Annotated in this window: 45 protein-coding genes, 5 pseudogenes, 1 CRISPR repeat array and 1 riboswitch (2 of these 52 only partly in view); of the genes and pseudogenes, 31 read left to right on the top strand and 19 right to left on the bottom strand. The window is 53.3% G+C overall.

What is annotated here, in order from left to right:
* Positions 1-331, bottom strand: the beginning of a protein-coding gene (metK, locus tag FGL10_RS11165; RefSeq protein ID WP_036470085.1) for a methionine adenosyltransferase. The gene continues 839 nt to the left of window position 1, outside the view; only the first 331 of its 1,170 coding nucleotides appear in the window; its start codon is at positions 329-331; its stop codon lies off the left edge, out of view.
* A 187-nt stretch (positions 332-518) separates the two neighbouring features.
* Positions 519-626, bottom strand: a riboswitch (SAM-I-IV-variant riboswitch).
* 100 nt (positions 627-726) lie between these two features.
* On the opposite strand from metK, the gene FGL10_RS11160 reads away from it, so the two are divergent.
* A complete protein-coding gene (locus tag FGL10_RS11160) occupies positions 727-1,578 on the top strand; it encodes a lysophospholipid acyltransferase family protein (protein ID WP_036470092.1) in 852 nt (283 codons plus the stop codon).
* A 43-nt stretch (positions 1,579-1,621) separates the two neighbouring features.
* On the opposite strand, the gene tsaD is transcribed toward FGL10_RS11160, so the two are convergent.
* From tsaD to FGL10_RS11140, 4 genes are all read right to left on the bottom strand, one after another.
* Positions 1,622-2,686 (bottom strand): tRNA (adenosine(37)-N6)-threonylcarbamoyltransferase complex transferase subunit TsaD, encoded by a 1,065-nt coding sequence (tsaD, locus tag FGL10_RS11155; RefSeq protein ID WP_003710219.1) that lies wholly within the window; start codon positions 2,684-2,686, stop codon positions 1,622-1,624.
* An 88-nt stretch (positions 2,687-2,774) separates the two neighbouring features.
* A complete protein-coding gene (gene ccsB, locus FGL10_RS11150) occupies positions 2,775-3,962 on the bottom strand; it encodes a c-type cytochrome biogenesis protein CcsB (RefSeq protein WP_003710221.1) in 1,188 nt (395 codons plus the stop codon).
* Positions 3,946-5,970 (bottom strand): cytochrome c biogenesis protein ResB, encoded by a 2,025-nt coding sequence (locus FGL10_RS11145; RefSeq protein WP_138251459.1) that lies wholly within the window; start codon positions 5,968-5,970, stop codon positions 3,946-3,948. Before FGL10_RS11145 ends, ccsB begins: the two co-directional genes overlap by 17 nt.
* A gap of 197 nt (positions 5,971-6,167) precedes the next feature.
* Positions 6,168-6,791, bottom strand: coding sequence for a c-type cytochrome (locus tag FGL10_RS11140; RefSeq protein WP_003710226.1), 624 nt, complete (start codon positions 6,789-6,791; stop codon positions 6,168-6,170).
* 210 nt (positions 6,792-7,001) lie between these two features.
* Between FGL10_RS11140 and yihA the strand changes: the two genes are divergently transcribed.
* On the top strand, positions 7,002-7,625 hold the full coding sequence (gene yihA, locus FGL10_RS11135) for a ribosome biogenesis GTP-binding protein YihA/YsxC (protein WP_003710228.1): 624 nt from the start codon (positions 7,002-7,004) through the stop codon (positions 7,623-7,625).
* Between the two features lie 123 nt (positions 7,626-7,748).
* Here yihA and FGL10_RS11130 read toward each other — a convergent pair whose 3' ends face one another.
* Positions 7,749-10,145 carry a penicillin-binding protein 1A gene (locus FGL10_RS11130; RefSeq protein ID WP_003710231.1) on the bottom strand — a complete coding sequence of 799 codons (2,397 nt, stop codon included), beginning with the start codon at positions 10,143-10,145 and terminating at the stop codon, positions 7,749-7,751.
* Positions 10,146-10,295: 150 nt separating this feature from the next.
* Here FGL10_RS11130 and pilM point away from each other — a divergent pair, with 150 nt between their 5' ends.
* From pilM to aroB, 7 genes and pseudogenes are all read left to right on the top strand, one after another.
* A complete protein-coding gene (gene pilM, locus FGL10_RS11125; RefSeq protein WP_003710234.1) occupies positions 10,296-11,411 on the top strand; it encodes a type IV pilus biogenesis protein PilM in 1,116 nt (371 codons plus the stop codon).
* A gap of 2 nt (positions 11,412-11,413) precedes the next feature.
* A complete protein-coding gene (locus FGL10_RS11120; protein WP_003710236.1) occupies positions 11,414-12,013 on the top strand; it encodes a PilN domain-containing protein in 600 nt (199 codons plus the stop codon).
* Positions 12,014-12,676, top strand: a complete 663-nt coding sequence (locus FGL10_RS11115) for a type IV pilus inner membrane component PilO (RefSeq protein WP_003710238.1) — start codon at positions 12,014-12,016, stop codon at positions 12,674-12,676.
* A gap of 17 nt (positions 12,677-12,693) precedes the next feature.
* Entirely contained in the window at positions 12,694-13,239 is a 546-nt protein-coding gene (locus FGL10_RS11110) for a pilus assembly protein PilP (RefSeq protein ID WP_003710240.1), read from the top strand.
* A gap of 17 nt (positions 13,240-13,256) precedes the next feature.
* Positions 13,257-15,431: pseudogene (locus FGL10_RS11105) on the top strand (type IV pilus secretin PilQ).
* Positions 15,432-16,334: 903 nt separating this feature from the next.
* Positions 16,335-16,847 (top strand): shikimate kinase, encoded by a 513-nt coding sequence (locus tag FGL10_RS11090; RefSeq protein WP_003711019.1) that lies wholly within the window; start codon positions 16,335-16,337, stop codon positions 16,845-16,847.
* A gap of 84 nt (positions 16,848-16,931) precedes the next feature.
* Positions 16,932-18,011: a 3-dehydroquinate synthase gene (gene aroB / locus FGL10_RS11080; protein WP_036470364.1), complete on the top strand. Its 1,080-nt coding sequence runs from the start codon at positions 16,932-16,934 to the stop codon at positions 18,009-18,011.
* 168 nt (positions 18,012-18,179) lie between these two features.
* Here the strand turns inward: aroB and FGL10_RS12220 are convergent, their stop codons facing one another.
* On the bottom strand, positions 18,180-18,425 hold the full coding sequence (locus FGL10_RS12220; protein WP_003711016.1) for a hypothetical protein: 246 nt from the start codon (positions 18,423-18,425) through the stop codon (positions 18,180-18,182).
* A gap of 57 nt (positions 18,426-18,482) precedes the next feature.
* On the opposite strand from FGL10_RS12220, the gene FGL10_RS11065 reads away from it, so the two are divergent.
* From FGL10_RS11065 to FGL10_RS11020, 10 genes and pseudogenes are all read left to right on the top strand, one after another.
* Positions 18,483-19,325: a class II glutamine amidotransferase gene (locus tag FGL10_RS11065; RefSeq protein ID WP_003711015.1), complete on the top strand. Its 843-nt coding sequence runs from the start codon at positions 18,483-18,485 to the stop codon at positions 19,323-19,325.
* 29 nt (positions 19,326-19,354) lie between these two features.
* Positions 19,355-19,819 carry an NrdR family transcriptional regulator gene (locus tag FGL10_RS11060; RefSeq protein ID WP_003711014.1) on the top strand — a complete coding sequence of 155 codons (465 nt, stop codon included), beginning with the start codon at positions 19,355-19,357 and terminating at the stop codon, positions 19,817-19,819.
* A 31-nt stretch (positions 19,820-19,850) separates the two neighbouring features.
* Positions 19,851-20,960, top strand: coding sequence for a bifunctional diaminohydroxyphosphoribosylaminopyrimidine deaminase/5-amino-6-(5-phosphoribosylamino)uracil reductase RibD (ribD, locus tag FGL10_RS11055; RefSeq protein ID WP_003711013.1), 1,110 nt, complete (start codon positions 19,851-19,853; stop codon positions 20,958-20,960).
* A gap of 102 nt (positions 20,961-21,062) precedes the next feature.
* Positions 21,063-22,484: a lipopolysaccharide biosynthesis protein gene (locus FGL10_RS11050; protein WP_003711012.1), complete on the top strand. Its 1,422-nt coding sequence runs from the start codon at positions 21,063-21,065 to the stop codon at positions 22,482-22,484.
* Positions 22,481-23,553: pseudogene (locus FGL10_RS12705) on the top strand (glycosyltransferase family 4 protein). Before FGL10_RS11050 ends, FGL10_RS12705 begins: the two are co-directional and overlap by 4 nt.
* A gap of 19 nt (positions 23,554-23,572) precedes the next feature.
* Positions 23,573-24,741: pseudogene (locus FGL10_RS11040) on the top strand (glycosyltransferase).
* Positions 24,734-25,975, top strand: a complete 1,242-nt coding sequence (locus tag FGL10_RS12860) for a NeuD/PglB/VioB family sugar acetyltransferase (protein WP_003711008.1) — start codon at positions 24,734-24,736, stop codon at positions 25,973-25,975. The pseudogene FGL10_RS11040 and the gene FGL10_RS12860 overlap by 8 nt, the downstream one beginning before the upstream one ends.
* A gap of 131 nt (positions 25,976-26,106) precedes the next feature.
* Positions 26,107-27,282, top strand: coding sequence for a DegT/DnrJ/EryC1/StrS family aminotransferase (locus tag FGL10_RS11030; RefSeq protein ID WP_003711007.1), 1,176 nt, complete (start codon positions 26,107-26,109; stop codon positions 27,280-27,282).
* A gap of 47 nt (positions 27,283-27,329) precedes the next feature.
* Positions 27,330-29,240: a polysaccharide biosynthesis protein gene (locus FGL10_RS11025; protein WP_003711006.1), complete on the top strand. Its 1,911-nt coding sequence runs from the start codon at positions 27,330-27,332 to the stop codon at positions 29,238-29,240.
* 59 nt (positions 29,241-29,299) lie between these two features.
* Positions 29,300-30,592 carry a valine--pyruvate transaminase gene (locus FGL10_RS11020; RefSeq protein ID WP_003711005.1) on the top strand — a complete coding sequence of 431 codons (1,293 nt, stop codon included), beginning with the start codon at positions 29,300-29,302 and terminating at the stop codon, positions 30,590-30,592.
* Positions 30,593-30,643: 51 nt separating this feature from the next.
* Here the strand turns inward: FGL10_RS11020 and FGL10_RS11015 are convergent, their stop codons facing one another.
* From FGL10_RS11015 to FGL10_RS12690, 3 genes are all read right to left on the bottom strand, one after another.
* Entirely contained in the window at positions 30,644-31,480 is an 837-nt protein-coding gene (locus FGL10_RS11015; protein WP_003711004.1) for a PHP domain-containing protein, read from the bottom strand.
* A gap of 136 nt (positions 31,481-31,616) precedes the next feature.
* On the bottom strand, positions 31,617-31,826 hold the full coding sequence (locus FGL10_RS11005) for an oxidoreductase-like domain-containing protein (RefSeq protein ID WP_003711003.1): 210 nt from the start codon (positions 31,824-31,826) through the stop codon (positions 31,617-31,619).
* Complete coding sequence (locus tag FGL10_RS12690) at positions 31,804-32,037, bottom strand: RNA-binding S4 domain-containing protein (RefSeq protein ID WP_002240013.1); 234 nt, start codon at positions 32,035-32,037, stop codon at positions 31,804-31,806. The genes FGL10_RS11005 and FGL10_RS12690 overlap by 23 nt, the downstream gene beginning before the upstream one ends.
* 103 nt (positions 32,038-32,140) lie before the next feature.
* Here FGL10_RS12690 and FGL10_RS10995 point away from each other — a divergent pair, with 103 nt between their 5' ends.
* On the top strand, positions 32,141-32,320 hold the full coding sequence (locus FGL10_RS10995; RefSeq protein WP_003711002.1) for a hypothetical protein: 180 nt from the start codon (positions 32,141-32,143) through the stop codon (positions 32,318-32,320).
* Here FGL10_RS10995 and FGL10_RS12200 read toward each other — a convergent pair.
* The gene (locus tag FGL10_RS12200; RefSeq protein ID WP_151208306.1) at positions 32,294-32,527 is read right to left on the bottom strand and encodes a hypothetical protein; all 234 of its coding nucleotides are present in this window, start codon (positions 32,525-32,527) and stop codon (positions 32,294-32,296) included. The genes FGL10_RS10995 and FGL10_RS12200 overlap by 27 nt on opposite strands.
* Positions 32,528-32,539: 12 nt before the next feature.
* Here FGL10_RS12200 and dnaE point away from each other — a divergent pair, with 12 nt between their 5' ends.
* From dnaE to cas2, 4 genes are all read left to right on the top strand, one after another.
* Positions 32,540-35,974 carry a DNA polymerase III subunit alpha gene (gene dnaE / locus FGL10_RS10990; RefSeq protein WP_003710999.1) on the top strand — a complete coding sequence of 1,145 codons (3,435 nt, stop codon included), beginning with the start codon at positions 32,540-32,542 and terminating at the stop codon, positions 35,972-35,974.
* A gap of 278 nt (positions 35,975-36,252) precedes the next feature.
* On the top strand, positions 36,253-39,501 hold the full coding sequence (cas9, locus tag FGL10_RS10985) for a type II CRISPR RNA-guided endonuclease Cas9 (RefSeq protein WP_036475267.1): 3,249 nt from the start codon (positions 36,253-36,255) through the stop codon (positions 39,499-39,501).
* Positions 39,502-39,567: 66 nt separating this feature from the next.
* Positions 39,568-40,482, top strand: coding sequence for a type II CRISPR-associated endonuclease Cas1 (cas1, locus tag FGL10_RS10980; protein ID WP_003710996.1), 915 nt, complete (start codon positions 39,568-39,570; stop codon positions 40,480-40,482).
* Positions 40,475-40,801: a CRISPR-associated endonuclease Cas2 gene (gene cas2 / locus FGL10_RS10975; protein ID WP_002214566.1), complete on the top strand. Its 327-nt coding sequence runs from the start codon at positions 40,475-40,477 to the stop codon at positions 40,799-40,801. The genes cas1 and cas2 overlap by 8 nt, the downstream gene beginning before the upstream one ends.
* 63 nt (positions 40,802-40,864) lie before the next feature.
* Positions 40,865-42,088: direct repeats of the CRISPR family, unit length 36 nt; unit sequence ATTGTAGCACTGCGAAATGAGAAAGAATAAGGATTC.
* A gap of 38 nt (positions 42,089-42,126) precedes the next feature.
* Here cas2 and FGL10_RS10970 read toward each other — a convergent pair.
* The 6 genes and pseudogenes from FGL10_RS10970 to FGL10_RS10940 all read right to left on the bottom strand — a co-directional run bounded on the left by FGL10_RS10970 (position 42,127) and on the right by FGL10_RS10940 (position 47,184).
* A complete protein-coding gene (locus FGL10_RS10970; protein WP_003711322.1) occupies positions 42,127-42,351 on the bottom strand; it encodes a hypothetical protein in 225 nt (74 codons plus the stop codon).
* Between the two features lie 233 nt (positions 42,352-42,584).
* The gene (locus FGL10_RS10965; protein WP_003711322.1) at positions 42,585-42,809 is read right to left on the bottom strand and encodes a hypothetical protein; all 225 of its coding nucleotides are present in this window, start codon (positions 42,807-42,809) and stop codon (positions 42,585-42,587) included.
* 187 nt (positions 42,810-42,996) lie between these two features.
* Positions 42,997-43,221 carry a hypothetical protein gene (locus tag FGL10_RS10955; RefSeq protein ID WP_003711322.1) on the bottom strand — a complete coding sequence of 75 codons (225 nt, stop codon included), beginning with the start codon at positions 43,219-43,221 and terminating at the stop codon, positions 42,997-42,999.
* Positions 43,222-43,909: 688 nt separating this feature from the next.
* A pseudogene (locus FGL10_RS12685) lies at positions 43,910-44,026 on the bottom strand (invertase); the annotation flags it as partial.
* 38 nt (positions 44,027-44,064) lie between these two features.
* Positions 44,065-44,997 (bottom strand): alpha/beta hydrolase, encoded by a 933-nt coding sequence (locus tag FGL10_RS10945; protein WP_003711316.1) that lies wholly within the window; start codon positions 44,995-44,997, stop codon positions 44,065-44,067.
* 69 nt (positions 44,998-45,066) lie between these two features.
* Entirely contained in the window at positions 45,067-47,184 is a 2,118-nt protein-coding gene (locus tag FGL10_RS10940) for a TonB-dependent siderophore receptor (RefSeq protein WP_036475342.1), read from the bottom strand.
* Positions 47,185-47,343: 159 nt separating this feature from the next.
* On the opposite strand from FGL10_RS10940, the gene FGL10_RS10935 reads away from it, so the two are divergent.
* Positions 47,344-48,003: an HAD family hydrolase gene (locus FGL10_RS10935; RefSeq protein WP_003711309.1), complete on the top strand. Its 660-nt coding sequence runs from the start codon at positions 47,344-47,346 to the stop codon at positions 48,001-48,003.
* An 86-nt stretch (positions 48,004-48,089) separates the two neighbouring features.
* Here FGL10_RS10935 and ispH read toward each other — a convergent pair whose 3' ends face one another.
* Complete coding sequence (gene ispH, locus FGL10_RS10930; RefSeq protein WP_003711307.1) at positions 48,090-49,058, bottom strand: 4-hydroxy-3-methylbut-2-enyl diphosphate reductase; 969 nt, start codon at positions 49,056-49,058, stop codon at positions 48,090-48,092.
* Between the two features lie 29 nt (positions 49,059-49,087).
* A complete protein-coding gene (lspA, locus tag FGL10_RS10925; RefSeq protein WP_036470606.1) occupies positions 49,088-49,582 on the bottom strand; it encodes a signal peptidase II in 495 nt (164 codons plus the stop codon).
* Positions 49,583-50,472: 890 nt separating this feature from the next.
* On the opposite strand from lspA, the gene FGL10_RS10915 reads away from it, so the two are divergent.
* From FGL10_RS10915 to carB, 6 genes and pseudogenes are all read left to right on the top strand, one after another.
* Positions 50,473-51,429, top strand: a complete 957-nt coding sequence (locus tag FGL10_RS10915) for an IS110 family RNA-guided transposase (protein ID WP_003711642.1) — start codon at positions 50,473-50,475, stop codon at positions 51,427-51,429.
* Positions 51,430-52,088: 659 nt separating this feature from the next.
* Positions 52,089-53,219, top strand: a complete 1,131-nt coding sequence (gene carA, locus FGL10_RS10895; RefSeq protein ID WP_003712586.1) for a glutamine-hydrolyzing carbamoyl-phosphate synthase small subunit — start codon at positions 52,089-52,091, stop codon at positions 53,217-53,219.
* 61 nt (positions 53,220-53,280) lie between these two features.
* Positions 53,281-53,538: a SemiSWEET family transporter gene (locus FGL10_RS10890; protein ID WP_003711592.1), complete on the top strand. Its 258-nt coding sequence runs from the start codon at positions 53,281-53,283 to the stop codon at positions 53,536-53,538.
* Between the two features lie 141 nt (positions 53,539-53,679).
* On the top strand, positions 53,680-54,075 hold the full coding sequence (locus FGL10_RS10885) for an endonuclease domain-containing protein (protein WP_003711589.1): 396 nt from the start codon (positions 53,680-53,682) through the stop codon (positions 54,073-54,075).
* Positions 54,076-54,811: 736 nt separating this feature from the next.
* Positions 54,812-55,449 (top strand): annotated as a pseudogene (locus tag FGL10_RS12950) (DUF6037 family protein).
* A gap of 29 nt (positions 55,450-55,478) precedes the next feature.
* A protein-coding gene (gene carB / locus FGL10_RS10875; RefSeq protein WP_003711397.1) for a carbamoyl-phosphate synthase large subunit crosses the window boundary here: on the top strand, positions 55,479-57,671 show its 5' portion. It continues 1,023 nt past the right edge of the window; the window shows 2,193 of its 3,216 coding nt (coding positions 1-2,193); it begins with the start codon at positions 55,479-55,481; the stop codon falls past the right edge of the window.

Genomic DNA, 57,671 nt, shown 5'->3' with positions numbered 1-57,671 from the left:
CGCCTTCGTTCACGCCTTGGGCGATGTCGGGAGATTGCTGGTCGTAGTACACGCCGACCGCGCAGCCGTTGGCATCAAAGCCCAGCTCGGACGAGTTGTAGCCGATGCGTTTGATGGTTTCGCGTGCGACTTTGATGTAGTCCACTTGGGCGGTGGTAGTAATTTCGCCCGCCAATACGCACAAGCCTGTGTTGACCAAGGTTTCTGCGGCGACACGCGCTTTGGGGTCTTGCGCCAAGATGGCATCCAAAATTGCATCGGATACTTGGTCGGCAACTTTATCCGGATGGCCTTCGGATACCGATTCGGAAGTAAACAGATATTCGCTCATTTCAATATTTTCCTTCAAAAACAAGCCGCCTGCTTTCAGACGACCCGTTGTTTCATCATACGTCCCACAACGGAAATCATAACAAAATTTCCACCTGCGCTCCATCCGAATGATAAATATTCCCACTTGGATAAAGCGGTTCGGAATCCTGCCCGTACAAACATAACAGGCAAAAAAATTCCCGCATCAAGCGGGTTTGGATTGCCTTTGCGGCCACATCGGCTTTTCAACCGTCCACCTTACTTTTCCCTCGAAAAGCAGGTTGGCATGGAATTTCCAACTCTTGATGCAAGCGGGCGATGTTAGCAGAAAAGCCCTGCCGCCGCAAGCCGTTCCCTTTTTCAGACGGCATCTTTCGTTTACAATTCGGGCTGTTTCCCCCTTTGCGCCCCGCTATGTACACCTTATTGACCGCCCTGCTCAAATCCCTTTCCCTGCTGCCCCTGCCCTCACTGCACAAACTGGGCGTTTTCCTCGGGCATCTGGCATTTTACCTGCGCCAAGAAGACCGGGCGCGCATTGTTGCCAATATGCGCCAGGCAGGCATAAATCCCGACACGCAGACGGTCAAAGCCGTATTTGCGGAAACGGCGAAATGCGGTTTGGAACTCGCCCCCGCGTTTTTCAAAAAGCCGGAAGACATCGAAACGCTGTTTCGATCGGTACACGGTTGGGAACACGTGCAGCAGGCTTTGGACAAAGGCGAAGGGCTGCTCTTTATCACGCCGCACATCGGCAGCTACGACTTAGGTGGACGATATATCAGCCAACGGCTGCCCTTCCCCTTAACCGCTATGTACAAGCCGCCAAAAATCAAAGCGATAGACAAAGTGATGCAGGCGGGTAGGGTTCGCGGCAAAGGAAAAACCGCGCCTGCCGGCATACAAGGGGTCAAACAAATCATCAAAGCCCTGCGCGCGGGCGAGGCAACCATCGTCCTACCCGACCACGTCCCCTCCCCTCAGGAAGGCGGCGACGGCGTATGGGCGGACTTTTTCGGCAAACCTGCCTATACGATGACGCTGGCGGCCAAACTGGCAAACGTCAAAGGCGTGAAAACCCTGTTTTTCTGCTGCGAACGCCTGCCCGGCGGACAAGGTTTCGATTTGCACATCCGCCCCGTCCAAGGAGAATTGAACGGCGACAAAGCCCACGATGCCGCCGTGTTCAACCGCAATACCGAATATTGGATACGCCGTTTCCCGACGCAGTATCTGTTTATGTACAACCGCTACAAAACGCCGTAAACATATGGAAATGCCGTCCGAACAGGTTTCAGACGGCATTTTGTCATTTGACGATTTCGGACAACGGCCAGCGCGGGCGTACATTGAATGCGCCTGCCTCCCTGCCCGCGTTCAAATGCATCGCGCCGGCAAAGGCAATCATCGCGCCGTTGTCCGTGCAATATGCCATCGGCGGGAAGAATACTTTGATTTTTTCAGCCGCAGGTTGCGGCCTGCCTTTTTCAGACGGCATACAGACGGTCAGTTTGCCGAATTCCTCGCGCAGCTTCCAATTCGCACCGACACCGCCGGCCACAACCAGCGTTCTGAATCCCGTCTGCAACAAGGCCTTTTTCACTTTTGCCGCCAATACGTCCACAACCGCATCCTGAAATGCGCGGCAAATGTCGTTGCGTGTCTGCTCGGGTATGATTTGAGAACCGTTTGCCGCACGCACTTTCTCGACGGCAGTCAATACGGCGGTTTTCAAACCTGAAAAACTCATCTGCAAATCGTCGGAATGAATCATCGGGCGCGGGAAAATAAAGGCATCGGGGCGGCCCGATTTGGCAAGTTCGGAAAGTTTCGCGCCGCCCGGATACGGCAAGCCCAGCAGTTTCGCCGTTTTGTCGAATGCCTCACCGGCCGCATCATCGACGCTCTCACCCAAAAGCTCGTAGTCGCCTATGCCCCTGACCGCCATAATCTGCGTATGCCCGCCCGAAACCAGCAACGCGACAAAAGGAAAGTCGGGTTTTTCATCCGCCAACAGCGGCGAAAGCAAATGCCCTTCCAAATGGTGGACGGGGATGACGGGCTTGCCCAACGCCAACGCCAGCGCATTGGCGTAACTCGACCCCGCCAACAGCGCACCGCCCAAACCGGGGCCTTGGGTGAAGGCAACCGCATCGATGCCGCCATACGGCACGCCGGCCTCCTTCAAGCAGCCTTCCGTCAACGGGACGAGGCGGCGGATATGGTCGCGGCTTGCCAATTCCGGCACGACCCCGCCGTATTCCGCGTGCATCGCCATCTGCGTGTGCAAATGATGTGCCAACAGACCGCGTTCCGTATCGTAAAGCGCAACGCCTGTTTCGTCGCAAGAAGATTCGATTCCCAATACCAACATAATCCGATACCGTCCGAAAATGAAAAAACCGGCGCGCCCGAAGCGGGAAATGCCGTCTGAAGCCTTCAGACGGCATTGTCGCACCGTATCAAAGCGTTCCGTAAGAATGCAGCCCGCTCAAAAACATATTGACCCCGACAAAGGCAAAGGCAGTGACAAACAGTCCGATTACCGCCCACCAAGCCAACACGCGCCCGCGCCAGCCCGCCACCAGCCGCAAATGCAGCCACACGGCGTAATTCAGCCAAACGATAAACGCCCACGTCTCTTTCGGGTCCCAGCTCCAATAACGCCCCCACGCGTCCGCCGCCCACAGCGCACCCAAAATGGTCGCAATGGTAAAGAACAAAAAGCCGACGGCAATCGCCTTATACATCACCTCGTCAATCAATGCCGACGGCGGCAGCCATAGTTTTCCGCCCTTTTCTTCCGCACGCAGGGAAAACAGCTCGGCAATGCCCAACATCGCGGAAATACAGAACGCACCGTAACCGATAAAGTTTGCCGGAACGTGGATTTTCATCCACCAAGACTGAAGCGCGGGAATCAGCGGCTGGATGGTGTGCGCCTCGCGGGACACGCTGTACCACAACACAAAGCCGACGACGACCGCCATAAAGCCGAATACGAATCCGCCCAGTTTTTGCACGGCGAATTTTCTTTCATAATACAAATACATCAGCGCGGTAATCACCAGAAACAGGATGAAGACTTCATAAAGGTTGGACACGGGGATATGCCCGGCATCCGGACGGAGCAGATAACTTTCGTGCCAGCGCACCAAAAGCCCTGTAAACCCCGCCAGCGCCGACACCCAGGCAAAGACGGTACCCATATTCAAAAGCGTATTGCCCGGCACATTTTTCACGCTTGCCAAAACCGCGCCCGAAATATAGGCAAACAGGGCGAAAAAGACGAATGCGCACTGCCACATAATCGCCGACTGGCTGCTGAGGAAATACCGCAGCAGGAAACCGTCTGCCGATTTGATGTTGCCGCCGTACAAACCGACGGCAGCATAAGCAAGCAATACGTTCAAAGGGATAAATCCGCGCATCGGCTTGAAAAACCAGCCCAAAAACACGGCAATACCGGCACTTGCCCACAGAATGGCCGTTTCGTAAACATCCAGCCGGATACCGAAACGCGCCTGAACAAACACCGCCCCCCCGAACACCGACAGGGCAAACAGCCAATCTAGGGCATTCAGGTTGCGGATAAAGGATTTTTCAAGCAGGAGCTCGTGTTCGGGCAGGGTTTTAATGTGTTGCGTCATAATTCAAATCCTTACCGAGCCGTTGCAGACTCTCGACGTGTTTTGGAAACTCTTTTTGCACATCCCGTTCGCTGCGGGCGGAAGACATAGCAAAGCGGATTTTGCCGTCTGAAAACAACAGCCACGCCCGCTTTTCGCGTATATAAAACATAAATACCGTACCCAATACCAACAGCACCGAGCCGAAATAAACCAAAACCGCGCCCGGCGAGCGGGTCATCTGCAAACCGGAGGAGCGCACTTCCGAAAATCCGTCCAGTTGCAGCAGCATCGGGGCGGGATATTCCGTCAAGCCCGTATAGGCATCCATACTGTGCAGCAGGAAGCGGTTTCGCGCCTCATCCTGCCGCCATTCCGGCAATCCGTACCGGCGGATGGTTTCATCCAAAGCGGCGTTCATCACACCGTAAAGCATCTCGTAAAAATAACCCTGCATTTTCTCCTGCTGTTCTTTCGGAATCTTCGCCGTAATAAACTCATCCAATCCCAAATAGCCTTTTTGTGCAAAGATACTCAGCGTGTTTTCCGCCGCCAGCATAAACTGTTCCCGGATTTCGGCAGGCGCGTCTTTAACGGCATCGGCTATCAGGCGTTTGCGCGCCTTCCCGTCTTTCAAAAACTCGCGCAACGCCATAAAGGTGTCCGCCTTCAACTGTTTGTCCAAGGGAATACGCAGCCAGCGGTATTGCTGCTGCAAACCGCTGCGCGTGCCGGTCAGCCAAAAATAATCTTTGTCCTGCAAAATCGGCAGCATATAGTTTTTATATTCGACCGCCTGCCCTGCCGCATCACGGATGCGGTACACGATGGAAGGACCGATATTGGTGTATTTCTTACCCTCCTGGGAAACGGCGCGGACATCGTTCAAGGCGGCATTCAGGCTTTTTTCCCGTTCCCCGCCCTCGCTCATATCCTCCACGTTCATCGAAGTGAACTGGTCGAATTCAAGACGGTATTTATGCCTGCCGATATCCAAGGGGAACTGACGCATAGACATTGCCTTCAATGCGGCAGGTTTGCGCGAAGCATCACCCAGATTCCACGCCTTGAATGCCAGATCCGAACCGCCGTCGGCAAAGCTTGCCTGATAAATCGTGATGCCGTGCAAGGTCAAAGGATGGTTCACGCGGATGGTGCGCTCGAGTTTCTCACCGGTCGCCTTGTCCGTCACTTCAATATCGCTGGCAAAATCACGCGGCATACCCGTATTGTAAAAATCGATATGGAATTTTTTCAGCCTGACTTCAAAAGGCAGATCCTGAACCAACATCCCGTTGTCAGCATTCAGGAAAACCACATCCGCACTTTGCCCTTCCGAAATATTGACATTGCCCCTGAACGACAAATTGCCCGCACTCAAAATACTTTCGGGCTTGAAATCCTTGGCATAAACCGCCCGGTTATCCGGGACTATCCGCCCTGCCAGCATACCCAGCTTCAGCAGCAGGTTGCTGTCTGTCAAACCGCCCAGACAAATGACAATCAAAGCAAGGTGGGCAAAGATATAGCCCCATTTGTTCATCGTGCCTTTTTTGGCCGCAATCAAAACCGAACCGTCCTCACGGTTAATGATTTTTCCCTTAAAACCTTGTACTTCCAAATAACGTTTGGCAACTTCGGGCGCAATTTTTACATCCATCAGCACGGAATGGCGCATTGCCGCCAGAGATTTCTCCCTGACCTTTTCCCGGAAAGACTTCATTTCGCGCCAAAACGGCGGAACGTTGCGGATAAGGCACAGACCGGTGGAAACCACCAAAAACATCATAATGACGACAAACCATACCGAGGCATAGACATCGTACAAACCCAAAAAACCAAAAATCTGCGCCCAAAAAGGTCCGAATTTGACCAAATAATCCGTCTGCGGCTGATTTTGCTGCAAAACCGTGCCGATAACCGACGCAATACCCAGCAAACTGAGTAGGGCAACGGCAAAACGCATCGAACTGAAAAAAGCGAACCACTGACGGGACAGGGGCGGTGTGGGTTTACGGGGTTTACTCATCGTGTGTTCATTCCGCCATCAGGAATATGGGCAGGCAGGCAAGGTTTGGATTCTACTGTCCCGGCACTTGTTATTTCAAGGCGGTTCAGACCGGCCGCGCCAACCATAACGGGTGCAATTAAAAAAACTTATCGCAAAATTGTCTGAAGCCGCCTGAAAACCTTTTCAGACGGCTTCTGAAGCAGACTATGATGAAATCAATGCAAACCTTGGATAAAATTGGCAACCGCCTTCAATTCCTCTTCGGACAGCCGGTTTGCAATATCCGCCATAATGGCATTTTTGCGCTGACCGGACTTGTAGGCATTCATCTGTTCAACAATATATGCCTGATGCTGCCCGCCCAAACGCGGATAAGCCTGAATCTCGCTTCCGCCGCCCGGCATACCCGCACCGCTCGGACCGTGGCAGGACATACAGGCGGGTACTTTTTTATCCGCCAAGCCGCCGCGATAGATTTTTGCACCCAATTCGGGATTTTCTTTCGGATTCGTCTCGCCCGATTTCGGCTGCTGTTTGGCATAGAATGCGGATACATTCAAAATATCCTGATCGCTCAAATTCATTACCATCGGCTTCATCACGGCAGCCGAGCCGTGGGTGCGGGCGCCGTCGCGGATACCGATGGTTTGATGGTAGATATAGGCGGAATGCTGCCCTGCCAAACGGGGGTACATCGCAATGCCGCTGTTACCGTCTGCTGCATGGCAAGCCGCACAAACCGTTGCGGCAACCTGTTTGCCTTTTGCCACGTCTGCTGCGGGTAATGCGGAAACCGTGCCGGCAGCCAAAACAAGGGCCAATAAAGTCAATCGTTTCATGGAGTGCTCCTGATTACAGCATTGGATAAGGCAACAATGCTCTTTTTATATTCAAATACGGGATTTTCGACCCGGACAAACCGATAATTCTGCAAACGTGATATTCTATACTAAATTTACATTAAATTACTACTGCGTTTCACACAAAACCGACCGCGTATTCCCGCCGCCGGAGGAAGGCGGGGTTTCAACCATTATTAAGGAACAGTGATGAACCTTTTTCAGAATGCCAAATTTTTCACGACCGTCAACCACCTTAAAGACCTGCCCGACACCCCGCTCGAAATTGCCTTTGTCGGCAGGAGCAACGCGGGAAAATCCAGCGCCATCAACACACTGACCAACCATACCCGCCTTGCCTATGTTTCCAAAACGCCGGGGCGGACGCAGCATATCAATTTTTTCGAGTTGCAGAACGGCAACTTTATGGTCGATTTGCCCGGCTACGGTTATGCCCAAGTCCCCGAAGCGGTACGCTCGCATTGGGTCAATCTGCTCGGCGACTACCTCCGTTATCGGAAACAGCTTATCGGGCTGGTTTTGATTATGGATGCCCGCCATCCTTTGAAAGAACTCGACATCCGTATGCTGGACTTTTTCCATACGACCGGCAGGCCGGTTCACATCCTGCTGTCAAAATCCGACAAATTATCCAAAAACGAACAGATAAAAACCCTGTCCCAAGTCAAAAAACTGCTCAAACCTTATTCCGAACGGCAAAATATCGGCGTACAACTGTTTTCCAGCCTGAAAAGGCAGGGGATAGAGGAAGTCGGACGGACGGTCGGAAACTGGTTTGCCGAAACGGATGCCGGCACCCCGCCTTCGGCATAAAGTCAGCCCTATTATATGGAAACCGCGCCTTCACGCGCTTGACCGGCCGCAAACATTTGAAAAATTATCCGCCCCGAACCACAAATGCCGTCTGAAGCCTTTCAGACGGCATTTTTACAGCCTTTAAAACAGAGAATCCAACTGCTGCCGCTTGAAATCCGTATTACTCGGAAGCACGGGCGTTTCCTGCATATCTTGGCGGGATTCGTCATCCGCCTCCTGCCGTCCGCCTTCTGCCGCGCCCCCGTCATCTTCTTTTACCCGACGGGACGGTTGCGGTGCGGCACCGCCGTTATCCAGCATCAAACCGGGGTCTGTCACCATATGCTCCTTCATATAGTATTCGCCGTTGCCGGCGACTACGCCATCGGGCATTTTCATCCCCTTGCTCTGCCTGCCTTTCAGCGCAAAACGCATATAATCCACCCAAACCGGCACGGCAATCGTACCGCCGTAGCCGGCACGCCCCATACTCTTAGGCTTATCAAAACCGATATATACGGCAGTAACCACATCCGGGTTAAACCCGACAAACCACGCATCTTTATTGTCGTTGGTCGTGCCCGTTTTACCGGCAATGTCCGACCTGCCCAGCGCGGACGCGCCCCTTGCAGTACCGACACGGACGACATCCTGCATAATCTTATACATAATATAGGCATTGCGCGGATCGATTGCCTGAGGCGCATTTTGCCCCGCCACCAAAGGCTGCATTTGTGCGCGCAACCTGCCCTCGCTGTCATAAATTTTATCGATGACGTACGAAGAAACCCTATAACCCCCGTTTGCAAACACACTGTATGCCTCCGCTATCCTCAACGGCGTCGTCTCGCCCGTACCCAGAGCCATAGACAGGCTGACGGGCAGCTCGGACGGTTTGAAGCCGAAACGCCGGATATACTGTTGCGCGTAACCGACACCGATAGACATCAAAATACGGATGGAAACCATATTTTTGGAAGCCGTCAGCGCCTGCCTTAAAGTGATATATCCCGAATATCTGCCGTCTGAATTTTTAGGTGTCCAAACCGAACCGTTCGGCCCTTTACCCGGCAGGGAAATCGGCGCGTCATTGATCATTGTGGACGCGGTCATCCCCTTAGACAAGGCGGCAGAATAAACAAACGGCTTAAATGTCGAACCCGGCTGCCGCATAGCTTGGGTGGCACGGTTGAATGTTTTGCTGTGGAAGTCATAACCGCCGACCAGCGCGCGCACCGCACCGGTTTTGGCATCCAGCGAAACCAAAGCACCTTGCAGGAGCGGCTCTTGAACCACCGCCCAACGCCCTCCGTTATTTCTGACTCGGATAACCGCGCCCCTGCGGATACGGTCTTCCCCCATTTTTTCATTATCGACCGCGCGGGCCGCAAAACCCAAGGCGCGCCTGTCAAGCGTAACCCGCTTACCGCCGGGCAGCTGTATGACGACATTTTTCTTCTTGGTCACATCCAATACAACGGCGGGAACCATTTTATCGACGGTATAAAGCCCCGAAAGATATTGGCTGACCGCCTCTTCGGCATCCTCGTCCCTGCCCAGATCAATATAGCTTTCCGCACCACGATAACTGCTGCCGCGATCGAAATTCCGCAACGCTTTACGCAATGCCTCTGTTGCTGCTTTCTGATGATCGGTACGCACCGTCGTGTAAACCTTCAAACCCTGCGTATAAGCATCTTCACCGTATTTCTCATACAGCTCCTGACGTACCATTTCCGCAACATATAAAGCACTCTGGTCGATTTTCTGCACAAACCGCTCATAATGCAGCTCTTCATTCAAAGCTTGGTCGCGCTGTTGCAAGGTAATCATCTTTTCCTCGAGCATATTGTTCAAAATATACTTCTGGCGCAATTTGGCACGTTCCGGATTGACAATCGGATTATAGGCGGACGGAGCTTTGGGCAGGCCTGCGAGCATAGCCGCCTCCGCAAGGGTCAAGTCCCTGACATCCTTATTGAAATAAATTTGCGCGGCCGATGCGAAACCATAAGCGCGCTGACCCAAATAAATTTGATTGAAATACAGCTCAAGGATTTTATCCTTACTTAAGGACTGCTCGATTTTATAAGCAAGCAGCGCCTCGTTGAATTTGCGTGTAAACGTCTTTTCGCTGCTCAAATAAAAATTCTTCGCCACCTGCTGCGTAATCGTACTCGCACCAGACTGCATGCTGCCGGACACGATATTGCCGACAACAGCGCGGGCAACGCCCCAAACGTCCACCCCCCAATGCTGATAAAACCGTTTGTCCTCGGCAGCAATAACCGCATTCCGCAATACCTCGGGGAAATCGCCGATTTTTGTAAATTCGCGCCGCTGCTCCCCATATATGCCGATAATTTTGCCGTCTGCCGAATAAACAGTCAGCGGCATTTTAGGCTGGTAATGCTGCAACGAATCCAAGGAAGGCAGTTTCGGATAGGTTGCCAAAATGGCAATGGCAAGCAGCCCCACCGCAAATACACACAATCCAAAAACCAAACCAAAACAGGTAGTTATAATCTTTTTAATCATAGCTGAATGATAATTTACCATTATCGGTATTAAATAAAGTAAAATAGCAGCCGATTTCTACAAAGCACGGTTTCAATGTGTAAAAAACAAGAAATCCATTACGGATACCGAAACGGTTACTCACTGTACAAATAAAGTAGGAACTTCATCATGCGCTTGTTTAACAGCTTGAAAAACCCTAAAAAAACAGATGCCAAGCCCCCAAAGAAATCTTCAGGGCTAAATAACCGCGCGGCAATCGGCGTCGACATCGACCAGCATTCCATCAAATTAGTCCAATTGTCGGGACGTAGTTTAAACCAAATCCAATTGGAAAAATACATTATTGTCAAACTGCCGAAAAATATTGTCCAAGGCAATAAAGTTCAAAATTACGACCAACTTGTCGCATATTTGCAACAAGCCTATGCCGAACTGGGTACTTCGTGCAAAAACATCATCGCATCCGTCCCGCAAAATCTGGCAACCATCGAACAATTGACCTATACGGCCAAAGATGCGGAATTGGACTTGCAGGGATTCGTAGAGTCCTCCATCTCCGAAGTCAGTTCGATATCGCTCGAAGAAGCCAATTACGACTATCAGGTTTTGTCCCAATCGGCCGCCGGCGAAGCTGTTTTGGCCGTCGCATCGAGAAAGGATGAAATCGAACCCCTGATTGACGCATTCAACGCCGCCGGTATGAAATTATCCGCGCTGGATGTGGACATTTTCGGACAATACAACGCCTACGCGCTGTGGATAAACCGTTTCGCCCCCGAGCTTGCAGCCGAAAAAGTCGCCATTTTCGGCGTATATGCCGCACAGACCTACGCCTTGGTCATCCAAGACGGAAAAATCCTATACAAACAGGAAACCTCCGTCAGCGAAGAACAGCTCAACCAACTCATCCAGCGCACCTATCAGGTAACGGAAGAAAAAGCGGAAGAAATCATCAACTCCCCGCAAAAACCCTCCGATTACCAAGAAAGCGTGGCAAACCATTTCAACCAGCAGATTACCCAAGAAATACAAAGGGTCTTGCAGTTTTACTACACCACGCAGACCGCGGACGATATGACCGACATCAAGCATATCCTGCTGACGGGGGAAGCGGTGCGCCAGGAAGGCATTGCCCAAACCGTCGCCTCGCAAACCAATGCGGATGTACAATGCGTCCATCCCGCGCGTTATTTTGCGGACGACCTCAAAACAGACAAGCAACAATTCGAACTTGACGCGCCGACACTGACCAGGGCATTCGGTTTGGCGGTACGGGGATTATAATTATGAACAATTTAATCAAAATCAACCTCCTCCCCTACAGGGAAGAGATGAACAAGCGCAAACAGCAGCAGTTTAAAACGCTGATGTACGGCGCCGTGCTGACGGGCGTTGCCGCCGTTGCGGCAACCTACCTGTTTATCGACAATATGATCAATAACCAGTCGGAAAGAAACACGCTGCTGGAAACCTCCATCGCACACTTGGATACCGAGCTGTCGGAAATACAAAAGCTCAAACAGGAAAAAGATGCCTTCCTGATTAAGAAAAACAAAATCGAGGAGCTCCAGCTCAAACGCCTCCAAGCCGCAAAAATCCTCGACAGCCTGAATGAGGCCGTCCCCGAAAGCACCTACCTGACCTCGCTGGATGCCGTCACTGCCGACTCTTACCGGTTAAACGGCAGGACATCCAGCGACAACCGCGTTGCCGCCATGATGAGGGCGATGCCCAATACCGGCATATTCAAGCAACCCGAATTGTTAAGCATTAAGAAAAACAATTCGTATCAAGAATTTACCCTTCAGGCAACATTACAACCCATCGTAAAGGCGGCCGAATCCAAAGAGAATCCGGCTTCGGGAAACGCACAGGAGGCAAACTGAATGGCTTCTAAATCATCTAAAAACAACTTGGATTTCAACAACCTTCACCTGCTCAACCTTCCTGCCAGGCTTTTTATCGCCCTGCTGGCCGTTGCCGCCATACTGGGCGGCGGTTATGCCGGATTGTTCAAAAGCCAGCTGGAATCCCTTGAGGAATATGAAGCAAAAGAAACCGAACTGAAAAACACCTACAAACAGAAAAGTATCGACGCGGCCAGTTTGGACAATCTGAAAGAAGAGCTTGCCGCCATCCGATCCGCCTTCAACATTATGCTGAAACAGCTTCCGACCGATTCCGAAATTCCCAATCTGGTTCAAGAGCTTCACCAGGCAGGTTCGAGCAACGGCCTGCGCCTGGACAGCGTCATACCGCAGCCGCCCGTTGACGACGGCCCGATACAAAGGCTGCCCTATTCCATCTCCATTACCGGAAACTACAATCAAATCAGCCAGTTCACGCGCGATGTCGGCAGCCTTTCGCGGATTATTACCCTTGAATCGCTCAAAATCACCCAATCTGCCGAAAACGGAGGAGGGGCGGACGGCAAAAGCAGCATCCTGAACCTCAGCGCCATCGCCACCACCTATAAGGCAAAATCCATAGAAGAACTTGCCGCACAACAGCAGGCTGCAGAAGCGGCAGAAAATGCCGGACAAAAATAACTTATGTTAGGGAAACCATGAAATATTACGCCTTATTCATCAGTCTTGCCGCCCTATCCGCCTGTTCCCAAGATTCTGAAGACCTGAACGCGTGGATGGCTCAGACACAGCAAGAAGCCAAAGCAGGAATCATACCTTTCCAGGCTCCTACCCTGCCGGTCGCGCCGGTATACAGCCCCCCTCAGCCGACAGGGCCCAACGCTTTCGATTTCCACCGGATGGAAGCCGCCAAAAAAGGGGGTAACGCCCCCGATACCAAGCGTATTAAAGAAGCGCTGGAGAAATTCAGCCTGGAAAACATACGCTATGTCGGCATTGTGAAGTCCGGTCAGAAAGTATCCGGCTTCGTCGAAGCCGACGGCTATGTCTACACGGTCGGCATCGGCAACTATTTGGGGCAAAACTACGGTAAAATCCAAAGCATTACCGACGACAGCATCGTTTTGAACGAATTAATCGAAGACGGTACGGGCAACTGGGTTTCCCGCAGGGCGGAACTGCCTCTGAACGCTTCCGACAAAAACACCGAACAAGCGGCAGCACCCGCCGCAGAACAAAATTAAGAAGGGGATTAATCCATATGAATACCAAACTGACAAAAATCATTTCCGGCCTGTTTGTCGCAACCGCCGCCTTTCAGACGGCATCGGCGGGAAACATTACAGACATCAAAGTTTCCTCCCTGCCCAACAAACAGAAAATCGTCAAAGTCAGCTTTGACAAAGAGGTTGTCAACCCGACCGGCTTCATCACTTCGTCGCCCGCGCGCATCGCCTTGGACTTTGAACAAACCGGCATTTCCATGAATCAACAGGTACTCGAGTATGCCGACCCTCTGTTGAGCAAAATCAGTGCCGCACAAAACAGCAGCCGTGCGCGTCTGGTTCTGAATCTGAACAAACCGGGTCAATACAATACCGAAGTACGCGGAAATGAAGTTTGGATTCTCATCAACGAATCGGACGATACCGTGTCCGCCCCCGCCCGCCCCGCCGTAAAAGCCGCGCCTGCCGCAACGGTAAAACAACAGCCTGCCGCACCGTTTACCGAATCCGTGGTATCCGTGTCCGCACCCTTTACCCCTTCAAAACAACAGGAGGCGGCACCGGCAAAACAAACCAATATCGATTTCCGCAAAGACGGCAAAAATGCCGGCATTATCGAATTGGCGGCATTGGGCTTTGCCGGGCAGCCCGACATCAGCCAACAGCGCGACCACATCATCGTTACGCTGAAAAACCATACCCTGCCGACCGCGCTCCAACGCAGTTTGGATGTGGCAGACTTCAAAACACCGGTTCAAAAGGTTACGCTGAAACGCCTCAATAACGACACCCAGCTGATTATCACAACAGCCGGCAACTGGGAACTCGTCAACAAATCCGCCGCGCCCGGACACTTTACCTTCCAAGTCCTGCCGAAAAAACAAAATCTCGAGTCAGGCGGCGTGAACAATGCGCCCAAAACCTTCAAAGGCCGGAAAATCTCCCTTGACTTCCAAGATGTCGAAGTCCGCACCATCCTGCAGATTTTGGCCAAAGAATCCGGAATGAATATTGTTGCCAGCGACTCCGTCAACGGCAAAATGACCCTCTCCCTCAAAGATGTGCCTTGGGATCAGGCTTTGGATTTGGTTATGCAGGCGCGCAACCTCGATATGCGCCAGCAAGGGAACATCGTCAACATCGCGCCCCGCGACGAGCTGCTTGCCAAAGACAAAGCCTTCTTACAGGCAGAAAAAGACATCGCCGATCTGGGCGCGCTGTATTCCCAAAACTTCCAGTTGAAATACAAAAATGTGGAAGAATTCCGCAGCATCCTGCGTTTGGACAATGCCGACACGACCGGAAACCGCAACACGCTTATCAGCGGCAGGGGCAGCGTGCTGATCGATCCCGCCACCAACACCCTGATTGTTACCGATACCCGCAGCGTCATCGAAAAATTCCGCAAACTGATTGACGAATTGGACGTGCCCGCGCAATAAGTAATGATTGAGGCGCGCATCGTCGAGGCGGCAGACGGCTTCTCGCGCGATTTGGGCGTTAAGTTCGGTGCGACAGGCAAGAAAAAACTGAAAGATGCAGACCGCGCATTCGGCTGGGGTGTGAACTCGGGTTTTGAAGGCGGCGACGGCAAATGGTCTGCCCAAACCAGCATCAACCTGCCGGTTGCCGCTGCCGCAAACAGCATTTCGCTGGTGCGCGCGATTTCCTCCGGCGCGTTGAATTTGGAATTGTCCGCATCCGAGTCGCTTTCAAAAACCAAAACGCTTGCCAATCCGCGCGTGCTGACCCAAAACCGCAAAGAGGCCAAAATCGAATCCGGTACAGAAATCCCCTACCAAGACACTTCAAGTTCGGGCAGCAGCAGCAGCACAACCACAACCTTCAAAAAAGCCGTCTTGGGGCTGACCGTTACGCCGAACATCACGCCCGACGGGCAAATCATTATGACCGTCAAAATCAATAAAGACACGCCTGTCGACTGTACCGTAAAAGATGAGACGACCAAGTGTATCCAAACCAAAAACCTGAATACGCAGGCTATGGTTGAAAACGGCGGCACTTTGATTGTAGGCGGCATTTATGAAGAAGAGAACGGCAATACGCTGACCAAAGTCCCCCTGTTGGGCGACATCCCCGTTATCGGCAACCTCTTTAAAACACGCGGGAAAAGCACCAACCGCCGCGAGCTGCTGATTTTCATTACCCCAAGGATTATGGATACGGCCGGCAACAGCCTGCGCTATTAATGCGGCCAGATAAGGGCATATGTTTTACGGCATATGCCCTTTCTTTATGCTTTTTGCCGCGACCGAAATGCCGTCATTCCCGCGCAGGCAGGAATCCAACTTGTCTGGTTTCGCTTGTTTTTCGTCTCGTAACTTTTGAGCCGTCATTCCCGCGAAAGCGGAAATCCAGTCCGTTCAGTTTCGGTCATTTCCGATAAATTCCTGTTGCTTTTCATTTCTAGATTCCCACTTTTGTGGGAATGACGGCGGAAGGGATAAATCCTCGCAATCCAAAGCCTCGTCATTTCCACAAAAAACAGCAACCCGAAACGGCAACTTAAAACCCCGTCATTCCTGCGCAGGCGGGAATCTAGGTCTTTAAACTTCGGTTTTTTCCGATAAATTCTTGCCGCATTGAAATTCTAGATTCCCGCTTTCGCGGGAATGACGGCTGCAGATGCCCAACGGTCTTTATAGTGGATTAACAAAAATCAGGACAAGGCGACGAAGCCGCAGACAGTACAAATAGTACGGAACCGATTCACTTGGTGCTTCAGCACCTTAGAGAATCGTTCTCTTTGAGCTAAGGCGAGGCAACGCCGTACTGGTTTTTGTTAATCCACTATAGTATTGATAAACATATTATCTTCAATATATTCAATCGGATAATTGTTTGCCTAAGCAAAGATAATTGCCTTTTCCTGACAAATAAGTGAAATCAACGGATTGTCAAAACACAGCCTGAAATAAAAAACCTCCCTGATTTCTTTTATTTTTCCTTAAAAGCAGAAAGGTTCGGGATGGTCGGGTTATTTTTCCAAACATACCGCCGCCCTGCCGATTTCGTATAAAATCCCGCCGTAACCCGACAAGCCCGAACCCTGCCGCCCCGAAAGGCGGGGTGTCAAACATTAAGGAATTGTGATGAAAAACTTTAACGACAAACTCATCCTCATCGGACTGATGGGCGCGGGCAAAACCACGTTGGGCCGGCAAATGGCGCAGCGGCTGGATTACCGTTTTTACGACAGCGATCACGAAATCGCCGCAGCCGCCGGCGTTCCCATCCCCACCATATTTGAAATGGAAGGCGAACAAGGATTCCGTTCGCGCGAAACCGCCATACTCAAAAAACTGATTGTCCTGCCGCATATCGTCCTGTCCACCGGCGGCGGCGCGGTGTTAAAAGAAGAAAACCGCGCCCTTATCCGCAAAAGCGGCACGGTCGTCTATCTGCACGCCCCACCCGAAACCCTGCTCGAACGCACGCGCTGCGACAACAGCCGCCCTTTGCTGCAAGTTGCCGATCCTTTGGGGAAATTGCGCGAACTCTACGCCGCGCGCGACCCCGTTTACCGCCAAACCGCCGACTTTACCGTAGAATCGGCAAACTGCCGGCAAACCGTGCAAACCCTGCTCAAACTCTTGTCCCGATAAACCGGCATATGTGCCTCCTCCCCCCAAACACCGGGCCGCGTCCGCCCTCCGGCCGGACGGCGGTTCAAACCATAAGGAACAATAATGAAAACACTGACCGTACACACCCCGTCCCACAGCTACCCCATCTTTATCGGCAACGGGCTGCTGCCGCAGGCAGGAAGCCTGCTCAAACCGCATTTGGGCAAACGCGCCGCCATCATCACCAACGAAACCGTCGCACCGCTTTATCTCCACACGCTTCAGACGGCATTGGACGCGGCAGGCGTGTCCCATTTCAGCATCATCCTGCCCGACGGCGAGGCGTACAAAAACTGGCAGACGCTCAACCTTATTTTTGACGGGCTGATGCAACACCGCGCCGAACGTAAAACCACATTAATCGCGCTGGGCGGCGGCGTAATCGGCGATATGACGGGTTTTGCGGCGGCTACTTATCAACGCGGAGCGCCATTTGTTCAAATTCCCACTACTTTATTAAGCCAGGTCGATTCCTCCGTCGGCGGCAAAACCGCCATCAACCACCCGCTCGGCAAAAATATGATCGGCGCGTTTTACCAGCCGCAGGCGGTGCTTGCCGACTTGGACACACTGAATACCCTGCCCGTCCGCGAATTGTCCGCCGGTATGGCGGAAGTCATCAAATACGGCGCGCTCGGCGACATCGGTTTTTTTGAATGGCTGGAACAGCATATGCCCGAACTGATGGCACTCGAATGCGCGCCCCTCACCCAAGCCGTGTACCGCTGCTGTCAGATGAAAGCAGACATCGTCGCCCAAGACGAAACCGAACAGGGCATACGCGCATGGCTCAACCTCGGACACACTTTCGGACACGCCGTCGAAGCGGAAATGGGTTACGGCGTATGGCTGCACGGCGAGGCCGTCGCCGCCGGCTGCGTTTTAGCCGGGCGTTTGTCCGAACAACTGGGCAACATCTCCGCCGCAGATACCGCACGGCTTGCCGCCCTGTTTGAAGCCGCCGGACTGCCGTCCGCACCGCCCGTGTTCCCATTCGAAAAATGGCTCGAACATATGAGCCACGATAAAAAAGTCAGCGGCGGCGTGATGCGCTTTATCGGGTTGAACCGTCTGGGCGAAGCCGTCATCACCGAAATTACTGACACGGACATCCTCCGCCGCACCCTGCAACCGTATCTCTGATTAGCCGTACCGATGCCGTCTGAAGCGTTCAGACGGCATCGGCTTTGCCGGTGTCGCCGCGCGGGTTTGACGCACGATGATGACTTTCCATCATCATTCTCCGCAAAAGCGGGCATCCGGTCCGTTCGGTTTCGGTCATTTCCGATAAATTCCTGTTGCTTTTCATTTCTAGATTCCCACTTTCGTGGGAATGACGGCGGTGAGGTTTGAGTTTTTTCCGATAAATTCTTGAGGCATTGAAATTCTAGATTCCCGCCTGCGCGGGAATGACGGCTCAAAAGTTACGGAACGAAAAACAACCGGAACCGGACAGACCGGATTCCCGCCTGAACGGAAATGGCGGAATTTTAAGTTTCCGCCTTTGTTTTCCGTTTTCGCGTGAACAATGGGGACAAGCCGTATTTCAGACGGCATTTTCAGTTCGGGGTATAATCCGAATACTTGCGACCATCTGAATCATTTGGACAAACTATGTGTCAACTGCTGGGTATGAACTGCAATACGCCGACCGATATTATGTTTTCCTTTGAAGGCTTCCGCCGCAGGGGCGGCATTACCGACCATCACGCCGACGGTTTCGGCATCGGCTTTTTCGAAGGCAAAGGCGTGCGCCTGTTCCACGACGACAAGCCGAGCGCAAATTCCCCCGTCGCCGACCTCGTGCGTGCCTACCAAATCAAATCGGAAAACGTCATCGCACATATCCGCAAAGCATCGCAAGGACAAACCTCGCTGGCGAACACCCATCCCTTTATGCGCGAAATGTGGGGCGGCTACTGGCTGTTTGCCCACAACGGGCATTTGGTCGACTTCTTTCCCGAACAGGGCGAATTTTTCCACCCCGTCGGCACAACCGATTCCGAACGCGCGTTCTGCCACATCCTCAACCGCCTCCGCACCCGCTTTGCCGCCCGTCCCGACGACGAAACCCTGTTTGGCGCGATTGCGGGGCTGACGCACGAAATCCGCAAGTTCGGGCTGTTTAACTTTATGCTTTCAGACGGCATTTCCCTGTTTGCCCACGCCAGCACACTGCTGCACTACATCGTCCGCCAAGCCCCGTTCGGCAAGGCGCGCCTGCTCGACGACGACGTAATGGTCGATTTTGCCGAAGTAACCACGCCGTCCGACCGCGTCGCCGTTATCGCCACCCTGCCGCTGACGCGCGATGAAACGTGGGCGCAACTTGCCGTTGACGAACTGGTGATGTTCCGCGAAGGCAAAATTATTTTGAACGACCGACCCCGGCACCCCGTTTATATGAGTGTCGAAGAAGGTTTGGAAACCGCGCGCGCCGCCGGCGTCGCCGTCTGAACTTCAGACGGCATAGGAGGACGAACCCGATGAAATGCCCGTTTTGCGCCCACCCCGACACCCGCGTTGCCGATTCGCGCCTGATGGAAGAACGCAACGCCGTGCGCCGCCGCCGATACTGCCCCAGCTGCGGCAAACGCTTCGGCACGCTCGAAACCGCCGAACTCAAAATGCCCTCGATCGCCGGCCATGACAAAAAACGCCGCCCTTTCGACAGCGGCAGGCTTTGCGCCGATTTGACCGCCGCCGCGCAAAAATGTGCAGACCCGCGCCAGATCGCCGGCGAAACCGCCCGCCTCACGGAACTCAGGCTGTATGCTTCGGGTTTGCGCGACATATCCTCTGCCGAACTTGTTGAAATCGTGCTGGAAGAGCTGTCCGGGCAAAGCACGGAAGCCGCCATACGCTTCGCCGCCCTGCACAAACGCTTCGACAGCCCGGAACATTTCGCCTCGTGGCTGGCGCAAGCCGTCAAAACAGGCGGCAAAACCTGATTCCCCCAACCCATACTGATACGGTATCCCGATGTTTTCCGAAACAGATATTTCTATGATGCAAAACGCCCTCAAACTTGCCGCTTTGGGGCGTTTTTCCACTTCGCCCAATCCGCGCGTCGGCTGCGTCATCGCACAAGGCGGTCAAGTTGTCGGACAGGGCTTCCACGTCAAAGCGGGCGAACCGCACGCCGAAGTCCACGCCCTGCGTCAGGCGGGCGAAATGGCAAAAGGCGCGACCGCCTTTGTTACCCTCGAACCGTGCAGCCATTACGGGCGCACCCCGCCCTGCGCCGAAGCACTGGTGCGGGCGGGCGTGTCCCGCGTCGTCGCCGCCATGCGCGACCCCAACCCGCTGGTTGCAGGCAAAGGGCTCGCCCTGCTCGAAGCAGCTGGCATCAAGACGGAATGCGGGCTGCTCGAAAGCGAAGCAAGGGAACTCAACCGGGGATTTTTATCGCGCATCGAACGCCGCCGCCCCTTTGTCCGCCTCAAATGCGCCGTTTCATTAGACGGCAAAACCGCCCTTTCAGACGGCAGCAGTTTTTGGATTACCGGCGAAGAAGCACGCGCCGACGTACAGGTTTTGCGCGCCGAAAGCTGCGCGGTGCTGACCGGCATCGGCACGGTGTTGGCGGACAATCCCCGGCTCAACGTCCGCACCTTCGCCACGCTGCGCCAACCCGCACGCATCGTTTTGGACAGCCGCCTGCGCCTGCCCCAGAACAGCCATCTCTTAACAGACGGACAATCGCCCACTTTAATTGCCACTTTAGAGCGCGACGAAGGCAGACTTTCCCCCTATCGCAAACACGCCCACGTCCGCATCCTGATGCCGTCTGAAACGGCAGACGGCAAAATCGACCTGCACCGCCTGATGCGCCTCCTTGCCGACGAAGGATACGGCGAAGTAATGGTGGAAGCCGGCGCGAAACTCACATCCGCCTTTTTGGCAGAAGATTTGGCGGACGAAATCGTGCTGTACCGTTCGCCCAAAATCCTCGGCAGCGGCAAAGACCTGTTTTCCCTGCCCGAAAACCGCGCCGCCCTTTCCGCACCGCCCTTATGGACACCCGTTTCCACCGAAATCCTCGGACACGACGTCAAAACCGTGTTCCGGAAAAACGGCAACGCCTTTTAAAGGGTTTGCCGCCGTTTCACTATATAATAACGCCGTCAAATTCCGATCAAAAAAGGCTTCAGACGGCACCGGCGGCATCACGCCGCCGCCCGGACATCAAAAATGGACACAAAAGAAATCCTCGGCTACGCGGCAGGCTCGATCGGCAGCGCGGTTTTAGCCGTCATCATCCTGCCGCTGCTGTCGTGGTATTTCCCCGCCGACGACATCGGGCGCATCGTGCTGATGCAGACGGCGGCGGGACTGACTGTGTCGGTATTGTGCCTCGGGCTGGATCAGGCATACGTCCGCGAATACTATGCCGCCGCCGACAAAGACATTTTGTTCAAAACCCTGTTCCTGCCGCCGCTGCTGTCTGCCGCCGCGATAGCCGCCCTGCTGCTTTCCCGCCCGTCCCTGCCGTCTGAAATCCTGTTTTCGCTCGACGATGCCGCCGCCGGCATCGGGCTGGTGCTGTTTGAACTGAGCTTCCTGCCCATCCGCTTTCTCTTACTGGTTTTGCGTATGGAAGGGCGCGCCCTTGCCTTTTCGTCAGCGCAACTCGTGCCCAAGCTCGCCCTGCTGCTGCTATTGCCGCTGACGGTCGGGCTGCTGCACTTTCCGGCGAACACCGCCGTCCTGACCGCCGTTTACGCGCTGGCAAACCTTGCCGCCGCCGCCTTTTTGCTGTTTCAAAACCGATGCCGTCTGAAGGCCGTCCGGCGCGCGCCGTTTTCGCGCCCCGTCCTGCACCGGGGGCTGCGCTACGGCATACCGATCGCACTGAGCAGCATCGCCTATTGGGGGCTGGCATCCGCCGACCGTTTGTTCCTGAAAAAATATGCCGGCCTGGAACAGCTCGGCGTTTATTCGATGGGAATTTCGTTCGGCGGGGCGGCATTATTGTTCCAAAGCATCTTTTCAACGGTTTGGACACCGTATATTTTCCGCGCAATCGAAGAAAACGCCCCGCCCGCCCGCCTCTCAGCAACGGCAGAATCCGCCGCCGCCCTGCTTGCCTCCGCCCTCTGCCTGACCGGCATTTTCTCGCCCCTCGCCTCCCTCCTGCTGCCGGAAAACTACGCCGCCGTCCGGTTTATCGTCGTATCGTGTATGCTGCCGCCGCTGTTTTGCACGCTGGCGGAAATCAGCGGCATCGGTTTGAACGTCGTCCGCAAAACGCGCCCGATCGCGCTCGCCACCTTGGGCGCACTGGCGGCAAACCTGCTGCTGCTGGGGCTTGCCGTACCGTCCGGCGGCGCGCGCGGCGCGGCGGTTGCCTGTGCCGCCTCATTCTGGTTGTTTTTTGTTTTCAAGACAGAAAGCTCCTGTCGCCTGTGGCAGCCGCTCAAACGCCTGCCGCTTTATACGCACACATTGCTCTGCCTGACCTCCTCGGCGGCCTACACCTGCTTCGGCACACCGGCAAACTACCCCCTGTTTGCCGGCGTATGGGCGGTATATCTGGCAGGCTGCATCCTGCGCCACCGGAAAGATTTGCACAAACTGTTTCATTATTTGAAAAAACAAGGTTTTCCATTATGAAAATCATCCTGACCACTTCTATGTCGGGCTTGGGCGGCACGGAAACCGCCACCGTCCGCCTCGGGCGGCTGCTCAAACGGCGCGGGCACGACATCATCCTTGCTTCTTCAGACGGGCCTTTTGTCGGAGAGGCGCAAGCATCGGGCATCCGTTGGCAGCCGGTTGATTTTTACCGGGGCGGGCTTGCCGGCTACCTCAAAAGCACCTTTGCCTACGCCCGGATGCTGCGCCGCGAACAACCCGACATCATCGACTGCCAAATGGCGCGCGTTGTTCCAGCCTGCGCCCTTGCCGCCAAAATCGTTTCGCCGAAAACCAAAATCATCTACCACTCGCACGGTTTGGACGCGGCAACCTACCCCAAAATCGCCAAACTCTTCGACAAGCTGGGCGTGTACATCATCGGCAACTGCAAACACGAGCGCGAAAAACTCATCCGCCACGGCTTCCCCGCCGGCCGGATTGCCTACGCCTACAACGCACTCCCCCCCCCCCGGAATTTCATTTCCGGAAAACCGAAAAAGAATGCGCCGTACTCGGCACGCTTTCCCGTTTGGACACCGTCCGCGCCGTGCATCTGATGCTGGATATTTTGAAGGAAATGGTTGACCGCGGTATGCCCGTCCGCCTCAACATAGCGGGCATAGGAGAAGAAATGGACAATTTAAAAATGCAGGCGGAACGTCTGGGCATTGAAGACAAAGTTACCTTCCTCGGCGGCATACGCGATTTGACCGGCTACTTCAAAGAAATCGACATTTTGGTGAACACGCCGCATTGCGTGGGCGACCACGGCGCAGGTGTCGGCAACAACATCTTGGAAGCCGGACTTTACGACACGCCCGTCGTTACCTACGATATGGCGGGCATTTCCGAAATGGTCGTCAACGGGGAAACGGGTTACTGCATCCCCTTCGGCGACGAAGAAGCATTTATCGAAGCCGTAGACACGCTCGTCAGACAGCCGCTGTTGCGCGAAGCAATGGGCAAAAGGCTGCACGCACACGTCGCCGCACTCTGTTCCGACGACGAAATCTACCGTACCACCATGGCCGCCTATACCATGTAATGCCGTCTGAAAGCCGCCGATGAACATCACCATAGTCGCCCCCTACTGCTCGCTGCCGTCCGAACCGTATTTCAACCGCTTTTGGTATCTGGCAGAACTGTTGTCGCAATCGCACGACGTGTTGCTGATTACCAGCCGTTTCCGCCACTACGACAAATCCTTCAGACGGCCCGAAGATGCCGAGGCCGCCTCGCAAGGCCGTCTGAAAGTCATGCTGTTGGAAGAAAGCGGCTACGGCAAAAACGTGTCTTTAGAACGTGTTGCCAGTCATTACCGCTTCGTCAAAAATTTTGAGCAATGGCTGAAAAACTGCCGGCCGGGCGAACAAGACATCGTCTATTCCGCCTATCCGCTGATTGCCACCAACCTGCTGTTGGGCAAACACAAAGCGCGTTTGGGCTACAAACTGATTGTCGATGTACAGGACGTATGGCCGGAGTCTTTCTCCTCGGTCGTACCGTTTTTGAAAAAAGTACCGCACAAGCTGCTGCCCTTTGCTTCACGCGCCAACCGTGCCTACCGCTGCGCCGACGCGCTGGTTGCCGTATCGCAGACTTATCTCGACCGCGCCAAAGAAGCCAATCCGAACGTACCCGGCGAAGCCGTCTATATCGGTACGGATTTTGCCGCCATCGCCCCCCCCCCCCGCGATTCCGCTCCAAAACCGTCCGCCTTTTCTACTTGGGCACGCTCAGTTACAGCTATGACGTGGAAACCGTGTGCAAAGGTGTTCGGAAACTTTTAGACGACGGCGAAAACGTCGAATTGCACATTATGGGCGGAGGACCCGATTTGGAGAAACTCAAACAATATGAAAATCGCGCCATCAAGTTTTACGGTTATTTACCCTATTCTGAAATGATGTCGATTGCCAAAGGCTGCGACATTGCCGTCAACGCCATCCATAGCCACGCCATGCAGTCGGTTACCAACAAACTCTCCGACTATATGGCTTTGCAAAAACCCGTGCTGAACAGCCAGACCAATGCCGAAGTCCTCGACCTCATGAATCTGCTGCCGCATGAAAACTACCGTTCCGGCGACGTGGACGGTTTCGTTCAAGCCGCCAAAAATATTTTGAAACGCAAAAACGACCCCGTTCAGTCCGACGAAATCGTCCGCCGCTTCAGGCGCGACGTTGCCTATCAAAAAATCGTCAACCTGATTGAAAGATTAGCTGATGAATAAATTTTTCAAACGCCTGTTCGACATTGCCGCCTCCGCATCGGGGCTGATTGTCCTCTCACCCGTTTTCCTGATTTTGGCGTACCTCATCCGCAAGAATCTGGGTTCGCCCGTATTCTTCATCCAAGAGCGGCCGGGCAAGGACGGCAAGCCGTTTAAAATGATTAAATTCCGCTCTATGCGCGATGCGCTTGATTCAGACGGCATTCCGCTGCCCGACAGCGAACGCCTGACCGATTTCGGCAAAAAACTGCGTGCCGCCAGCTTGGACGAACTGCCCGAACTGTGGAATGTCTTAAAAGGCGAGATGAGCCTGGTCGGCCCGCGCCCGCTGCTGATGCAATATCTGCCGCTGTACGACGAATTTCAAAACCGCCGCCACGAAATGAAACCCGGCATTACCGGCTGGGCGCAGGTCAACGGGCGCAACGCGCTTTCGTGGGACGAAAAATTCGCCTGCGATGTTTGGTATATCGACCATTACAGTTTTTGGCTGGATATGAAAATCCTGTTTTTGACAGTCAGAAAAGTCTTGATTAAAGAAGGGATTTCCGCACAGGGCGAAGCCACCATGCCCCCTTTCACAGGAAAACGCAAACTTGCCGTCGTCGGCGCGGGCGGACACGGCAAAGTCGTTGCCGACCTTGCCGCCGCACTCGGCACATACGGCGAAATCGTTTTTCTGGACGACCGCGCACAAGGCAGTATCGACGGCTTTCCCGTCATCGGCACGACGCTGCTGCTTGAAAACGGTTTATCGCCCGAACAATTCGACATCGCCGTCGCCGTCGGCAACAACCGCATCCGCCGCCAAATCGCCGAAAAAGCCGCCGCGCTCGGCTTCGCCCTGCCCGTTCTGGTTCATCCCGACGCGACCGTCTCGCCTTCTGCAACAATCGGACAAGGCAGCGTCGTGATGGCTCAGGCAGTCGTACAGGCCGGCAGCGTATTGAAAGACGGCGTGATTGTGAACACTGCCGCCACCGTCGATCACGACTGCCTGCTTGACGCTTTCGTCCACATCAGCCCGGGCGCGCACCTGTCGGGCAACACGCGTATCGGCGAAGAAAGCTGGATAGGCACGGGCGCGTGCAGCCGCCAGCAAATCCGTATCGGCAGCCGCGCAACCATTGGAGCGGGCGCAGTCGTCGTGCGCGACGTTTCAGACGGTATAACCGTCGCGGGCAACCCGGCAAAGCCGCTGCCGCGCAAAAACCCCGAGACCTCGACAGCATAAGCGATTAAAATACACCCCCGTACAGACCGATTTTGACAACACCTGCGGCGCGCGCCCGATTCTTCGGAACACGCCCCCTTCAGACGGCATAGGGTCGGAAATGCCGTCTGAAAACCGACGGACAAACCATCATGTTGAACACTTCCCTTTCCCCGTGGCCCTGCTTCACCCAAGAAGAAGCCGATGCCGTTTCCAAAGTCCTGCTGTCCAACAAAGTCAATTACTGGACGGGAAACGAATGCCGCGAATTTGAAAAAGAATTTGCCGCCTTCGCCGGTACGCAATACGCCGTCGCCCTTGCCAACGGCACGCTGGCACTCGATGCCGCGCTCAAAGCAATCGGCATAGGCGCGGGCGACGATGTCATCGTTACCTCGCGCACTTTCTTGGCTTCCGCGTCCTGCATTGTGAACGCGGGCGCAAATCCGGTGTTTGCCGATGTGGATTTGAACAGCCAAAACATCAGCGCGGAAACCGTCAAGGCTGTGCTGACCCCGAATACCAAAGCCGTCATCGTCGTCCACCTTGCCGGTATGCCCGCCGAAATGGACGGCATTATGGCTTTGGCAAAAGAACATAATCTTTGGGTGATCGAAGATTGCGCCCAAGCGCACGGCGCGAAATACAAAGGCAAATCCGTCGGCAGCATCGGACACGTCGGCGCGTGGTCGTTCTGCCAAGACAAAATCATGACCACCGGCGGCGAGGGCGGTATGGTTACGACCAACGACAAAACCCTGTGGGAAAAAATGTGGTCGTACAAAGACCACGGCAAAAGCTACGATGCCGTGTACTGCCGCCAACACGCACCCGGTTTCCGCTGGCTGCACGAAAGTTTCGGCACCAACTGGCGTATGATGGAAATGCAGGCGGTCATCGGCCGCATCCAGCTCAAACGCCTGCCCGAATGGACGGCGCGCCGCCGAGAAAACGCCGCCAAGCTGGCGGAAAGCCTGGGCAAATTCAAAAGTATCCGCTTGGTTGAAGTCGCCGACTACATCGGACACGCGCAATATAAGTTCTACGCCTTCGTCAAACCCGAACACCTGAAAGACGGCTGGACGCGCGACCGCATCGTCAGCGAACTGAACGCGCGCAAAGTCCCCTGCTATCAGGGAAGCTGCTCCGAAGTGTATTTGGAAAAAGCCTTCGACAACACGCCGTGGCGGCCGAAAGAGCGTTTGAAAAACGCCGTCGAGCTGGGCGATACCGGCCTGATGTTCTTGGTGCATCCGACGCTGACCGACGGCGAAATCGCGTTTTGCAAAAAACACATCGAAGCCGTCTTGACCGAAGCCGCACGATAACCCTTCAGACGGCATACGCCGCCTGAAAACACATACCGCCCCACGATATGAATCTGGAAACCCTGATCGCCCTGCCGCGCAACATCAAGAAAATCTGTTTCCTCATACACGATTTTCTGATGATTTTCATTGCCTTTTGGTTCACCCAAAGCCTGAAGGCCGACTACTCGGACGAATGGTTCGATTTTGCCAACTGGCAGTCTTTTTTGCTGACTGCCTTACTGACCATCACATTATTTATCCGAATGGGGCTTTACCGCGCCGTTACACGCTTCGTCAGCTTCCGCATCCTCACCACCGCACTGGCAGGCAGCCTCGCCTCCGCCGTATTGTTCTTCCTCAACACATTGATTTTTGAAGAAAGACTGCGCCTCGCCCTGCCGATTGTCTATTTCTTACTGCTGTTTGTTTCCGTGACCGGCTCGCGTATGGTTTTGCGCGGACTGTTGTCCGAACACCCCAAAAAACAGATGATCCCCGTCATTATTTACGGCGCGGGGCGTTCGGGCAGGCAGCTTCTCGAGGCCGTCAAACAAATGCGCGAATATTCCGCCGCCGCCTTTGTGGACGACGACCCCAAACTGTGGCGCACCGTCATCTGCGGCCTTGCCGTTTACCGTCCCGACGACATCGCCGACCTCATCGGACGCTGCGGCGTGAAAAAAATCCTGCTCGCCATCCCCGGCGCGACCCAGGCGCAACGCCGATCCATCATCAAAAAACTGGAAGCCTATCCCTGCGAAGTGCTGACCATCCCCGGCATCAAAGACCTGATGGACGGCAAACTCAGCATCGGCACGCTCAAAAAAATCTCCGTATCCGACCTGCTCGGACGCGACCCCGTCACGCCCGACGACCGCCTGATGAATGCCGACATTGCCGGCAAAACCGTGATGGTAACCGGCGCCGGCGGTTCTATCGGTTCGGAACTCTGCCGCCAGATTATCCGCCGCCGCCCCGAAAAGCTGCTGCTGTTCGAGTTGTCCGAATTCGCCCTGTACGCCGTCGAAAAAGAATTGCGCGAATACTGCGCCCGAAACGATACCGATACCGAAATCCTGCCCTTCTTGGGCTCGGTGCAAAACCGCACGCTGCTCGCGCGCATTATGACCGCCTGCCGGGTATCCACCGTTTACCACGCCGCCGCCTACAAACATGTCCCCATGGTCGAATTCAACACCGCCGAGGGCATACGCAACAACATCTTCGGCACACTCGAATGCGCGCTTGCCGCCACGGCTTCGGGCGTAAAAACCTTCGTCCTCATCTCCACCGACAAAGCCGTCCGCCCCACCAACACGATGGGCGCGGGCAAACGTATGGCGGAACTCTGCCTTCAGGCGCTCGCCGCCGAACCCGGACAGCAAACCCGCTTCAGTATGGTGCGTTTCGGCAATGTTTTAGGTTCGTCCGGCTCCGTCGTCCCGCTGTTTGAAAAACAGATTGCCCAAGGCGGCCCGCTCACCCTGACCCACCCGGAAATCACGCGCTATTTCATGACCATACCCGAAGCGGCGCAACTGGTTATCCAAGCCGGAGCGATGGGCAAAGGCGGCGACGTGTTCGTCCTCGATATGGGCGAATCCGTCAAAATCATCGACCTTGCCCGCCAAATGATTACCCTGAGCGGACTCAAACCCAAAACGCCCGAACAACCCGACGGCGACATCGAAATCCTCATTACCGGACTGCGTCCCGGCGAAAAACTCTACGAAGAGCTGCTCATCGGCGACAACGTGCGCCAAACCGCCCATCCGCGCATTATGACGGCTGACGAGGCAATGCTGCCGTGGCACGAGCTTTTGCCCATCCTCAACCGCCTGCGTACCGCCTGCGACCGTTACGACCAGCAGGCAATCCGCGACCTGCTCGTCAACGCCCCGACCGGCTTTGCCCCGACCGGCGGCATCTGCGACCTGCTTTGGGTACGAGAAACACACAGAAAAAATGCCGTCTGAACCTTCAGACGGCATAACGTACAAACCAACCTGCCTGACACACACACACGGAGTTTGATATGCAGTTTTCGGCATTCGGCGAAAAATTCACGCAACACAGCGGCATCCTGCAACTGATGGACGACCTCGGCGACGCGCTCAAAAGCGACAAGCCCGTCAATATGCTCGGCGGCGGCAACCCGGCGCGAATCGCCGAAGTCAATGCCGTGTTCGCCAACGTATTTTCCAAACTGGCGGCAGAACACGCCGTCGAGAACATCGGCAACTACTCCAATCCCCAAGGCGATGCCGCGCTGATTGACGCGCTGGCCGCCTTCCTCAACCGCGAATACGGCTGGAACCTGACCGCCGGCAATATCGCACTGACCAACGGTTCGCAAAACGCGTTTTTCTATTTGTTCAACCTCTTCGGCGGCAAATTCAACCTTTCAGACGGCACATCCGCAGAAAAAGCCATTTTGTTGCCGCTCGCGCCCGAATACATCGGCTATGCCGACGTGCATGTCGAAGGGCAGCACTTCGTTTCCGTCAAACCCAAAATCGAAAACGTCGAACACGAAGGCGAAGCAGGCTTCTTCAAATACCGCGTGGACTTTGACGCACTGGAAAACCTGCCCGAACTCAAAGCGGGCAAAATCGGCGCGATTTGCTGTTCGCGCCCGACCAACCCGACCGGCAATGTGTTGACCGACGGCGAAATGGCGCGTTTGGACGCTTTGGCGCGTGAACACGGCATTCCGCTAATTATCGACAACGCCTACGGAATGCCGTTCCCCAACATCATTTACAGCGACGTAACGCTGAATTGGCACGAAAACATTATCCTCTGCTTCAGCCTTTCCAAAGTCGGCCTGCCGGGCGTTCGCACCGGCATCATCGTCGCCGCGCCCGAAGTCGTCAAAGCCGTCAGCAGCCTGAACGCGATTGTGAACCTTGCCCCCACGCGCTTCGGCGCGGCCATCGCCGCCCCGCTACTGGAAAGCGGCGAGATGAAACGGCTTGCCGACCAAGTCATCCGGCCGTTTTACCGCAATCAGGCGCAAACCGCCGTCTCGCTGCTCAAGCGGGAGCTGGGCGCGTACCCGATGAAAATCCACAAACCCGAAGGCGCGATTTTCCTGTGGCTCTGGTTTGAAAACCTACCCGTTTCTTCGCAAACCCTGTACGAAATGCTCAAAGCCGAAGGCACGCTGATTATTCCGAGCGAGCATTTCTTCGTCGGCATCGACACACAGGATTACCCGCACGCGGGCGAGTGCATCCGCATGAGCATCGCGCAGGACGCTCAAACGCTGGAAAAAGGCATTGCCGCCATCGGTAAAACCGTCCGAAAACTGTACGACAACGTTTAAACCGCAAAAAATGCCGTCTGAAAAGTTTTCAGACGGCATTTTTATCTGCATTCAATGTCGGGAAAAATGCGCCCACACCGGCCTGCAGTTTTCCGGCAGCTCGGGACACGCGCCGAGGATGCCGCCGCTGAAGTCGTTTAAACGGTGGAAGTCGCTGCCCGCGCTGGCGAGCATACCGAAACGTTCTGCCAAAAGCGCGTAGTTGAGGCGGTCGTTTTTGCAGCAGTTGCCGCTGTGGACTTCGATGCCTGCGCCGCCGAGGTTTTTAAATTCTTCAAACAGATTGCGCTTGGCGGTGGCGGACAAATCGTAGCGCATCGGATGGGCGATGACCGCCAACCCGCCCGCGCCGTTGACGGCGGAAACGCAGTCTTCCAGCGTCGCCCATTCGTGTCGGACGGCGCAGGATTTGCCGTCGCCCAAGTATTTGATGAACGCCTGCTGCTTGTTTTTGACGTATCCGTTTTTGATGAGGAACTCGGCGATGTGGGTGCGGCTGACCATTTCTTTGTTTGCCGCCAGCGCAAGCGCGCCGTCGTATGCGCCGCCGATGCCTTTCTTTTCGAGCTTGGCGGCGATGGCTTCGAGGCGTTTCAGACGGCCTTGCCGCACTTGCGCCAACAGGTTTTGCAGGTTTTCGTCTTGTTCGTCAAAGTCTAAGCCGACAACGTGTATGGTACGCCCGCGCCACGTTACGGAAATTTCCACACCGTTAATCAGGCGCAAACCGAGCCTGTCGGCTTCGGCACGCGCTTCGGCGATGCCGCCCGTGTGGTCGTGGTCGGTCAACGCCAGCAGCGTGCAGCCGTTTTGATGCGCGAGGCGCACGACTTCGGCGGGGGAAAGCATACCGTCGGAAACGGTGGAATGGCAGTGCAGGTCTATCATGGGGTGTTATATGTGTGTTGTGAATGAAGGTCGGGATGTTTCAATGTTGTCGGACAGTGTAGCGGCGGTCATTTTAAAAAACAGGTGTATGGCAAATTCAAAGGAAAAGCCGCTATGCTGTCATTCCCAACCGTTTTCAGACGGCATTTTCGTCTTCCGCCCAACCCGCTTCTTTCAATTTCCGCCGTTGCGCGTCGTAGCGTGCCTTGTCCGCCCAGTAAATCGTCTGAATGCACGCCTCGCCGCAGTCGCTGCCGCAGCATTCCCACGACTCGGGGCGGACAGGTTCGTCTAAAAGTGGCTCGCCCAAAAGGGCTTCGGCTTTATGCTTCAGGGTCGTATCCATCGGCGATTTCCAAGCGCGCGCCGTCAAACTCGATGACTTCGCCGCCGCGTATTTTGGCCGTTTTGCGGGTTTCGGTTTCGCCGTTGCGCAACACCAGCCCTTCGGCGATAAATGCTTTTGCCTGCCCGCCGCTTTCGGCAAGTCCGGCCAATTTCAAGAGGTCGCACAGGGCGATGTATTCGTTGTCTTCGAGATAGACGGTGGCTTCCATAATGTTCCCTTGCAGAAAGAGCCCGTTATTGTAGCACCTGCCGCCGCCGTACCCAAAATTACCGCAAAGCCGGCGATGTATCCGCACCGCCTGTTCCGTAAAAATGCCGTCTGAAACCCCGTATGCCGCCATCCGACCCGTCGACGAATCCGCATTGACGCTGATGCACATCCTCAAACACGAACTGCCCGATACGCTGGTCATCGGCATCAGCCATCAAAACGAAATCAAAAACCTGTTTGAACGTAAAATTAATTTAACTGCTTGCCATCCGTCCGAATAAGGTATATAGTTCTTTATAACTAGTTTGATAGTCCTTTATATCTATCAATACTCCTTGGGAAGCCTCCGCCATACGGCAGGAGGCATTTTTTTGCCGTCGTAAAAGCTCAAAAAACCATTGGCAGGCAATGCCGTCTGAACCCGAAACGGCATCTTCCCGTCCGCCATCTAAAGACAAGCCTGCTACAATACGCCTTTTATTGTTCACGCCGATTTTGCCATGACCGAGCCGACCTACATCCCGCTGCGCCTGCATACCGAGTTTTCGATTACCGACGGTATGGTGCGGATTAAAAAACTGATTGCCAAAGCGCAGGAATACGGTTTGCCTGCTTTGGGCATCAGCGATTTGATGAACGAATTTGGTTTGGTGAAATTCTATAAAGCCTGCCGCAGCGCGGGGATTAAGCCCGTCGGCGCGGCGGATGTGTGGATAGGCAATCCGAATGCGCCCGACAAGCCGTTCCGCGCCATGCTGATTATCCGCAACGATGCGGGCTATCTGCGCTTGAGCGAGCTTTTGACGGAGGCCTATGTCGGCAAAGACCGCAATGTCCATCATGCGGAACTCAATCCCGAATGGCTGGAAAACGGCGACAACAGCGGCTTGATTTGTTTGAGCGGCGCGCATTACGGCGAAGTGGGCGTGAATCTGTTGAACGGCAATGAAGACGCGGCGCGTGCGGCGGCGTTGAAATATGCAGCGTGGTTCCCCGATGCGTTTTATTTAGAGCTGCAACGCCTGCCCGAACGCCCCGAATGGGAGGCTTGCGTTTCCGGCAGCGTGAAGCTGGCGGAGGAATTGGGCTTACCGGTGGTGGCGACGCATCCGACGCAGTTTATGAGCCGCGACGATTTCAACGCGCACGAGGCGCGGGTGTGCATCGCCGGCGGCTGGGTGCTGACGGACAAGAAACGTCCGCGCGATTTCACGCCGGGTCAGTTTTTCATTCCGCCGGAAACGATGGCCGAACGTTTCGCCGATTTGCCCGAAGCCTTGGAAAACACGGTAGAAATTGCCAAACGCTGTAATCTGCACATCACATTGGGCAAAAACTTCCTGCCCCTTTTCCCCACGCCCGACGGTTTATCACTCGATGACTATCTCATCAAACTCTCCAATGAGGGCTTGCAGGAACGTATGGTTCAGCTTTATCCCGACGAGGCGGAGCGGGCGGCAAAAATGCCGGAATATCAGGAACGTTTGGATTTTGAGCTGAACATCATCATCCAGATGAAATTCCCCGGCTATTTCCTTATCGTACAAGACTTTATCAACTGGGCGAAAACACACGGCTGTCCGGTCGGGCCGGGCCGTGGTTCGGGCGCGGGTTCGCTGGTGGCGTATTCATTGAAGATTACCGACCTTGATCCGCTCAAATACGCGCTGCTGTTCGAGCGTTTCCTAAACCCCGAACGCGTTTCTATGCCCGACTTCGACGTGGACTTTTGCCAATCCAACCGCGGCCGCGTGATTGAATATGTGCGCGAGAAATACGGCGCGGAGGCGGTCAGCCAGATTGTTACCTTCGGCACGATGTCGTCCAAAGCGGTCATCCGCGACGTGGGGCGCGTGCTGGAGCTGCCGTTTACCCTGTGCGACAAACTGTCCAAGCTGATTCCGTTGGAAGCCAACAAACCTTTGAGTTTGGACGACGCGATGAAGGCCGAGCCGCAGATTCAGGAATTAATCGAAGCGGAAGAAGCGGACGAACTGATTACGCTGGCGAAAAAGCTGGAAGACCTGACGCGCGGTCTGGGTATGCACGCGGGCGGCGTGTTGATTGCGCCGGGCAAGATTTCCGATTACAGCCCCGTGTATCAGGCGGACGAATCCGCCTCGCCCGTATCCATGTACGACAAGGGCGACGTGGAAGACGTGGGTTTGGTGAAATTCGACTTTTTGGGTCTGCGCAACCTGACCATTATCGAAATGGCGCAGAACAACATCAAAAGCACCACCGGCGATATCGTCGATGTCGGTAAGATTCCGCTTGACGACCAGGCCGCCTACCAAATCTTCCGCGATGCGAACACCACCGCCGTCTTCCAGTTCGAGTCGACCGGCATGAAAAAAATGCTGAAAACGGCGCATACGACCAAGTTTGAAGAACTCATCGCCTTCGTGTCGCTCTACCGCCCCGGCCCGATGGACAACATCCCCGACTTCGTCGCGCGTATGAAGGGACAGGAATTCCAATACATCCATCCGCTGTTGGAAGGCATTCTCGCGCCGACTTACGGCATTATGGTGTATCAGGAACAAGTGATGCAGGCGGCTCAGATTATCGGCGGCTACTCGCTCGGCGGCGCGGATCTGCTGCGTCGCGCTATGGGTAAGAAAAAACCCGAAGAAATGGTGAAACACCGCGAAATCTTCGCCGAAGGCGCGGCAAAACAAGGCATTTCGCGCGAAAAATCCGACGAAATCTTCAACTACATGGAAAAATTCGCCGGCTACGGTTTCAACAAATCCCACGCCGCCGCCTACGCCCTGATTTCCTACCAGACCGCATGGCTCAAAGCCCACTACCCCGCCGAATTTATGGCGGCGACCATGTCGTCCGAATTGGACAACACCGACCAGCTCAAGCATTTCTACGACGACTGCCGTGCCAACGGCATCGAGTTCCTGCCGCCCGACATCAACGAATCCGACTACCGCTTCACGCCGTATCCGGACATGAAAATCCGCTACGCACTCGGCGCGATTAAAGGCACGGGCGAAGCCGCCGTCGAATCCATCACCGCCGCACGGCAAAGCGGCGGCAAATTTACCGGCCTCTTGGACTTCTGCGAGCGCGTCGGCAAAGAACACATGAACCGCCGCACCCTCGAGGCCCTGATACGCGGCGGCGCGTTCGACAGCATCGAACCCAACCGCGCCATGCTCTTGGCGAACATCGACCTCGCTATGGACAACGCCGACCAAAAAGCCGCCAACGCCAATCAGGGCGGGCTTTTCGATATGATGGAAGACGCCATCGAACCGGTGCGGCTCGTCGACGCGCCGATGTGGAGCGAATCGGAAAAACTTGCCGAAGAAAAAACCGTCATCGGCTTTTACCTGTCCGGCCACCCGTTCGGCCCGTATGCCCAAGAAGTCTGCCAAATCGCACCGACCAAATTAGACCGTCTGAAGCCTCAAGACAGTGTGCGCCTCGCCGGATTCGTGACCGCCGTGCGTACGATGATGGGCAAGCGCGGCAAAATCGCCTTCGTCAGCCTCGAAGATTTGAGCGGGCAGGTTGAAATCATGGTCGGCGGACAGACGTTGGAAAACTGCGCCGACTGCCTCAAAGCCGACCAAGTGCTGATTATCGAATCCAAAGTCAGCCGCGACGACTACGGCGGCGGCGACGGACTGCGTATTCTGGCCAACCAAGTCATGACCCTGCAAACGGCGCGCGAACGCTACGCCCGCAGCCTCAGCCTCGCCCTCGCCCCGCATCACAACATCGGCGGACTGGTACAACTGCTCGCCGCCCACCAACTGCCCGACACGCCGCGCATCCCGCTGCAACTGTCGTATGGCAACGAAAAAGCGTCGGGCAGGTTTCAAGTGCCGCCGAAATGGACGGTTACACCGAGTTCCGCATTGTTCGACGAACTGGAAAAACTGCTCGGCAGCCGGTCGGTGCGCGTGAATTGGTAAGCAAAAATACAAATGCCGTCTGAAACCCAAAAACCGGTTTCAGACGGCATTTTTTAACCGAAATAAACGATGCCCCTTAAAACAGAAGCTTTAAGGGGCAGAGCGTTGCGGCACATCTTTTCAGACGGCCTTATTGTAGCAACGGTTCTCATTTCGCAGTGCGACAATATGTTCGGAATTCTAGCCCTTGTGAGATGATAAGTCAATAATCTATTTGTATATAAATAAGACAATCAGATATATTATCATTATTTGCAACGTTATTTACGGAGTAATAAATGGCTGCCTTCAAACCGAACCCAATGAATTACATCCTCGGTCTCGATATCGGCATCGCATCCGTCGGTTGGGCGATGGTAGAAGTCGACGAAGAAGAAAACCCCATCCGCCTGATTGATTTGGGCGTGCGCGTATTTGAGCGTGCAGAAGTGCCAAAAACAGGCGACTCCCTCGCCATGGCAAGACGTTTGGCACGCAGTGTCCGCCGCCTGACCCGCCGTCGCGCCCACCGCCTGCTTCGAGCCCGCCGCCTATTAAAACGCGAAGGCGTATTACAAGATGCCGATTTTGACGAAAACGGCTTGGTCAAATCCTTGCCGAATACACCGTGGCAACTTCGCGCAGCCGCATTAGACCGCAAACTGACGTGTTTGGAGTGGTCGGCAGTCTTGTTGCATTTAGTCAAACACCGCGGCTATTTGTCGCAAAGAAAAAACGAGGGCGAAACTGCCGATAAGGAGCTTGGCGCTTTGCTTAAAGGCGTAGCCGACAATGCCCATGCCTTACAGACAGGCGATTTCCGCACACCGGCCGAATTGGCTTTAAATAAATTTGAGAAAGAAAGCGGCCATATCCGCAACCAACGCGGCGATTATTCGCATACGTTCAGCCGCAAAGATTTGCAGGCAGAGCTGAATTTACTGTTTGAAAAACAAAAAGAATTTGGCAATCCGCATGTTTCAGACGGCCTTAAAGAAGATATTGAAACCCTGCTGATGGCGCAACGCCCTGCCCTGTCCGGCGATGCTGTTCAAAAAATGTTGGGACATTGCACCTTTGAGCCGGCAGAGCCGAAAGCCGCTAAAAACACCTACACCGCCGAACGTTTCATCTGGCTGACCAAGCTGAACAACCTGCGTATTTTAGAGCAAGGCAGCGAGCGGCCATTGACCGATACCGAACGCGCCACGCTTATGGATGAGCCATACAGAAAATCCAAGCTGACTTACGCACAAGCCCGTAAGCTGCTGGGTTTAGAAGATACCGCCTTTTTCAAAGGCTTGCGCTATGGTAAAGACAATGCCGAAGCCTCAACATTGATGGAAATGAAGGCCTACCATGCCATCAGCCGTGCGCTGGAAAAAGAAGGATTGAAAGACAAAAAATCCCCGTTAAACCTTTCAACCGAATTACAAGACGAAATCGGCACGGCATTCTCCCTGTTCAAAACCGATAAGGACATTACAGGCCGTCTGAAAGACCGTGTACAGCCCGAAATATTAGAAGCGCTGTTAAAACACATCAGCTTCGACAAGTTCGTCCAAATTTCCTTGAAAGCATTGCGCCGAATTGTGCCTCTAATGGAGCAAGGCAAACGTTACGATGAAGCCTGCGCCGAAATCTACGGAGACCATTACTGCAAGAAAAATGCGGAAGAAAAGATTTATCTGCCGCCCATCCCTGCCGACGAAATCCGCAACCCAGTCGTCTTGCGCGCCTTATCTCAAGCCAGAAAAGTCATTAACTGCGTGGTTCGGCGTTACGGCTCACCTGCGCGTATCCATATTGAAACGGCTAGGGAAGTAGGCAAATCGTTTAAAGACCGCAAAGAAATCGAAAAACGCCAAGAAGAAAACCGTAAAGACCGGGAAAAAGCCGCCGCCAAATTCCGAGAGTATTTCCCCAATTTTGTCGGCGAACCCAAATCCAAAGATATTCTGAAACTGCGCCTGTATGAGCAACAACACGGCAAATGCCTGTATTCGGGCAAAGAAATCAACTTAGTCCGTCTGAACGAAAAAGGCTATGTCGAAATCGACCATGCCCTGCCGTTCTCGCGCACATGGGACGACAGTTTCAACAATAAAGTACTGGTATTGGGCAGCGAAAACCAAAACAAAGGCAATCAAACCCCTTACGAATACTTCAACGGCAAAGACAACAGCCGCGAATGGCAGGAATTTAAAGCGCGTGTCGAAACCAGCCGTTTCCCGCGCAGTAAAAAACAACGGATTCTGCTGCAAAAATTCGATGAAGAAGGATTTAAAGAACGCAACTTGAACGACACGCGCTACGTCAACCGTTTCCTGTGCCAATTTGTTGCCGACCATATATTGCTGACAGGTAAAGGGAAAAGACGTGTCTTTGCCTCAAACGGACAAATTACCAATCTGTTGCGCGGCTTTTGGGGATTGCGCAAAGTGCGTACGGAAAACGACCGCCATCACGCCTTGGACGCCGTCGTCGTTGCCTGCTCGACCGTTGCCATGCAGCAGAAAATTACCCGATTCGTACGCTATAAAGAGATGAACGCGTTTGACGGCAAAACCATAGACAAAGAAACAGGAGAAGTGCTGCATCAAAAAGCACACTTCCCGCAACCTTGGGAATTTTTCGCACAAGAAGTCATGATTCGCGTCTTCGGTAAACCGGACGGCAAACCCGAATTTGAAGAAGCCGATACCCCAGAAAAACTGCGGACATTGCTCGCTGAAAAATTATCTTCTCGCCCCGAAGCCGTACACGAATACGTGACGCCACTGTTTGTTTCACGCGCGCCCAATCGGAAGATGAGCGGGCAAGGCCATATGGAGACCGTCAAATCCGCCAAACGCCTGGACGAAGGCATCAGCGTGTTGCGCGTACCACTGACACAGTTAAAACTGAAAGGCTTGGAAAAAATGGTCAATCGGGAGCGCGAACCTAAGCTATACGACGCACTGAAAGCACAGCTGGAGACGCATAAAGACGATCCTGCCAAAGCCTTTGCCGAGCCGTTTTACAAATACGATAAGGCAGGCAGCCGCACCCAACAGGTAAAAGCCGTACGCATAGAGCAAGTACAGAAAACCGGCGTATGGGTACGCAACCATAACGGTATTGCCGACAACGCAACCATGGTGCGCGTAGATGTGTTTGAGAAAGGCGGCAAGTATTATCTGGTCCCGATTTACAGTTGGCAGGTAGCGAAAGGGATTTTACCGGATAGGGCTGTTGTTGCTTTTAAAGATGAAGAAGATTGGACGGTAATGGATGATAGTTTTGAGTTTAGGTTTGTACTTTATGCCAATGATTTGATTAAACTAACCGCCAAGAAAAATGAATTTTTAGGCTATTTTGTCAGCCTAAATAGAGCAACTGGAGCGATTGATATTCGTACACATGATACGGATAGCACAAAAGGGAAAAACGGCATTTTCCAAAGTGTTGGCGTTAAAACTGCCCTCTCATTCCAAAAAAACCAAATCGACGAACTCGGCAAAGAAATCAGACCATGCCGTCTGAAAAAACGTCCGCCTGTCCGTTAAATAAACTCATCCCTGTTTCAGACGACCTGAAGCAGGGATTTTTTATATCAAAATAAGGGGAAAAACATGACTTGGCGCAGCCTGCTCATTCAAAACGGCGGCAAACTATCCTTGCAACGCCGGCAATTGCTGATTCAACAAAACGGCGAGTCCCATACCGTACCATTAGAGGACATCGCCGTTATCATCATCGAAAATCGCGAAACCCTGATTACCGCCCCGCTCCTATCAGCCTTAGCCGAACATGGCGCAACCCTGCTGACCTGCGACGAGCAGTTCCTACCCTGCGGACAATGGCTGCCTTATGCCCAATATCACCGCCAGCTTAAAATCCTCAAGCTGCAACTGAACATAAGCGAACCCTTAAAAAAGCAATTCTGGCAACATATCGTCCGCCAAAAAATCCTGAATCAAGCCTTTGTTGCAGACGAAACAGGCAATGATCTTGCAGCCAAACGGCTGCGCACTTTGGCATCTGAAGTCCGTTCGGGCGATACAGGAAACCGTGAAGCCCAAGCTGCCGCCCTCTACTTCCAAGCCCTCTTTGGAGAAAAATTTACCCGTAATGACAACAACGCCGTCAATGCCGCATTGAACTACACCTACGCCGTGCTCCGTGCCGCAGTCGCACGCACCCTCACCTTATACGGTTGGTTGCCCGCATTAGGCTTGTTTCATAGAAGCGAACTCAATCCATTCAATCTCGCCGATGACTTTATCGAACCCTTACGCCCATTAGCCGACCTGACCGTGATACATTTGTACGAACAAGGCCGTCTGAAAGCCGAACTGACCCCCGGCATCAAACAACACCTTATCAAAACCCTTCACTATCAAATCAACATCGAACGGCAACATTTCAGCACCTTGGCTGCCATCGACAAAATGGTTTCGTCATTTCAAGCCGGTGTAACCGATAAAAACGCCAAACAACTGAAACTGCCTGAAATCCTACCATTGAAAGAATACCGATATGAGTGAGGCCAAATTTATGAGGATTATCGTCTTCTTCGACCTACCGGTTATCACGGCGGCAAAGCGCAAAGCCGCCAATCAATTCCGCCAGTTTTTATTAAAAGACGGATACCAAATGCTCCAGCTTTCCGTATACAGCCGTATCGTCAAAGGCCGAGATTCGTTGCAAAAACACCACAACAGGCTGTGTGCAAACCTGCCGCAAGAAGGCTCAATCCGCTGTTTGGAGATAACAGAAAAGCAATATGCCGCCATGAAACTGCTGTTGGGCGAACTGAAAACCCAAGAAAAAAAGGTCAATTCAGACCAACTATTATTATTTTAAGCCCATTTTTTCAGAACAAATAAAACGGGAAACCCTTATAGAATAAGGATTCCCCGTCGAAGTATTGTAGCACTGCGAAATGAGAAAGAATAAGGATTCTCGTTGTCGGTGCTGATTAAAGTGATTTTGATTGTAGCACTGCGAAATGAGAAAGAATAAGGATTCAAAGACGGAGAAAGCCTGTCGGAACGCTTCATTGTAGCACTGCGAAATGAGAAAGAATAAGGATTCTCGGGATTGACATTATAGAAAATAAACATGATTGTAGCACTGCGAAATGAGAAAGAATAAGGATTCCGAACTTCATTGATGTTGCGTGCGATAACAATTGTAGCACTGCGAAATGAGAAAGAATAAGGATTCCAGGGAAAACGCGCGCTCTTGATATGGCGGATTGTAGCACTGCGAAATGAGAAAGAATAAGGATTCGTAGGGAGTAACGAGCCTGATGAAGTAGGTATTGTAGCACTGCGAAATGAGAAAGAATAAGGATTCCCCTGACGCTCAATTTTCCCTGCCATACAGATTGTAGCACTGCGAAATGAGAAAGAATAAGGATTCAAAGACGGAGAAAGCCTGTCGGAACGCTTCATTGTAGCACTGCGAAATGAGAAAGAATAAGGATTCAGTGTCAGCAGCAGCTTGTTCCCCTGTACAATTGTAGCACTGCGAAATGAGAAAGAATAAGGATTCGTAGGGAGTAACGAGCCTGATGAAGTAGGTATTGTAGCACTGCGAAATGAGAAAGAATAAGGATTCCCCTGACGCTCAATTTTCCCTGCCATACAGATTGTAGCACTGCGAAATGAGAAAGAATAAGGATTCAAAGACGGAGAAAGCCTGTCGGAACGCTTCATTGTAGCACTGCGAAATGAGAAAGAATAAGGATTCAGTGTCAGCAGCAGCTTGTTCCCCTGTACAATTGTAGCACTGCGAAATGAGAAAGAATAAGGATTCCCGGGCAAGGAAAAAGCCCTGTTTCGTCAGATTGTAGCACTGCGAAATGAGAAAGAATAAGGATTCCGAACTTCATTGATGTTGCGTGCGATAACAATTGTAGCACTGCGAAATGAGAAAGAATAAGGATTCTCTTTTTGGATACCCCTTGCCGCCCTGCAAATTGTAGCACTGCGAAATGAGAAAGAATAAGGATTCCGACGACGTTGCCGATGGATTTCGACATTTATTGTAGCACTGCGAAATGAGAAAGAATAAGGATTCTAGGGAGTAACGAGCCTGATGAAGTAGGTGATTGTAGCACTGCGAAATGAGAAAGGATTAAAAATATGCGCCCCTTATGGAGCGCAATATATAAGGCTTTATCTTCAAAGGCTTTCACGGTTGCATCCCTTATCCATCAGTTCTTTAACAAACAATATGCCGTATTCATACTCTTCGTTTTCGGTCTTTTGTTTCAAAGTCGGATTGCAGATATAAAAAGAAACTGTTGTGATGCATTGGGATTCGTAGACTTTATCCTTGAACACTTTCATGATGTATGCTTTGTGGAAATATACGTGTTCGGGATTGACATTATAGAAAATAAACATGATTAAGCCCCTTCACTGGCTAGAGTTAAGGGGCTTTACAAGGATTAAAAATATGCGCCCCTTATGGAGTGCAATATATAAGGATTAAAAATATGCGCCCCTTATGGAGTGCAATATATAAGGATTAAAAATATGCGCCCCTTATGGAGTGCAATATATAAGGGAGCTACAACTAATATATAAGGATTAAAAATATGCGCCCCTTATGGAGCGCAATATATAAGGCTTTATCTTCAAAGGCTTTCACGGTTGCATCCCTTATCCATCAGTTCTTTAACAAACAATATGCCGTATTCATACTCTTCGTTTTCGGTCTTTTGTTTCAAAGTCGGATTGCAGATATAAAAAGAAACTGTTGTGATGCATTGGGATTCGTAGACTTTATCCTTGAACACTTTCATGATGTATGCTTTGTGGAAATATACGTGTTCGGGATTGACATTATAGAAAATAAACATGATTAAGCCCCTTCACTGGCTAGAGTTAAGGGGCTTTACAAGGATTAAAAATATGCGCCCCTTATGGAGCGCAATATATAAGGGAGCTACAACTAATATATAAGGGGGGCAGCCTACGGCGGTTGCCGCATCCCCGCCGTCCGCTAAAGCGTCCGCCATGTCCGCGGACACCGCCAAGGCTTTATCTTCAAAGGCTTTCACGGTTGCATCCCTTATCCATCAGTTCTTTAACAAACAATATGCCGTATTCATACTCTTCGTTTTCGGTCTTTTGTTTCAAAGTCGGATTGCAGATATAAAAAGAAACTGTTGTGATGCATTGGGATTCGTAGACTTTATCCTTGAACACTTTCATGATGTATGCTTTGTGGAAATATACGTGTTCGGGATTGACATTATAGAAAATAAACATGATTAAGCCCCTTCACTGGCTAGAGTTAAGGGGCTTTACAAGGATTAAAAATATGCGCCCCTTATGGAGCGCAATATATAAGGGAGCTACAACTAATATATAAGGAACTTTATGAGATAGGTTCAGGGCGCGAGAGGCGCGGATTTTAAAAAATCGGCGGGGACAAACAAAAATCCCCAAGCTGAGAACAAGGGGATTTTTGCATTCCTGCCAAGTTTTGAAACTTACAGGAAACATCCAAATGCAAATCTCTATTAAGGTAGGCAATTTGCAATTGACTGTTACGATTGATGCTGGGGTTATTCTAGCCTTGATTGTGCTTTTAAGTCAATAGACCGCCAAAACCGCCTTATTAAGGGCGGTTTTCTATTTTGCCGCAGCCATTGCTAAAACTTGGGGTTTTTCCGCTTTCGCGGACTGTACGGGCTGTTCCGTCTTTTGCTGTTCGTCCTTGTAAGGGTAAAGGCGGACTGTTTCGGGCAAAGTTGCACATCGCCTTTGTGAACGGCATCTGCCGTGTATGGTTTAAGGGCTCGGGCGGAATTTCAGCACTGCGAAACTGCTTTAAAGTTCAACATAAAATTGAAAATAAATCTGTACCCCATTGAATTAAAATATTTAAAATCCGCAAATTTTACACGCGGTAAGGCGGGCGTTTCAAAAGAAATACCTTTTCTCTTATCGGGATTTATGCCGGTTTATAACGCGATGAGCCGTCATCTTCGATTTTCTTGTCTATGTGGTACGTACCGGCAAGCCTACGCATCAATGCGGCGATGACGGCTTTTTTGGTCTTCTTGGCTTCCAACCTTGCGATAAGCCTTGTATGCCACCCCTGATTCCCTACCTCTGCCAAGCCTTCCTCAAATATTCGACGCAATCGGTCAGCGAGTGAAACGGGACATTGCCGTGGTCGGCATTCGGATATTCCCGGAAAAATACGGCGGCCCCGCGCCTGTCCAACTCTGCCGCCATGTGTTCGGCCTGCCCTGCCATGTCGCGTTCTTCCCTGCGTTTGCAACCGCTGCCCCGTTCTAGCGCGCCGATGTTGAGGCAGACATCGATGCCGTCCAGCCGGTTTTCAGACGGCATAAAGTCGAGTATCTGCCTGTTGTGCCACCAAATCGATGGGGATACGAGCCAATGCCGTCTGAAGCGGCGGTGGGAAAGCAGAGAATACAGTCCGAACAGTGCGCCGAACGAGTGTCCGAATACGGCGGTTTCATTTTTGTCCAGCCGGTATTTGCTTTCTAAAAAGGCGGTCAGTTCGCTGTCGATAAACTCGGCAAAACGGTCTGCCTGTCCGAACTGCTGCCGTTCGTCTGCTGTGGCGTTGTCTCCAAGCGGCGGCGTGTAGTCGGCGGCACGCTGCGTCAGGTCGCGCACACTGCCTGTCGTATAGCCGATACCGACAATCAGGCAGGGGGCGTTGCTTCGGGTAACGGGGTTGGGCATCAGCGACTGCATGATGTTGAAAAGTGCGGGAAAAAAGGCTTCGCCGTCCAAAACGAAGAGGACGGGATAGCCTTCAGACGGCATTTCGCCGAGTGTTGCCGTCTGAATCCGATAGATTCGCCCCGTGCAGGTGGATTTGATTTCGGTTTCAAAGGCTTGGGGCAGTATGGCAGGTTGGAATGTGTCGGTCGGTATGGGTTTCATGATGTTCGGCTTGTGGGTCAGACTGGCGGCAAGCGGTAAAACCGAACCGGCAAAGCGGTCTGCCTGCCGGTTCGGTCTGTTTTCCTTCGCAATGCCATACTCCGGTTGTGAGAGCATAGGGTATGCCGCGCAGCTTGTTGTGGTTTGATTATGCTGCGGCTGCCGTTTCAGACGGCATATTGGTCTTTAAAAACTGTAACGCAGGTTTGCCGTCAGGCTGCGCTCCGAACTGGGAATGTTAAAGGTGTTCGCGCTGCCGACGCGGGCGTAGTAATGGCGGTTGAAAATGTTGTCGGCATTGACCTGGAGCTTCAGCTTGGGCGTGAAGCGGTATGCCGCCATCGCATCGAACGTGGCATAACCGCCTGCATGCATCCCTGCAGATGAAGTAATGCCGCTCATCGCGTTCACACCGCCGCCAATGGTCAGCCCGGACGTAACTTGGTAAGTCGTCCACAGATTCGCGCTGTGTTTGGGCATCAGCAGGAAGATGCCGTCGTCGCGCGAGTTGGCGGCGGTTTTGATTTGGCTGTGCAGATAGCTGTAACCTGCATGGATTTGCCATTTCGGTGTCATCGCGCCGCTGATTTCGGTCTCAACACCTTCCATCACGCGCTCGCCCAATGCGGCGTAACGGGTTTTTTTGTTGTTCGGGTTCAGCAGTGCGGCGGCGTTTTTGTCTTTCAGGCGGTAGAGGGAGACGCGGGTATTGAGGCGGTCGTCCATGTAGCTGCCTTTGTAGCCGACTTCAAACTGGTTGCCTTGGCGTGGTTTGAGCAGCTTGCCGTCGGCATCGAGGTTGGTTTGCGGCGTGTAAAGTTGGGAGAAGCTGGCGTAGAGGCTGTTGTTGTCGTTCAAGTCGTAAACCGCGCCTGCGTAGCCGGTGAACTTGGTTCTTGAGGCTTTGTGCAGGGTTTTGCCGTCGCCCGACTCGATTTTGTAGTGTCCCAAACGTCCGCCGCCGATGAGCGACAGCCCGTCGACCGGATGGAAGACGGATTTGCCGTAAACGCCGAATTTATCAAGGTTCTCGGTGTCAAGGGTATGCTTGTAGCCGTGCGCGCCGGCACGGGCATTTTGTATCAAATCAACATAGGAGGCGGAGTGGAAATCGCCCAAGGCGATATTGCTTTTAACAGTCGAACTCCTTCCTTGTTCGTTGGTGCTGCGGAAACGGTTGTAGTCCGCACCAATCACAAATTCGTTGGCGGTGTTGCCCAAGGCAAACGGCCGGCTGTAACTTGCGTCAACCGCAAAGGCTTTTTGTTTGATGTCCGTACCCAAACCCGCCACGTCGGCTTGTCCGGCATTGTTGAGTTTGCTGCCCGCAAACGTGTAATTGGAATCGGCTTTCCGGTCGGAATAGCGCATACCGACTTTGCCGTAGCCGCCGTTGCCGAAGTAATGTTTCAAATCGGCGAACACGTCGTGGCTGTGCATTTTAAATTTGTTCCAATCCGCGCCGACAAATGCGTGTTGCGGCAGGGACGGTAATTTGCCGTCTGCATCGGCAGGCAGGCCGTTGTACGGCGCGAGGTGGCGTTGCTGGTAAAGATAGCCCGCGCCCAAAACCGTATCGGGGTTGATGTCCCAATCCGCCGCCGCGTAGAAGGTTTCGTGCCGGTTGTTTTTCTCGGCGGGACGCGGAGACGCGCCGACGGTCTGCACCATCACGCGGCCGCGCACGCTGCCGTCTGAATTGAGGCTGCCCGATACGTCCGCCTCGGCTTTATATTGTTTGTGCGTACCGAATCCTGCCGCCATATGTCCTTGAAACGCTTTGGTCGGGCGTTTGCGCACCAGATTTACGATGCCGCCCATCTCGCCGCTGCTGTCGAACAGTCCGCTCGGCCCGCGCATCACTTCCACGCGGTCGAAGGCAAACAGATTGGGCAGCGTGCCGTTGATACTCTGCATCTGCGCAGGCAGGCCGTCGATGTTGTATTCGCTGTATTCGTAACCACGCGCATAAACCGAAGAGCGTCCGTCGTCGTTGCTCAACACGCGCAGGCCAGGCGTTTTGCGTGCCAACTGGTCAAACGTATCGACATTGCGGTCTTTGACCTGCCGGTTGGTGATGATGCTGACGGATTGCGGAATTTCGCGCAAAGAAGCGGGGATTTTTGTGCCGACGGTGGCGGCAAACGAGCTGTAATCGCCGTTTTTCTCGGTGGCAATCGCGTTGTACGAACGCTGACCTTTGATGTGGACGGTTTCCAAATCTGCCGTTTGTGCGGCAAAAACCGAAGACGAAAGTGCTGCCAAAACCGTGGCGGCGGTCATATTGATGCGGAAAACTGACATAAACTGTCCCATTTACATAAATGATAATGGTTCTATTTTAATAAAGCACAACGCGGCTTGTTCGGAAAAACATATCGCGCAGCCGACAAATTTTGTCGAAAATGCGACACGTCTGCGTTTTCCGCATAAAATCTGCTTTTTTACTGCAACCAACCTGCTATGACCACGCCCAAACTCATCATCTTCGACTGGGACGGCACACTTGCCGACACGACCCAACCCATCATCGACACGATGCGCCGCAGCTTCGCCGAATGCGGTTTTCCGCCGCCCGAAGCGGAGCGCGTCCGCAGCCTGATCGGCTACAGCCTGCCCGAAATCATCCGCGCCCTGCTCGAAATGCCGTCTGAAACCGCCGTTACCGACATCGCACGCACCTATTCCGTACATTACCTCAATCCCAACAACCGCAATATGTCCTTATTTCCCGATGCCCTGCCCTGTCTGGACAAGCTCAAAGCACAAGGATACTGGCTTGCCGTCGCCACGGGCAAAGGGCGGGCGGGCTTGGACAACGCCATCAGCCAAACCGCCACCGGCGGCTATTGGCTCGCCACCGCCTGCGCAGGGGAATATCCCTCCAAACCCTCGCCCGAAATGGTGTTCGGAATCTGCCGCGAACTGGGACTCGACCCGAAAGAAGCATTGGTCGTCGGCGATACGGCGCACGACCTGCATATGGCGGCAAACGCGGGGGCGGCGGCAGTCGGCGTGACCACCGGCGCACATTCGCGCGAACAGCTCCTTAGCGCACCGCATCTCGCCGTATTGGACGGTTTGTCCGAACTGCCCGATTTTCTTGCACGACATTACGCCTGATTGGTTTCCGCATCCGGCACGCGGCAAAAATGCCGTCTGAAGCCTGTTCAGACGGCATTTGTGTTGCCCAAACATTCAACGCTTGCTCAACGTTTGCACAAATCGGGTTTGGTTTCGCCCTCGCGGCGCAACTCTTTGGGCAGGACGAACACGATGCTTTCTTCCGCACCCTCCCCTTCGCGCACGGTTTCGTGCCCCCATCCGCGTATGGTTGCCAATACTTCCTGCACCAACACTTCGGGCGCGGACGCGCCTGCCGTTACGCCGACTTTGTTCTTGCCCTCAAACCACGCGCGTTGCAGGTAGCCTGCATTGTCCACCATATACGCATCGGTCCCGATGCCTGCCGCCACTTCGCGCAGGCGGTTGCTGTTGGACGAATTGGGCGAACCGACCACAATCACGATGTCGCACTGTTCTGCCAACTCTTTGACGGCGGTTTGCCGGTTGGTCGTCGCATAGCAGATGTCTTCCTTGTGCGGATTGCGGATATTGGGGAAACGCGCGTTCAGCGCGGCGATGATGTCTTTGGTTTCATCGACAGAGAGCGTGGTTTGGCTGACATAGGCGAGTTTGTCGGGGTTTCTGACTTCGAGTTTTGCCACATCTCCGACCGTTTCGACCAAAAGCATTTTGCCCGGCGCAAGCTGCCCCATCGTTCCTTCGACCTCGACGTGCCCCTTATGCCCAATCATGATGATTTCACAGTCTTGGGCATCCAGTCGGGCGACTTCCTTATGCACTTTCGTCACCAGCGGGCAAGTCGCATCAAACACGCGGAAACCGCGCTCCGCCGCTTCTTGCCGCACCGCCTTCGATACGCCGTGTGCCGAATAAACCAATGTCGCGCCCGGCGGCACTTCCGCCAAGTCTTCAATAAACACCGCACCTTTTTCACGCAGGTTGTCCACGACGAATTTGTTGTGAACGACTTCGTGGCGCACATAAATCGGCGCGCCGAACTCTTCCAAAGCACGTTCGACAATACTGATTGCCCGATCCACACCGGCGCAGAAGCCGCGCGGATTGGCAAGGATGATGGTTTTTCCGTTCATAAGTTTTGCATTCCGTGTTCAGACGGCATTCACGTTTTTTTGCCATCTTTGCGATGGACGATATTGTCAAGCACAGCCAATACCGCGCCGACGCAGATAAAACTGTCGGCAATATTAAAGGCGGGATAAAACCAATTTTGCCAATAAAACAATAAGAAATCGACGACATGACCGTGTATCAGGCGATCGATGACATTGCCTAACGCACCGCCGATAATCATCGCCGCCCCGATTTTGCCGAGGGTTGCAAACTCGTCGCGCAAGATGGCGCGTACCAAATACGCGCTCACCGCCACTGCCAGCACCAAAAAAAAGTATTTCTGCCAGCCGCCCTGATCGGCAAGGAAGCTGAACGCCGCGCCCGGGTTGTACACCAGCGTCAGATCGAAAAACGAAGGAATGACGTTGACGCGTTCCCGATACTGAAACGACGACAGCACCGCCCACTTCGACCACTGGTCCAGCACGATGGCGGCAAGTGCCAATACCCAATAGCGCGTTTTACTTGAAACAGATGAAGACATATTTTTCAACAACCGGATAAAAGAGTGCCATTTTACCCGAAAACCCCCTGCCTGTACCCGAAACGGCAAATGCCGTCTGAAACGCTTAATGTGCCCAAAAAAATCGGGCAAAACCGCCGGCCGATTAAGAGACGGATTTTTACCGGCCGATGCCAACCGGTCTTCGGGTAATCAGTGGTTGAGAATAAAGAAATGAAAAATATGAAATGTATCGGAAATGCCGAGATTTTAGATTGCAAGGATTTATCCGCCCCGCCGTCATTCCCACGAAAGTGGGGATCTAGAAATAAAAAGCAGCAGGAATTTATCGGAAATGACTGAAACCGAACGGACTAGATTCCCGCCTTCGCGGGAATGACGGTATATCGGCAGGCGCAGGATAAATGCGTAAGGCGGATGCGTAAGGTGGCGGGCTGTAGGGTGGGCTTCAGCCCACCGCATCCACCAAATCCCATAATCCAAGCAATTCCGCCAAATCCAACCAACTTTGCCAATTTCAACGATTTTAAAAATCCCACCAACTCCGCCGGAAACCGAAACTGCCGAATCCCACCTATTCCCCAAAAACCTTTGATGCGGTGAAATTGGCGGAATCGGTGGGCTGAAGCCCACCCTTGTATATTGGAATCACCGTATCATAGCAACAAACCGCCCGGCCGCCACCCGCGCCCACCCAAGGCACACAACCGTTGCGCAGCTCAGGGAGCGGCAGGGCAACCCATCGACACAACCGGACAGTTGCCGGACAACACAACCGAATGCAAGGCAGGTTGATGATGAGTACCCGATACCATTACGCAGGCATAGTGAATTAACAAAAACCAGTACAGCGTTGGCTCGCCTTGCCGTACTATTTGTACTGTCTGCGGCTCGCCGCCTTGTCCTGATTTTTGTTAATTCACTATATCGACATCGCCAAACGAAACTTCGTCATCGCCGTTTCGTCTTTGTCTAAAACCAAAACCGAAACCAACAACCCAAAAGGTATCGCCCATACTGTCGAATACCTTAAAAAGCACAACGTCGCCCTCGTCGTGACGGAAAGCACCGGCGGTCTCGAAATCCCCGCCGCCAAAGCCATCCGCCGGGCAGGCATAGCCGTGATTATCGCCAACCCGCGTCAGACGCATCAGTTTGCCCAGTCGCAGCCGCTGACCAAAACCGATGCCAAAGATGCCAAAATGCCCGCCTTCTTCGCGCAGATGATGATGCAGAAAGAAGGTTGGCAAACCATGCCCTACCAACCGCCCACCGAAGCGGAAGAAGTGTTGGAAGCCTTGGTCAACCGCCGCAACCAACCGGTGGATATGCGGACTGCCGAGAAAAACCGTCTGCATCAGGTTCACGAAACGCAAGTCGGAAGCGTCAAACAACTGATTGCCCATTTTGACCGGCTGATTGGCGAATCGGACAAACAAATCGACGACCACACCCACACGCATTTTGACGGCAAAGCCCAAGTGGCAGAGCAAATCAAAGGCATCGGTTCGATAACGACGGCTACGCTGATGGCGATGCTGCCTGAGTTGGGGCGGCTGAGCCACAAACGGATAGCGGGTTTGATCGGCATTGCCCCGCACCCGAGGGAGAGCGGGGAAACCAAATTCAAAAGCCGCTGCTTCGGCGGAAGGTCTGCGGTGCGTAAGGCGCTGTATATGGCTGCCGTGGCAGCGGCACGTTTTGAACCGCTTATTCGGGATTTCTACCAACGCCTGCTGTCCGAGGGTAAGCCGTATAAGGTTGCCGTTACGGCATGTATGCGCAAACTGCTGACGATATTGAATGCCCGGATACGTGATTATTTTGCCGAAAACGATACCGCCGAAAACGATATCCGGACGGCTTGATTTGAGTTTTGGTATTTTTGCCCGACGGGGTGAAAAATACAGTTGCTACAAGAGCGTTCAGACGGCATTGTTTGCGTTTTCGGGATGGGGGCAAATGAAACGCCGACAAACCGATGCCGTCATTCCCGCGCAGGCGGGAATCTAGAATGCGGGATTAAGGAAACCTACATCCCGTCATTCCCACGAAAGTGGGAATCTAGAACTCAGGATTGAAGAAACCGTTGTACCCGATAAGTTTCTGCGCCGACGGGTCTGGATTCCCGCCTGCGCGGGAATGACGATTCGGGTATTCCTGACGATTCGGGTATTCCTGACGATTCGGGTATTTCTGACGGTTCGGGTATTTCCATAGTTTCGCCGGGCGGACGTGGGGAAATGCGTAACGGGCATAGTGGGCGCGGAGCGGGCGGTTTTATGCCCCGGATTTCCGTTTTCGCGCGAACATATCAGCCCGCCTGCCGCGTTTGCGCTTGAAATCGGGTAGGTTTCGTCTTAAAATACGCTGCTTTCAGGGTATAGGCACTTGCCCGAAAAGCACGTTACGCGTCTATCTTGCGCGGCGTGTTTTTTTTTGACCGGATTTTTCCGACCGGATGCCCCCTGCCGAAGTCCCTTCAGACGGCATTGTCAAGAATTTTATTAAAAACAGGATTCCCATCATGAGCACCCCCGCCCTCCTCGTCCTCGCTGACGGCAGCGTATTTCACGGCACATCAATCGGTTACGAAGGTTCGACTTCCGGCGAAGTCGTGTTCAACACTTCGATAACCGGCTATCAGGAAATCCTGACCGACCCGTCCTACTGCAAACAAATCGTTACCCTCACCTACCCCCACATCGGCAATACCGGCACCAACGCCGAAGATGAAGAAAGCCGCAGCGTTTACGCCGCCGGCCTGATTATCCGCGACCTGCCGCTCTTGCACAGCAACTTCCGCGCCTCCGAAAGCCTGCACGACTATCTGGTACGCAACAAAACCGTCGCCATTGCCGACATCGACACCCGCCGCCTGACCACGCTGTTACGCGAAAAAGGTGCGCAAGGCGGCGCGATTCTGACAGGTGCGGATGCCACAATCGAAAAAGCGCAAGAACTCATCGCCGCGTTCGGCAGTATGGTCGGCAAAGATTTGGCAAAAGAAGTTTCCTGCACGGAAACTTACGAATGGACGGAAGGCGAATGGGAATTGGGCAAGGGTTTCGTTACCCCTGACGAACAGCCTTACCACGTCGTCGCCTACGATTTCGGCGTGAAAACCAACATCCTGCGTATGCTCGCCTCGCGCGGCTGCCGCCTGACCGTCGTCCCCGCCCAAACGAGCGCGGAAGACGTGTTGGCACTCAATCCCGACGGCGTGTTCCTGTCCAACGGCCCCGGCGACCCCGAGCCTTGCACCTACGCCATCGAAGCCGTGCAAAAACTGATGGAAAGCGGCAAACCGATTTTCGGCATCTGCTTGGGACACCAGCTCATCAGCCTCGCTATCGGCGCGAAAACCCTGAAAATGCGCTTCAGCCACCACGGCGCGAACCACCCTGTGCAAGATTTGGACAGCGGCAAAGTCGTCATCACCAGCCAAAACCACGGCTTCGCCGTCGATGCCGACACCCTGCCCGCCAACGCAAGGATTACCCACAAATCCTTGTTCGACAATACTTTGCAAGGCATCGAGCTGACCGACAAACCCGTATTCTGCTTCCAAGGCCACCCCGAAGCCAGCCCCGGCCCGCAGGATGTCGGCTATCTGTTTGACAAATTCATTGGCAATATGAAGGCGGCAAAACAATAAACCGGCTGTTCGGACGGCATCCCGACACCGTTTCCCGCCCCCAAAATCAGAAAGGAATATTTTGACCGAAAAACAAACACGCATCCTTTCCGCCGCTGCAACCCTGACCGCCATAGGTATGTACGTTTCCTATATCCCGCAAATCCAAAACAACCTCGCGGGCAACCACGGATCGCCGCTGCAACCCTTTGTCGCCGCCATCAACTGCACATTATGGACCGCCTACGGCTTTTTGAAAGAAAAACGCGACTACCCCGTCATATTGGCAAACATCCCCGGCATCTTTTTGGGCCTGATTACGTTTATCACCAGCTTTTAAGGAAGTTTTCAGACGGCCTGTGCGAAATAAAAAACAGCCTGCACAAGCTGTTTAGTTTACAGAACCCTTAATTCCAACAGCCGCACCGTCCTCTCTCCCCGTGGGAGAGAGCTAGAGAGAGGGCAGTAAGCCGACAACAAAATGAGTACGCACGAGAAACTCTTGACCGCCGACAACCCCATCCTGCGCCAACGCGCCAAAGCCATGCGTCAAGAAATGAGCGAGGCGGAAGCAAAATTGTGGCAGCACCTGCGGGCAGGCCGTCTGAACGGCTACAAATTCCGCCGCCAGCAGCCGATGGGGAATTATATTGTTGATTTTATGTGCGTAACGCCCAAACTGATTGTCGAAGCAGACGGCGGGCAGCACGCAGAACAAGCCGGATACGACCACGCGCGGACGGCATATCTCAACAGCTTGAGCTTTACCGTACTGCGTTTTTGGGACCACGAAATTTTGCAGCAGACAAACGATGTGCTCACGGAAATCCTGCGCGTATTGCAGGAATTGGAAAAGCAAGCTGCACAAGCTGATTAGTTTGCAGAAACCTTAACCCCAACAGCCGCCTCATCCTCTCTCCCGTGGGAGAGAGTTAGAGAGAGGGCAACAAGCCGCAAGGCTTGTGTTTGGGCGGTGAAGGTGTTGGGGAAGATTGCTGCAATTCGGAGAATGCCCTCTCCCCAGCCCTCCCCCACGGGGGAGGGAGCAGGTTGCAGCAGGTTTTGCGGTTTCAGGCAGTTTGAAAAGTAACTTAGATTTGCAGACGTTGATTTCAGGTCGTCTGAAAAGCAAAAAAGCAACCTGAACAACCTGTTTTCCTTGCAGAACCCTTAATTCCAACAGCCGCCTCATCCTCTCTCCCCGTGGGAGAGAGCTAGAGAGAGGGCAACAAGCCCCAAGGCTTGTATTGGGGCGATTAGGGTATTTGGGAAGATTGCCGAAATTCGAGGAATGCCCTCTCCCCATCCCTCCCCCACGGGGGAGGGGGCAGGTTACAGCAGGTTCAAGCGTTGCAGGTCGTCTGAAAAAGAATGCCCGAAACATCGACAGCGGGAATTTTTCAGGCAGCCTTTATCGCAAGACAGATGGAACAAACGCCGCGAGCGTTTTTTCAGACAGTCTTTGAACCCATCGGTAGGATGTGTGCCGCGAGACACACTCGCGGTAGATTGGGGTTGCAGGGAAAATAGAGAACGCGTGTGTACCGCACATACACTACATACGGGCTACGGCTTGCTGCGTATTATTGCAGCATATTCGCAGGAGTTAAAAAATGGCAATGTCTATTCGTTTCAATAATTTAAAGGATTTGCTTAATGATATGAGAAGCAAAAATAGAATAATTGAAGCATTTCCTTTTAATTATAATCAAAGACAATACGCCGTTATTTTGACTAGGTATAAACCTGATGAACCTAGACTAGATTATGCACAAGCAAAATTAGAGTTTTTTAATTTGAATAGTGAAAATTCAATATTTGCGTATGCTGATTTTTATGAAGTTCATTTTAAAAATGCTACTGATTTTATTAATTTTTTTGAAATTAATGTTCAGACTGGCGCTGCGACAATCAGAGAAATTTTTCAGAATTTTAGTATTTTTTTGCAGATTTCATTCCAACACAAACTAAAAAAGATTTAGATATAGTTTACAAAAGGATTGTAGCTACTCGCTTAGAACCTAATTCACCAAATACTATTTATTGCTATGACGTTCGTAGAAATGGAAAAAATAAGGCAGGCAATCCTAATCATAGAAGCGTGGAAAACAATGAAAAAGCAAAAATTTTACGCCCGGGGTTATATGAAAAATTTAAGGCTGATAGTAATTACAGTTTTTTCTTTTCAGATAATCCAAGTGATGAAAAAACAGATGCAGAAATAATTAGAGAAGTTATCAATCGTCAATAATCCAAATTATTCAAAAGAAAGACCCACCTATGCCCAAACGTACCGACCTAAAATCCATCCTTATCATCGGCGCCGGCCCTATCGTTATCGGTCAGGCCTGCGAATTTGACTATTCGGGCGCACAGGCCTGCAAGGCTTTGCGTGAAGAAGGCTATAAAGTCATTCTGGTGAATTCCAACCCCGCCACGATTATGACCGACCCTGAAATGGCGGATGTTACCTACATCGAGCCGATTATGTGGCAGACGGTGGAGAAGATTATCGCCAAGGAGCGTCCTGACGCGATTCTGCCTACCATGGGTGGTCAGACTGCGCTGAACTGTGCGCTGGATTTAGCGCGCAACGGCGTGCTGGCAAAATACAATGTCGAGCTGATTGGCGCGACGGAAGACGCGATCGACAAGGCGGAAGACCGCGGCCGCTTTAAGGAAGCGATGGAAAAAATCGGCCTCTCCTGCCCGAAATCCTTTGTCTGTCACACTATGAACGAAGCTTTGGCGGCGCAGGAACAGGTCGGCTTCCCGACGCTGATTCGTCCTTCTTTCACCATGGGCGGTTCGGGCGGCGGTATTGCCTACAATAAAGACGAGTTTTTGGCGATTTGCGAACGCGGTTTCGATGCGTCTCCCACGCACGAGCTGCTGATTGAGCAGTCCGTGCTCGGCTGGAAAGAGTACGAGATGGAGGTTGTACGCGATAAGAACGACAACTGCATCATCATCTGCTCGATTGAAAACTTCGACCCGATGGGCGTGCATACGGGCGACTCCATCACCGTTGCGCCGGCGCAAACGCTGACGGACAAAGAATACCAAATCATGCGCAACGCTTCGTTGGCGGTATTGCGCGAAATCGGCGTGGACACGGGCGGCTCGAACGTGCAGTTTGCGGTAAACCCTGAAAACGGCGAGATGATTGTGATTGAGATGAACCCGCGCGTGAGCCGTTCGTCCGCGCTGGCTTCCAAAGCGACGGGCTTCCCGATTGCGAAGGTGGCGGCAAAACTGGCGGTCGGCTTTACGCTGGATGAGTTGCGCAACGACATCACCGGCGGCAAAACCCCCGCGTCGTTCGAGCCTTCTATCGACTATGTCGTGACCAAAATCCCGCGTTTCGCATTTGAAAAATTCCCTGCCGCAGACGACCGCCTGACCACGCAGATGAAATCTGTGGGCGAAGTAATGGCGATGGGCCGCACCATTCAGGAAAGCTTCCAAAAAGCCCTGCGCGGCTTGGAAACCGGCTTGTGCGGCTTCAATCCGAGAAGCTCCGACAAAGCGGAAATCCGCCGCGAACTGGCGAACCCCGGCCCCGAGCGTATGCTGTTTGTGGCAGACGCGTTCCGCGCGGGCTTCACGCTGGAAGAAATCCACGAAATCTGCGCCATCGACCCTTGGTTCTTGGCGCAAATCGAAGACTTGGTGAAAGAAGAAAAAGCGGTTTCAGACGGCATTTTGAGTGATTTGGATTACGCCGCCCTACGCCGTCTGAAACGCAAAGGCTTCTCCGACAAACGCATCGCGCAGCTTTTGGGCATAAAAGAAAAAGAAGTGCGCGAACACCGTTACGCACTGAAGCTGCATCCCGTGTATAAACGCGTCGATACCTGCGCCGCCGAGTTCGCCACCGAAACCGCCTACCTCTATTCCACTTACGAAGAAGAATGCGAAGCGCGTCCTTCCGACCGTAAAAAAGTGATGATTCTCGGCGGCGGCCCGAACCGTATCGGTCAGGGCATCGAGTTTGACTACTGCCGCGTTCACGCCGCGCTCGCCCTGCGCGAATCGGGCTTTGAAACCATCATGGTGAACTGCAACCCCGAAACCGTTTCCACCGACTTCGACACCAGCGACCGCCTGTATTTCGAGCCGCTGACCTTGGAAGACGTATTGGAAATCGTCCGCACCGAAAATCCGTGGGGCGTGATTGTGCATTACGGCGGTCAAACCCCGCTGAAACTCGCCAATGCCTTGGTGGCAAACGGCGTGAACATCATCGGCACGTCCGCCGACAGCATCGATGCCGCCGAAGACCGCGAACGCTTCCAAAAAGTGTTGAACGACTTAGGCCTGCGCCAACCGCCCAACCGCATCGCCCACAACGAAGAAGAAGCACTCGTCAAAGCCGAAGAAATCGGCTATCCGCTGGTCGTGCGCCCGTCTTATGTTTTGGGCGGACGCGCGATGCAGATTGTCCACTCCGCCGAAGCCTTGCAAAAATAC

This window comes from Neisseria lactamica (assembly GCF_901482445.1).
In the GTDB taxonomy this organism is placed as follows: Bacteria; Pseudomonadota; Gammaproteobacteria; order Burkholderiales; family Neisseriaceae; genus Neisseria; species Neisseria lactamica.
This window is presented reverse-complemented; position numbering and strand designations above follow the sequence as displayed.

What these genes read in the sequence shown, in the direction of transcription:
- FGL10_RS11160 (WP_036470092.1), top strand. Translation starts at nt 727, where the DNA reads ATGTACACCTTATTGACCGCCCTGCTCAAATCCCTTTCCCTGCTGCCC.
- tsaD (WP_003710219.1), bottom strand. Translation starts at nt 2,686, where the DNA reads ATGTTGGTATTGGGAATCGAATCTTCTTGCGACGAAACAGGCGTTGCG.
- ccsB (WP_003710221.1), bottom strand. Translation starts at nt 3,962, where the DNA reads ATGACGCAACACATTAAAACCCTGCCCGAACACGAGCTCCTGCTTGAA.
- FGL10_RS11145 (WP_138251459.1), bottom strand. Translation starts at nt 5,970, where the DNA reads ATGAGTAAACCCCGTAAACCCACACCGCCCCTGTCCCGTCAGTGGTTC.
- FGL10_RS11140 (WP_003710226.1), bottom strand. Translation starts at nt 6,791, where the DNA reads ATGAAACGATTGACTTTATTGGCCCTTGTTTTGGCTGCCGGCACGGTT.
- yihA (WP_003710228.1), top strand. Translation starts at nt 7,002, where the DNA reads ATGAACCTTTTTCAGAATGCCAAATTTTTCACGACCGTCAACCACCTT.
- FGL10_RS11130 (WP_003710231.1), bottom strand. Translation starts at nt 10,145, where the DNA reads ATGATTAAAAAGATTATAACTACCTGTTTTGGTTTGGTTTTTGGATTG.
- pilM (WP_003710234.1), top strand. Translation starts at nt 10,296, where the DNA reads ATGCGCTTGTTTAACAGCTTGAAAAACCCTAAAAAAACAGATGCCAAG.
- FGL10_RS11120 (WP_003710236.1), top strand. Translation starts at nt 11,414, where the DNA reads ATGAACAATTTAATCAAAATCAACCTCCTCCCCTACAGGGAAGAGATG.
- FGL10_RS11115 (WP_003710238.1), top strand. Translation starts at nt 12,014, where the DNA reads ATGGCTTCTAAATCATCTAAAAACAACTTGGATTTCAACAACCTTCAC.
- FGL10_RS11110 (WP_003710240.1), top strand. Translation starts at nt 12,694, where the DNA reads ATGAAATATTACGCCTTATTCATCAGTCTTGCCGCCCTATCCGCCTGT.
- FGL10_RS11090 (WP_003711019.1), top strand. Translation starts at nt 16,335, where the DNA reads ATGAAAAACTTTAACGACAAACTCATCCTCATCGGACTGATGGGCGCG.
- aroB (WP_036470364.1), top strand. Translation starts at nt 16,932, where the DNA reads ATGAAAACACTGACCGTACACACCCCGTCCCACAGCTACCCCATCTTT.
- FGL10_RS12220 (WP_003711016.1), bottom strand. Translation starts at nt 18,425, where the DNA reads ATGCCGTCTGAAATACGGCTTGTCCCCATTGTTCACGCGAAAACGGAA.
- FGL10_RS11065 (WP_003711015.1), top strand. Translation starts at nt 18,483, where the DNA reads ATGTGTCAACTGCTGGGTATGAACTGCAATACGCCGACCGATATTATG.
- FGL10_RS11060 (WP_003711014.1), top strand. Translation starts at nt 19,355, where the DNA reads ATGAAATGCCCGTTTTGCGCCCACCCCGACACCCGCGTTGCCGATTCG.
- ribD (WP_003711013.1), top strand. Translation starts at nt 19,851, where the DNA reads ATGTTTTCCGAAACAGATATTTCTATGATGCAAAACGCCCTCAAACTT.
- FGL10_RS11050 (WP_003711012.1), top strand. Translation starts at nt 21,063, where the DNA reads ATGGACACAAAAGAAATCCTCGGCTACGCGGCAGGCTCGATCGGCAGC.
- FGL10_RS12860 (WP_003711008.1), top strand. Translation starts at nt 24,734, where the DNA reads ATGAATAAATTTTTCAAACGCCTGTTCGACATTGCCGCCTCCGCATCG.
- FGL10_RS11030 (WP_003711007.1), top strand. Translation starts at nt 26,107, where the DNA reads ATGTTGAACACTTCCCTTTCCCCGTGGCCCTGCTTCACCCAAGAAGAA.
- FGL10_RS11025 (WP_003711006.1), top strand. Translation starts at nt 27,330, where the DNA reads ATGAATCTGGAAACCCTGATCGCCCTGCCGCGCAACATCAAGAAAATC.
- FGL10_RS11020 (WP_003711005.1), top strand. Translation starts at nt 29,300, where the DNA reads ATGCAGTTTTCGGCATTCGGCGAAAAATTCACGCAACACAGCGGCATC.
- FGL10_RS11015 (WP_003711004.1), bottom strand. Translation starts at nt 31,480, where the DNA reads ATGATAGACCTGCACTGCCATTCCACCGTTTCCGACGGTATGCTTTCC.
- FGL10_RS11005 (WP_003711003.1), bottom strand. Translation starts at nt 31,826, where the DNA reads ATGGATACGACCCTGAAGCATAAAGCCGAAGCCCTTTTGGGCGAGCCA.
- FGL10_RS12690 (WP_002240013.1), bottom strand. Translation starts at nt 32,037, where the DNA reads ATGGAAGCCACCGTCTATCTCGAAGACAACGAATACATCGCCCTGTGC.
- FGL10_RS10995 (WP_003711002.1), top strand. Translation starts at nt 32,141, where the DNA reads ATGCCGTCTGAAACCCCGTATGCCGCCATCCGACCCGTCGACGAATCC.
- dnaE (WP_003710999.1), top strand. Translation starts at nt 32,540, where the DNA reads ATGACCGAGCCGACCTACATCCCGCTGCGCCTGCATACCGAGTTTTCG.
- cas9 (WP_036475267.1), top strand. Translation starts at nt 36,253, where the DNA reads ATGGCTGCCTTCAAACCGAACCCAATGAATTACATCCTCGGTCTCGAT.
- cas1 (WP_003710996.1), top strand. Translation starts at nt 39,568, where the DNA reads ATGACTTGGCGCAGCCTGCTCATTCAAAACGGCGGCAAACTATCCTTG.
- cas2 (WP_002214566.1), top strand. Translation starts at nt 40,475, where the DNA reads ATGAGTGAGGCCAAATTTATGAGGATTATCGTCTTCTTCGACCTACCG.
- FGL10_RS10970 (WP_003711322.1), bottom strand. Translation starts at nt 42,351, where the DNA reads ATGTTTATTTTCTATAATGTCAATCCCGAACACGTATATTTCCACAAA.
- FGL10_RS10965 (WP_003711322.1), bottom strand. Translation starts at nt 42,809, where the DNA reads ATGTTTATTTTCTATAATGTCAATCCCGAACACGTATATTTCCACAAA.
- FGL10_RS10955 (WP_003711322.1), bottom strand. Translation starts at nt 43,221, where the DNA reads ATGTTTATTTTCTATAATGTCAATCCCGAACACGTATATTTCCACAAA.
- FGL10_RS10945 (WP_003711316.1), bottom strand. Translation starts at nt 44,997, where the DNA reads ATGCTCTCACAACCGGAGTATGGCATTGCGAAGGAAAACAGACCGAAC.
- FGL10_RS10940 (WP_036475342.1), bottom strand. Translation starts at nt 47,184, where the DNA reads ATGTCAGTTTTCCGCATCAATATGACCGCCGCCACGGTTTTGGCAGCA.
- FGL10_RS10935 (WP_003711309.1), top strand. Translation starts at nt 47,344, where the DNA reads ATGACCACGCCCAAACTCATCATCTTCGACTGGGACGGCACACTTGCC.
- ispH (WP_003711307.1), bottom strand. Translation starts at nt 49,058, where the DNA reads ATGAACGGAAAAACCATCATCCTTGCCAATCCGCGCGGCTTCTGCGCC.
- lspA (WP_036470606.1), bottom strand. Translation starts at nt 49,582, where the DNA reads ATGTCTTCATCTGTTTCAAGTAAAACGCGCTATTGGGTATTGGCACTT.
- carA (WP_003712586.1), top strand. Translation starts at nt 52,089, where the DNA reads ATGAGCACCCCCGCCCTCCTCGTCCTCGCTGACGGCAGCGTATTTCAC.
- FGL10_RS10885 (WP_003711589.1), top strand. Translation starts at nt 53,680, where the DNA reads ATGAGTACGCACGAGAAACTCTTGACCGCCGACAACCCCATCCTGCGC.